The sequence below is a fragment of the Streptomyces sp. 5K101 genome, assembly GCF_046506645.1.
Taxonomy (GTDB): Bacteria; Actinomycetota; Actinomycetes; order Streptomycetales; family Streptomycetaceae; genus Streptomyces.
In genome coordinates this window covers 1-55,776 of the sequence record NZ_JBKFFO010000022.1, presented here as the reverse complement: position 1 = coordinate 55,776, position 55,776 = coordinate 1, and the positions used below count along the sequence as shown (strand labels likewise).

The window sequence follows — 55,776 nt, the reverse complement described above, 5'->3', positions numbered from 1 at the left end:
GCCGCACCTGATCCGGATCGGCGGCGGAGAACTCGCCGGACCGGAGTTCGGCAACCAACTGCTCGTAGCAAAGGGACAGTTGCAGAGCGAGTGGGTCACCGCGACCCTGGCCCCCGCCTGGCGCTGCCAGGCCCTGCACGAGACCGCGCTCCCGGGTGATTCGCCCGCGTGGTGGGGCACCTCGAAGATGATCGAATTCGCCGCCTACCTGCCCGACATCACGCTCATCCACCAGCTCGTCTCGTCCGTCAAACGGGAGAAGTGCTCCTGGTGCGGCCTGGAAATCATCGGCGACCGCTGCGGATTCTGTTCGGCGCCGCTCGCGCCGACGGAGAACCGGCCATCGTACCCCGGTGTCCTGAACCACGGAGCACCTATGCGTCAAGGGTCGTAGCCGCACCAGGGCGGTCGTCCGGGCCGGTGACGGGAGAAAACCCGGCACGGGCACCGGCCGTCCCCGCACCGTCCGCCAACCGTCCATCTTCCACGAGGTCGTCCCGCTCATGAATTCACGGCAGCGCCGCGGCGTCATTCTTCTGCTCCTGTCCGTCCTGTGCGCCTTCGGCGCGTTCGCCGGCGTGCTTTCGGTGATCAGCGATGTGAATTCCAAAGTGGGGCCGGAGGTGACGGCCTACCGACTCGGAACGGACGTCGCCCCCTACACGGAACTCCAGCCGAGCCAGTTCGAAAAGATCACGATGCCGAAGCGCTGGCTCTCGTCGAGTGCGGTCACCGACATATCCGTGGTGCAGGGAAAGATCGCCGTCACCCAGCTGCACAAAGGGTCGCTGCTGCAGGCCGACATGATCGTCAAGCGCCCCGCCCTGGAGAACGGCGAGCAGGAGATCGCCATCATGATCGACGCCGCCACCGGTGTGGCGGGCAAGATCACTCCGGGTGATCTGGTCAACATCTTCGCCACCTTCGACGACGAGGGGGAGGGCAGGGGCCAGGTCGCCGAGTCCCGGATCATCGTCCCCAACGCCAAGGTCATCGACGTCGGCAGGCTCACCGCCCTGGAGCCCAAGGGCGACGACCGCAACGCCGCCGCGACCCAGGCCGTGCCCATCACGTTCGCCCTGAACACCCAGGACGCCCAGCGCGTGGCGTTCGCCGAGTCGTTCGCCGTCCACGTGCGCCTGGCACTGATCGCCAAGGGCAGTCCGACCACGCTTCGTCCGGGTGAAGGCACGTACACCCTCGACGAGGACAGGAACAAGTGAGGGCCGGATGACGACACGCATCCTCCCGGCCGTCGGCGACGCCGACGCCGCCCGATCCGTCACCACCCTGCTCAGCCAGCTGCCGGAGGCCGAACCGGCCGCGCCGGTGGCCGACTCGACCTCGCTGCTCGACACGCTCGCGCGCCTGGCGGGCGAGTCGCTGGACGAGTTGCCCGAGGTCGTGCTGGTGCACGAGCGGATCGGGCCGGTGCCGGCACTGGAGCTGATCCGGGAGGTGGCGCTGCGCTTTCCCGCGGTCGGCGTCGTCCTGGTCACCGCCGACGCGAGTCCCGGCCTGTACTCGGCGGCCATGGACTCCGGGGCGCGCGGGCTGGTCGCACTGCCGCTCTCGTACGAGGAACTCACCCAGCGCGTCCAGGCCGCGGCCTCCTGGTCGCTCGGCGTGCGCCGCCATCTCGGCCACAGCGGGGACGTGTTCACCGGACCCGGTGGCGTCGTGGTGACGGTGTCCGGGGCCAAGGGAGGCGTCGGCACCACGCTCGCCGCGGTCCAGCTCGCACTGGCCGCCCGCGCCTCCGGCATGACGACGGCGCTGGCGGACATGGACCTGCAGGCCGGGGACGTGGCCTCGTACCTGGACGTGCAGTTCCGGCGGTCGATCGTCGACCTCGCCGGCATCCAGGACATATCGCCCCGCGTGCTCCAGGACGCCGTCTTCACCCACGACACCGGCATCGGACTGCTGCTCGCCCCTGCCGACGGAGAACGCGGCGAGGAGGTCAACGACCGGGCGGTGCGCCAGATCGTCAGCGCCCTGCGCAACCGCTACGAGGTCGTGGTCATCGACTGCGGCACCCAGATGAACGGTGCCAACGCGGCGGCCGTCGAGATGGCCGACACGACCGTGCTCGTGACGACTCCGGACGTGGTGGCGGTCCGGGCCGCCAAGCGCATGGTCCGGCTCTGGGACCGGCTGCAGATCCGCAAGGCCGAGGAGACGATCACGGTCGTCAACCGGTTCACCCGCAACGCCGAGATCCAGCCCGCCCTGATCGAGCGGATCACCGGCACACGTGCCGCGCGGTCCGTCGTCCCCGCGAACTTCAAGGAACTGCAGGGCGCGGTCGACGCCGGCCGCATGCAGGACCTGGAGGCCAAGTCCACGGTGAAGCAGGCGCTGTGGGGCCTCGCGGGCGAACTGGGCATCGTGAAGGCGCCCGAGGGGAATGACAGGGCCGGTAGGTTCCGGGGCGACCGGGGCTCCATCGGCGTACGCCGCCGGCGAGGCGGCGGTCTCAAGGGGGAGAGTTGAGCGATGCGCGTGCTGAGCGCACCACCGAGCACGGGACGGGCCGGTACTGCGCCGGCCCGTGACCCGCGTGGGCCACGGGCCCGGCGGGGCGGGGTGCCCGATGCCGGCCGGTTATGGGGGCGTGGCGGGGACGGGGTCCCTGGCGCGGGCCGGTCACGCGGGCGTGGCGGGGACGGGGTCCCTGGCGCGGGCCGGTCACGCGGGCGCGGCGGGGACGAGGTCCCTGGCGCGGGCCGGTCACGCGGGCGTGGCGGGGACGGGGTCCCTGGCGCGGGCCGGTCACGCGGGCGCGGCGGGGACGAGGTCCCTGGCGCGGGAGAGTCACGCGGGTGTGGCGGCGGCCGCGCGGGCTGCCGGCTTCGAGGCGCCGGGCGGCGCGGCGGGGACCGGGGGCAGGTGGCGGTCGAGTTCCTCGGCATGCTGCCGCTCATCGCGGCCGTCTGCGTCCTGCTGTGGCAGTCCGCCCTGCTGGGCTACACGTACATCCGCGCGGGCAACGCGGCCGACGAGGGCGCACGGCAGGGAGCGGCCGACGCCTACGGGCAGTCCCCGCAGGAGCGGTGCGCGTCAGCGGCCCGCGAGGACCTCGGCAGCTGGAACGGGGACATCGACTGCGGTCCGGCGTCCGGCGGGATGTACGCCGCCGATGTGACGCTCAAGGTCCCCGTCCTCTTCCCCGGCTTCGTCGACTTCCCCTTCGAGGTCGAGGGCCACGCCGCCGCGGTGGACGAGAGAGCGACGCCGTGACCGGGCGGAAGAGGAGCGACCGCGGGCAGGTCGCCCTGGAGTTCGCGGGATTCCTGCCGCTGCTGCTGATCCTCGCGCTCGCCGCCGTTCAGCTCGGCGTGGCCGCCTACGCCACCGCCCAGGCGGGCACGGCCGCACGGGCCGCCGCACGCGCCGAGAGCGACGACAACTGGCGGACGGAAGGCGGCCACGCGGGCCGCAGCGCCGTCAGCGACTGGCTGTCCGACGGGGCCGGGGACTTCGACTACAGCGCACGGCCGGGCGGCAGCGAGGTCACCGCGACCGTCCGGGTCAGGATCCCCTCCGTCGTGCCCGGGATCGACGACTGGGGCTACGCCGAGCGCAGTTCGACCATGCCCAGGGACTGAGCACCACCGCCGTACGCCAAGGAGTCGCACATGAGCCTGCGAGCACGCATCACGGCCCCCGAGGACCGAGGGGGCGGGCGGGACGACGGCCACCTGGTGGCCACGTACCGGGCCAAGCTGCTCGAGGAGATCGACCTCGCGGAGATGTCGGCGCTGGCCGCGGCCGAGCGCCGGGCACGGCTGGAGCGCGTGCTCGGGCACATCATCAGCCGCGAGGGGCCGGTCCTCTCCGCGTCCGAACGCTCCCAGCTCATCCGCCGGGTCGTGGACGAGGCCCTCGGCCTCGGCGTACTGGAACCGCTCCTGGAGGACGCGTCCATCACCGAGATCATGGTGAACGGGCCGGACCAGATCTTCGTCGAGCGCGGCGGCCGCGTCGAACTGCTGCCGCTGCGCTTCGCCTCCACCGAGCAGCTCATGCAGACGATCGAGCGCATCGTGTCGACGGTCAACCGCAGGGTCGACGAGTCCAACCCGATGGTGGACGCCCGCCTGCCGTCCGGCGAGCGCGTCAACGTCATCATCCCGCCGCTGTCCCTGTCCGGACCGACGCTCACCATCCGGCGCTTCCCCCGCGCCTTCACGCTCTCGGAGATGATCGGCTTCGGCTCGCTCGACGAGCACATGCTCCTGCTGCTCTCCGCCCTCGTCCAGGCCAGGCTGAACATCATCGTCTCGGGAGCGACCGGCACCGGTAAGACGACCCTGCTCAACGCGCTGTCCGGACTCATCCCGGAGGGCGAGCGCGTCATCACGATCGAGGACTCCGCGGAGCTCCAGCTCCAGCAGCAGCACGTGATCCGCCTGGAGTCCCGGCCGGCGAACGTCGAGGGCAAGGGCCGGATCACCATCCGCGACCTGGTGCGCAACTCCCTGCGCATGCGCCCCGACCGCATCGTCGTCGGCGAGGTACGCGGCGGCGAGACCCTCGACATGCTCCAGGCGATGTCGACGGGTCACGACGGATCGCTCGCCACCGTCCACGCCAACAGCGGCGAGGACGCGCTGATGCGCCTGCAGACGCTCGCCTCGATGTCCGAGGTGAAGATCCCCTTCGAGGCGCTGCGCGACCAGATCAACAGCGCCGTCGACTGCATCGTGCAGCTCACCCGGCACGCCGACGGCGCGCGCAAGATCAGCGAGATCGCGGTCCTCGACTCCCGGGGCCAGGAGCCGTACCGGCTGGCCACCGTCGCCCGTTTCGCCGCGGAGCCGATGGGCGCGGACGGACGCATCCACGGAAAGTACGAGCACTTTCCCCTGCCGCGGCGTCTCGCGGACCGGCTCTTCATGGCGAGCCAGCCCGTCCCGCAGGCCTTCGGCGTCGCCGCGCACGAGGACCAGCTCGCCGTCCGGGAGGCCAAGTGAGGGAACGCGCATGACGAACACGGCACTGCTCACGATCGCCCAGGGGCGCGCATGACGAACACCGCACTGCTCACGATCGGCGGCACGCTGCTGTGCGGCGTGCTCGGGGTGATGGGCGTCCAGGCCTGGTCCGCGGGCCGCTCGCAGCACGAGGCGCTGCTCGACCGGCTCTCCACCGGCCGGATCGAGGAGACCGGCGGCCGCCGGCGGCGCTTCCGGGCCGTCGACAGAAGACTGCGGGGGACCCGCCTCGGCAGGAAGATCGAGCTGCGCCTCGCCGCGACCGGCCTCGACCTCACACCCGGCGAGTTCTTCGTCTACATGGTCGCGGGGACCGCCGGCCTCTGGATCACGGCGCAGACACTCCTCGCGTCCTTCTTCGGGCCCATCGCGGGTCTGCTCGGCCTCTGGGGCGCGTTCGCCTTCCTCAACTGGCAGCGCGCCAAGCGCACCGAGAAGTTCATCAACCAGCTGCCCGAGCTCTCCCGCATCCTCGCCAACGCCACCCAGGCCGGTCTCGCCCTGCGCACCGCCCTGTCCATGGCCGCCGAGGAGCTGGAGGCCCCGGCCGGCGAGGAACTGGGCAGGGTCGCCGACAAGCTGGCCGTCGGCCACTCCATCGACGACGCCCTCGGCGAACTCGCCGAACGCCTCCCCTCCCGCGAACTCGTCGTGCTCGTCACCACCCTCGTCCTGTCCAACCGGGCCGGCGGCACCGTGGTCGGCTCGCTGCGCAACCTCACCGAGACGCTGGAGGAACGCAAGGAGACCCGGCGCGAGGTCCGCACCCAGCTGTCCCAGGTCAACATGACCGCCTACGCGGTCCCCGCGATGGGACTCGGCGCGCTGCTCCTGCTCGACCGCGTGATGCCCGGGGCGATCGACCGCATGACCAACTCGTTCATCGGCCAGGCCGCCGTCGTCGTCGCGCTCGTGCTCTACGGGCTCGGCGTCTTCGTCATCCGCCGGCTGTCCAAGATCGACGTCTGAGACCGTCCGAACCATACGAAATTGCCCGAGACAATCCGAGGAGGAGCGCACCGCAATGATCGCACTCGGCCTGGCCCTCGCCGTGGCGCTCTGCGTCGTAGGAGCCTTCCAGGGCATCCGTATGTACCGCGCCGACGCCAAACTCCCCGGCGATCTCGCCGTCGCCCTGGAGGTCGGCGCCACCCGCACCACCACGGTCGGCTCGGCCGTCGACCGCCTCGGCATGCGCTACGCGCCCGCGGTGCTGCGGATGATGGGCCCCGCGCGCGTCAACAAGGTCCGCCGCAGGATCGATCTCGCCGGAAATCCCGGCGGCCTCACCATCGACCGGTACGCCGCCCGCCGCGCCGTCTACGGATTCCTCGGCCTCTTCGGCGCCTTCGCCATGATCCTGCGCGGCCAGCCCTTCCTCGCCCTCTTCATGGTCGCGTTCGGGCTGTTCTGGGTGGAGGTCGGCATTGTCGCCGCCATCCGCCAGCGCAAGGATCAGATCGAGCGCACCCTGCCGGACTTCCTCGACGTCCTCGCCGTCGTGGTCAGCGCCGGCCTCGGCTTCCGCGAGGCACTGGAACGCGTCGCCGACAAGTACGAGGGCCCCTGGGCCGACGAACTGCGCATCACCCTGCGCCAGATGGACATGGGCGTGGGACGCCGCAAGGCCTTCGACGAACTCCGCCGCCGCAACGAGTCGGAGCAGGTCGCCCAGTTCGTCACCGCCCTCCAGCAAGGCGAGGAGCTGGGCGCGCCGATCACCGAGACCCTCATCCAGATCGCCAACGACATGCGCCGCACCGACGCCCAGAACGCCCGCCGCAGGGCGTCCAAGGCGGTCCCGAAGGCCACGCTGACCATCACGTCGATCATGGTCCCGGCGACCATGATCCTCCTCGTCGCGGCCTTCGTCTTCGGCGCCGACGCCGACTTCAGCTCGGTCGGAGGCTGACACCGTGACGCCGCCACCAGAGGGGGGACCGCAGTGGCCCTGCACATCGGGAGGATAACGGGAGGTCTCGGACCGGCCTCCCTGGCCCGCGCCGCGGCCGACCCCGACCAGCTGCCGACCCTGGCCATCCAGGTCAACGCCCTGCAGGCGCTGTGCCGCCAGGTCTTCGGCTTCCGGCTGGCGATGATCGGCCTGTCCGCTCCGCTGGCACTCGGCGCGGCCAACCCGGGCGTGCCCACCTACCTCGTGGCCTCCGGCGTGCTCGTCACCTTCATGTTCTCCTACGGGCTCTTCCGGGACTGGGAGCGCTGGGGCCCGCTGCTGCTCAGGCACCCGGCGCTGCTCGCCCTCGACGCCCTCTTCGGCGCCCTGCTGCTCATCACGGCCGGACCCGACAGCGTCCTCGGTTACGTCACGGTCTGCACGCCCCTGCTCGCCGGGCTCGCCTACGGATGGCGCGGCGCGGCCTTCTTCGCCTGCCTCCAGGCCCTGATCCTGTTCACCGTGTACGGCGCCGATTCCGACGCCGTCGCCACCGCGAACAACTCCCTGCTGCTGCCCGGCTTCTGCGTCGTCGCCGGTGCCATCGGGGTCACCCTGCGGAACCTGCTCCTGCGCTTCGGCTCCGCGAGCCAAGCCCTCACCGAGGCCCGCGCCCGGCTCGCCGTCAACGAGGCGGTCGGCGGCGAACGGGCCCGGCTGGCACGCGAGATGCACGACTCCGTCGCCAAGACCCTGCACGGCCTGGCACTCGCCGCCGACGGCCTCGCCGCCACGGCCGACCGCATGGACCCGCTCACGGTCAAGCACCAGGCCGAACTGGTCGCCCGCTCCGCCCGCCGCGCCGCGGCCGAGTCCCGAGAACTGCTCAGCGACCTGCGCCGCAGCGACGACCCGCACGCCTCCGGCGTCGACGTGGCCGCCGAACTCGACGCCAAGGTCGCCGACTTCGCCCGCCGCACCGGCATTACGGCGGAGTCCCGCCGCTTCCCCGGCCCGCCCGTACCGCCGGTCCCGCGCGCCGTGGCCCGCCAGATGCTCACCATCGCCACCGAAGCCCTGGAGAACAGCGGCCGCCACGCACACGCCACCCAGGTGCAGGCCGAGACGGGGATCGTCGACGGCATGCTGCGCATCAGCGTCCTCGACAACGGCACCGGCCTGCCTGCGGGAACGACGCTCGACTCCCTCCGGAAGGCGGGCCACTTCGGCCTCGTCGGGATGGTCGAACGCGCGGCGGGCATCGGCGCCCGCATCCGTATCGGCCGCGGCAGGACGACGTCCGGGACCGAGGTCCGACTCGACCTCCCGCTGGCGGCGATCCTGCCCGCCGGTCCGGTCCCGGACCGGGCCGCCCCCTGACAACGCACACCCTTCGCCGAAGCCCCAACCCTGAGAGGAGGCCGCACGATGCCGGACGAGAGCTCACGCACGTCGGGTCAGCAGTTCATCGCCCCCCACGCCTCACAGCACACGTCGTCCCACGCCACTCCGCTCCACTCGGCCCCGCCGTTCCCCCCACCTCCCTCCTCACCCCTCCGGGTGGTCATCGCGGACGACAACCCGGTCGTCAGAGCCGGTCTCACCGTCCTGCTCGGCGGGCGCGACGACATCCGCGTGGTGGCCGAGGCGGCCGACGGCCGGGAGGCCATGGAGGCGGCCCATGCCCATCGTCCGGACGTCATCCTGCTCGACGTCCGCATGCCCGGCGTCGACGGCATCTCCGCCCTGCCGTACCTGGTGCGGCAGGCACCCGTGATGATGCTGACGTACAGCCGGGAGAACGCGATCGTGCAGGAGGCCCTTCGGCTGGGGGCGGGCGGCTACCTGGTGCACGGCGAGTTCACCGCGGACCAGCTCGTCGCCGCCGTACGGGACGTGAAGGAGGGCCGCGCCCACTTCACGGCGACGGCGGCGAACGCGCTCCTGGCCGAGTTCCGCGGAGGCCACGGGCCCGGCCCGCAGGGCGGGCAGCCGCTCCCGGACGGGCTCGGTGCCGCGTATCTCCCGCCTGCGGGGGGCCAACCGGCTCCGGTGCCGGACACGCCCGCTCCGATTGTCTCGACTTCAGGGAATCGGAGCGAAAATGCTTCGCATTTGCAATCGAATATGGGACAGTCGTCCGTGCGGCACGGGGGTGACGGCGGCCAACCTGTGTACGCGAAGGACGAGTTCGGCCTGAGTGCCAGGGAGGTGGAGGTGATGGACCTGATCGCGTCGGGCATGAGCAACCAGCAGATCGCCGCCACCTGCTTCATCAGCGAGAAGACGGTCAAGAACCACATCAATCGCATCTTCGCGAAGCTTCACAGTGTCAGCAGGAGCGAGGCGATCGCCGTGTGGATCGGCACGGCACGTCCCGATCGCGGTTCGGGGAGGGGCCGTGGCTGAACGGGGCGGCGGGGCCCACCTGCTGGATTGGGCCCGGGATTGGGTCCTGGGGCCCTCTTCGGGGACCGCGTGCCGGCCGTACGTTTCTGGCGTCGGAACAGAGACGTACGAGTCGGCCGGCCACCGGTCGGCCGAACCCGAAGGGGGACGACATGTCGAACGACACTCTGCTGAAGGCCGCGGTCGACACGCAGGTCCGCGTCAACGGCTGGAAGAACACCGTCATCAGCCGCATGACCGACCGCGAGTGCTCCAAGGGCCAGACGGCGCTGGAGTACCTGGGCATCATCATGGTGGTCGTCGTGATCATCGGCGCGATCGTGGGTACGGGGATCGGCGGCAAGATCACGGCAAAGATCAACGAGCAGATCGACAAGATCAAGGCCGGCTGAGCCGCTTGGCGAACCGCAGCACGAAGGACCAAGGGCAGGCATTTCCCATCTTTGTGGTGATGGTGGGAAGCCTGCTCTTCCTCGCGTTCGCCTTCTTCGCAGTGGGTCAGGCGTCGGCCACCAGGAACACCGCGCAGGGCGCGGCGGACGCCGCGGCGCTGGCTGCGGCACAGGACGCCCGGGAGAAGCTCACGGGCGAGTGGCTCGACTCCCTCGCGGACCCGACCACCTGGCAGGACATCTTCGACGGCAGGATTCCGATCGAAGCGTGCGGTGCAGCGGCGGTGTTTGCCGAGAAGAACGGGGCGGTACTGACTGAGCCCTGTTACTCCGAACCGCATCCGTGGCTGACCTACAACGTCAGCGTGAAGACGAAGAAGCCCATCGGTGACTCGATCATTCCGGGTACGGAGAGCGAGTTCGCCACGGCCGACGCCAAGGCCGCGGTCAAGCCGCTGTGCACTTTCGAGCTTCCCGACGACGCGGAGATCCTGCCCACGCTCACCTGTAGGACCAAGAGCTGGGACCTCGAGGACGACCCGACGGACCTGCCTGACGCGAAAGACCTGTTCGACGTCCAGTTGGTCGACTGACAAGCGAACGACGAGAGAAGGAACTCGATCCATGAGCATTCGGCGCATCCTGAAGGCCCGTAGGGGGGCGGCAGCGGTGGTGATGACCGCCACCCTGGCCCTCACAGTGGCCGGCTGTGGGGGGGACGGGAACAAGAAGGAGGAGCCGTCGAGCTCGTCCAGCAGCAAGCCGTCGGACAAGGGGGACAAGGGCTCTGGTGGTGCGTCGGCTCAGCCGGACACCAGCAAGGTGATCGCCACTTCAAAGGGGCCGAGCGGTCTCGTTCTCACCATCAACTCGATCCAGCGCGACTCAGGTGGTTTCGTCACCGTCAACGGCCAAGTGGAGAACACCGGCTCCGCGGCTTTCTACGACACGCCCGCCTGGCGGGGCACAGAGCAGGAATTGCAGGGCGGTGGCCAGTCCGTCGGGGGCGCCACGCTGGTCGACAAGGTGGGCAAGAAGCGCTACTACGTTCTGCGTGATACCGAGGGGCGTTGCTTGTGCACCTCCGGGTTCACCCAAGTCGACGCGGGCAAGAAGATGCCCATCTTCATGCAGTTTCCGGCGCCTCCGGACACCACGACGCAGGTGGACTTCCAGTTCCCCACGTTCCCGACCGTCTCGGTCGAGATCTCCGGGTGAGTGCCGCCATGACCCACACCGCCCCCCTGCACCGGCCCTCCATCCGGTTCGTGCTCACGGCGTTCACCGCCTCCGCCCTCCTCGTCGGCTCCCACGTCCTGTCCGCCACCGAGGCGCGGGCCGACGACAAGCCGAGCGTGCCGCCGGGCACCGAGGCGTCCGCATCGCCGCCCGTCGAGGTGGACGCGGACAACCCGGGTCTCAAGATGGTCGACGGCGCGACCCTCGTCCCGGCCAAGGTGCTGGACATCAAGTCCGTCGTCGAGTCCGAGGGCGGCGAAGAGCGCCGGGAGGACACCAACTCGGACGTGAAGTACGCCCTCCAGGCCGAAGTCCTCTTCGGCAAGGACAGCGCGAAGCTCAGCGCGGCGGCGAACGGCCGGATTCAGGCCATCGCCAACGAGATCAAGAAGGAGAACGCGAAGCAGGTCCGCATCTTCGGGTTCACCGACAACCTCGGTTCCTCCGCCCACGGCGACGTCCTGTCGAAGCAGCGTGCGGACGCGGTGCACTCGGTGCTGTCCAAGGCGCTGAGCGACGCGGGGATCACGTACGAGGTACGCGGATACGGCGAGCAGTTCCCGATCGCGGACAACTCGAACGAAGAGGGCCGCAAGAAGAACCGGCGCGTGGAGGTCTCGTACCCGCGCGGTGCGGGCGCGTGAGCAGGAACGGGCCGGGGCGGTACGTCACCCCGGCCCGCGGCGTACTTGCTCACAGCAGGTGGTCGGCCTTGCCGGCCTTGATGTCGCGAATCAGGGTGACGAGGGCGTCGCGCGTGTCGACGAGTGGGGTGTCCTCGGCACCGGCGACGGCGATGTAGCCGTTGCCGTCGGCATCGGTGCCTATGCGGAAGCAGTTGGCGCCCTCGCCGCAGAAGGGTTTCTCCCAGTGGATGGTCCGCACTGCGTCTACTCCTAGAGGTCGTTGGCAATGGCTCTGACGAAGTCCCGGGATGCGTCGGGCGCGAGGGCGACCGTCTGCATCTCGTCGAGCTGCGCGCGGTACTTCCGTAGCTGCGACTCGTCGTCGATGAACTCCGGTCCGTGAATGCTGTCGAGCTCCACGACATCCAACTGAGGGACAGCGGCTTCGGCGTAGATGACCGATTGACCGGCACCTGGGAACCCGCCTGCGTCGAAGGGGATGACGCGTACCGTCACGTGCTCCCTCTCGGCGGCTGTCAGCAGGAATTCCAGTTGGCGTCGGGCGACGCCCGGTCCTCCGAACTGCATGCGCAGAGCGGCCTCATGGAGGAGCAGGTCGATCGACGGCGGGTTCGGCCGGTCGAGTACCTGTCGACGCTCGATCCGCTGGGCGACGCGGAGATCGATCTCGGTCTTCGGCAGTCGCGGGATGACATGCCTGAAGACCGCGCGTGCGTGCTCCTCGGTCTGCAGTATTCCGGGCAGGTGCACGGTCAGAGCGATGCGGAGTCGCCTTGCGTGCCATTCCATTTCCGCGATGTCCAGAAAGCCGGGCGCTAGCGAGTCGCGGTAGCTCTCCCACCAGCCCTTGTCCCGGGCGGTGGCCATGGCTGCCAGGGCATCCACGAGCTGCGTGTCCTTGCAGCGGTAGTTAGCGGCCAGCGTGCGGACTCTTTCGGCGCTGATGCCTGACCTTCCGGACTCCATGTTCGGCACGTTCGTGCGGGGCACGCCGAGCAACCCGGCTGCGAACTCCGTCGTCATCCCGGCTGCAATGCGCATCTTGCGCAGCTCCGCGCCGAGACGCCGCTGGCGTTCAGTGGGTGTACTCCTCGGAGGCATGGGGCCAGTGTGCCTTCGGCGTGACCGCAGGGTCCACCTGGTGGGTGCCGGATCCGGCAATGAGTAGTACACGTACTCCGCATGCTCTGCATTGAGTAACGCACCGCTCACTACGGCGAGTTGGAAGTGCATCACGCGTGCCTGCCCGCAGCCTCCACCCCTGGGAGGGGCCGGGTTCGCGTCAGGGAGACAGGCCACCGCTCACCGCGACGAGCAATCCACCCCTCCGGACAAAGGAGTCCGCCATGCCGCCGACCCTTCGCCCCGCGCTCTGTCCCATCGCGCCACGCACCGGGGCTCGTACCGCCGCTCCACCGCCCGGTCTTACGTTGAGCCTCACGTTGCGCGGCGAGGTCCGGAGCGCCGGGATCGCCCGTACCGCCGTCACGTCCGCTCTCCGCGCGCACGCGCTCGACCCGTTCGTGCCGCCGGCCGTGCAGGCCGCGTCCGAGATGGTCGCGGTCACGGCGAGGCTCGCACCTGGCGCGGACCTGTATCTCTCGCTCCGGCACCGGGACGACCACCTGCGTCTGGTCGTGTGGGACCAGCATCCTCGGCACGCCGACCCGGTCGCCTTATCGCTCTGTGAGGCACGCCGCCGCCGGGCGCTGTGGCTGCTCGGCGTCGTGGTGGACGACTGGGGCGGGGGGTGGGGTCTCTGCGAGGCGACGCCGCAGCCCGAACGGGGCTGCAAGTGCTGGGTGGTACTGCCCCGCTAGGAGGGCGTTCGCCGGTATCGCCGCCGCTCGGATGTCGTGTCCGGTACGTGTGGGGACGCGGCCACCACTCCAGCGTGACGGCTCGATGCCGCTCGTGCGGCCTTCGGCAGGGTGAGCGTCAGCGCCCTTCCACCATGGTGAGGAAGGACTCCAGGACCTGACGGTAGTGTTCCGGCTCCTCGGCCGACGCGAGGTGGGCGCTCTGCTCGAACACGACCCACTCGGCGCCCTGGATGCCGTCCGCGATCGGGCGGACCGTCGTGGGGGTCGTGATGTCGTGGCGTCCGGACGTGATGAGCACGGGCAGGTCCAGCTCCCCGAGCCGGGGCGTGACGTCCCAGTCCTTGAGGTTTCCGGTGATGTTCCACTCGGCGCCCCACATCGCCGCGTACACGTCCTCGCGCCAGTCGGTGAAGGAACGCAGCAGGTGCGCGGGCCACGGATCCAGGCGGCAGAGCCACCGCCGGTAGAACTCCATGCCGGCCGCCTCGTAGGCGGGGTCGCCCGTCGTGCCCTGCGCCTCGTGGTGGTCGAGGACCTCTCGCACCTCCACGGGAAGCGACTCCTTCAGCCGCCGCGCCTCCGCCTCGTAGGCCGGGGCGTTCGCCAGGGGACTGGCGAGGACGAGGCTGACCAGGCCCTCCGGTCGGCCGAGCGCGTATTCCAGGGCCACCTGGGTGCCCCACGAGTGGCCGAACAGGTGGACCTGGTGGAGCCCGAGCGCGTCTCGGACCGCCGTGACCTCGTTGACGAAGGTCTCCATGACCCACAGTGCGGGGTCGTCGGGGCGGTCGGACCGGCCGCAGCCGAGCTGGTCATAGAAGACGACCTGGCGGCCGCTCTCGTCGGCCAGCTCGGCGAGGTCCTGGAGGTAGTCGTGAGGGCAGCCGGGCCCGCCGTTCACCACCAGCAGAGGCAACTTGCCGTCGGACGGGCGCTCGCCCACGACCTGGTACCACGTGCGATGGCCCCGGAAAGGCACAGTTGCTTCGCTCACGGCCATGACGGACCTCCTGATGACGTCGGGCGCCCATCATGGCGAGACGTGGGACGTCCGACGCCGTTCGACTCGCCGTCAGGCGGCCGATCAGCGAGCCGGGCCGCAGCCCGGCCCCGCGGTTTGCCGCACTCGCCGAACCCGGCGCAACCTCCCTGTGCCGCAAGCCGTTTGAGCCCGGCGATGGGCCCGTGGGCCCATGACGGGCGTCCCGGCCGCCCGTAGCTTGGCAGCCATGTCTGTACTGGGGGATGTGCGCCGACACGGCCGCCGGTGGCTGCGGGGGATCACCCCGCGTACCGACGCGCGGCTGCTCGGTCTGCGCAGGCGTCGTCGGCACGACCGTGGCCAGACACCGCTGGAGTACGTGGGTCTGGGCCTGGTGGTCGTGGCGATCATCGGCTCTCTGGTCGCCACCGGCATCGGCGCCGAGCTGACGCAGAAGATCGGCGCGCAGGTCTGCCGGATCACGGGCGGCGGCGACTGCGGCGACGGCGGCCGGCAGGACGAGGCCCGGGACGGCAAGCCGGCGGACGACGACGGCACGGCCGATGTGCCGACCGGCGACCCCTCCGTGCCCAAGACCCCGGAACAGGTCGTCTACGAAAAAGCCCTCAAGGACCTCCAGGACGCCCGGGCCGCCGAGAAGGCCGACCAGGACAAGGCGATCCAGGCCGCCAAGGAGCTGGCCAAGATCCTCGCCGACGAGCTCGGCATCACCGACGCCCTCGACTGCATCACCAAGGGCGACATGGGGGCGTGCACCGAGACGCTCATCAACGTGCTGCTCAGCCTCATCGGCGGCGCGGTCGGCAAACTCGCCGCCAAGTACGGAGCGCCGTGGAAGTGGAAGAAGGCGTACGAGCTCATCCAGCGGCTCAGGAAACACGGCGGCGACCTCTATGACGGCCTGACCGGTCTCCTCAAGAACCGCACGCGCGTCAAGGACGCGGAGAAGGCGCTCGACGAGGCCAAGAAGAAGTACGACCCGAACCAGAAGAAGCCCGACGAGGACAAACCGAACGACAAGTCGACGCCCTGCCCCGTCCGGCACAGCTTCCTGCCCGGCACGCCCGTCCTGCTCGCCGACGGACGCCGGGTGCCGATCGAGACCGTGCGGGCCGGGATGCGGGTGGCGGCCGCTGACCCCGCTACGGGAGAGAGCGGCGGCAGGCAGGTCACCCGGACGTTCACGACGTACGACGACAAGGAGTTCACCCGGCTCACCGTGCGGACCGCCGCCGGTGCCGCCGTCGTCACCGCCACCGACACGCACCCGTTCTGGCTCGCCGGTGAGCGCCGCTGGGCGGACGCCGGCGACATCCGGCCCGGCGCCCGGCTCCGCACGCAGACCGGCGCCGGCCTCACCGTGCTGGCGGCCCGGCACTACGTGCAGCGGCAGACGACGTACGACCTCGCCGTGGCCGGCATGCACACGTACTTCGTCGGGGTCGGCCCCGCCGTCGCCCTCGTGCACAACAACGACTGCGACATGTCCCCGGAGGAAGTCGACGCGGCCAGGAACCCGGACGTCGGCGAGGGGGACCCGAAGAAGTTCAAGGACCACTTCCTGCGGCACAAGAAGCTCGTCGAGGACGCCCTGGGCACCAAGTACAAGAAGCTCAAGGACGACGGCCCGCGCTTCCGCGAGGACATCGCGAACGCGATCAAGGACGGCACGTTCGAACTCGTCGGCAAGGGCACGTTGAAGAAGGGCGAGCCGGAGGGGCTGATCTATCGTGGCAAGGGCGTGACGATCGTCCTGCGGGAGAACGGTGACTTCTGGACCGCGCTCACGACGGGCGAGGGCCTGGACACCGGGATCCAGATCACCAAGAAGGTGCCGAAGAAGAAGGGCTGACCTCATGGGCAGCATGGCGCGCGAGGTCGCCGGGATGCTCACGGGACGCCATGTGCGTGACGTCCTCGTCCCGGGCTGGATCGACCGGGACGACTCCGTCCCCGAGTTCCGGCCGCAGCCGATGGTGGTGTGGCTGCGGCTCGACGAGGGCCTGGTGCGGCTCGCGTCCGAGGGTCAGTACGACCACCTGACCGCCCGGCGGGTCACGGGGGCCGACTGGTCCGACGTGGCACTGCTGGCCGAGGCGGAGGACGAGGTCGTGCTGGCGTCGTACGGCGAGCAGCTGTTCGGCGACGGCAGGGACGAGTGGAGCTGCACGGCGGTGCGGGCGTACGTGTCGGGCGCGCGACGCGGCGACAGCACGGGCACTCCGGTCATCCGGGGCCTCGCGCTCGACTTCGCCGGCGGTCGCAGCCTCTTCCTGGACCCGGCCTGGACCTTCGGCATCCGCATGGGGAACAGGGCGGACGAGGCCGACTGGGTGGCGAAGCACGGCGGCGACACGGTGCTGGAGTCGCTGCGTCCTCCAGTGCCCGCGCACGGGTAGGGCACCGGCTGGGCCCGTGGGCCCATGTGCCCCGTGGCCTCCGGTTGTTAGCGTGCGACGCACATCGGCGAAGGGGTGGGAGCGCAATGAACGCGGAGATCCGGACCAGGGCGGCACGGCGCGTCGCGACGGCCGCGGTGGCCGCCGCTCTCACCGTTGGGACGGCCACCGCCTGCGAGGACGACCCGAGGGGCGGCGGCGACGGGAAGGCGTCCGGGGCGTCCGCAGCGCCGTCCGCGACGGCCGGGAAGGACACGGCGCCCACGCCGTCCGGTACCGCTACCCCCGAGCCGGACGCCGCCGAGCCCCCCAGCAGTGGCAGGACCCTCACGGAAGCCGAGCTGGCCAAGGCCGCGCTGGCCACCGGGGAGGTGCCCGGTTACGAGGTCACGCCCCTTCAGGGCGGTGACGAGCCCGGCACGGAGAAGGCCGACGAGCCGGCCTGCGCCCCGCTGGCCGCCGTGATCAACGGAATTCCGGAACCGGCCGCCGCGGCGACGGTGTACCGCACGGCCGTCGACTCCAGGGAGGAGGGCGAGGAGACGCAGACCGTGGTCACGCTGATCCTCACCGCACACCGGAACGGCGACGCACAGCGGGTCCTCGCCTCGCTGCGCACCGCGGTGGACGCCTGCGCGGGTGGCTTCACCACACGCGCCGCGGACTCCGTCTCGACCTACTCCGACGTACGGACGCTCCCGGCGCCGCGGGCCGGTGACGAGTCCGTCGCCTGCCAGGTGACAGGCGCGGTCACGGGCGCGAAGGTGCCGCTCGTCTTCCACGTCGTACGCCGGGGCGCGAGCGTCGTCACCTTCTACACGGCGAACTTCGTCGACGCGAGGACGCCCGAGGTCCCGTCCGAACTGATCCGCGTGCAGACGGCAAAGCTGCCCTAGGCTCCGGTCGGCCGTATCCCCAGCCGTACGCCGGGCCGCACCCCCCACCGCGCCATCGCCCCGGTCTCCGCCTCCAGGACGTGCCGGGCACGGACACGGACCATCCCCAGGCGCCCGGGCTTCATCGTCACCACGTCCAGCACCCTCAACTCCCGGTCCAGATACGCCACATCAATCGTGAAGCGCATCCGGAAGGTGTGGACACTCGTGCACGGCGTCAGCATGAGCGCGCCGTCGATCCCGTCCCGGCCGAGCAGCCCGCGGGTGCGGGCCCGGTACGAGGCGGCGATCCGCAGGCCGACCGGGATGTCCCGGCCGGGGACCGTCAGCTCCGCCGTTCCGTCCTGCCATGTACGCATGGCCCCGACCGTAGCGCCGGGCGGCACCGCGCGGACCCGATCCGTACGGCAATGGGCCCCTGGGCCCATGACCGCGGACCGGGCCGGGCCTAGGGTCGGCACCGTGGACGTGACGCTGATCGCCGTAGCCACCGTGTGGGGGGCCGTCGCCGGGACGCTCGTACCGCGCGCCGTGTACCGCCTGTCCGTCGAGCCGGAGGAGGACTGGCGCGCCGCCTGCCCCGCCGGGCACCCGATCACCGGGCCACTGCGCGGCTGGGTGGGCGCGGCCCGGTGCGCGACCTGCGCCGAGGGGGCGACGGCCGTGGTGGGCGCGCCGGACGTCCGGGCCTCCGGGGCTGCCGGGGAGGCCGGGGACGCCGGGGTGGCGGGGGATGTTCCACCCGTCCTGTACCGTCCGTCCGTCCTCGTCCCCGCCGTCACGGCCCTGCTCTGCCTTACACTCGCGGCCTCGACCGGGCCGCGCCCCGAGCTGGCGGTCTGGCTGCTGGCCACCCCGGCCGCCGTCCTGCTCGCGCTCGTCGACCGCCGTGTCCACCGGCTGCCCGACCAGCTCACCCTGCCGCTCGCCGCGGCGTCGGCGGCCCTGCTCGGCCTCGCCGAGCTGCTGCCGCACGACGGCGGGTCCTGGCCGACCGCCCTGCTGGGCGGTCTCGCGCTCGGCGCGGTCTACTTCCTGCTCTTCCTGATCAACCCGAACGGCATGGGCTTCGGCGACGTGAAGCTCGCGCTCTCGCTCGGCGTGGTGCTCGGCTGGTACGGCTGGGTGGTGCTGTTCCTGGGGGCCTTCGCCGGTTTCCTGCTCGGCTCGCTGTACGGCCTGTCGCTGATGCTCCTGCGCCGCGCGGGCCGCAAGACGGCGATCCCCTTCGGCCCCTTCATGATCACCGGCGCGCTCCTGGGGGTGGTGCTCGGGGCGCTGGGGGCCAAGTGAGCCGGCGGGGCCCGGCGGCTCACCTCGCCCGCGCGGCCCACGGGTACAGCGAGCCCGACCGCATGCGGTCGACGGGGTCGTCGTACGGCCGACCCCGGGGCGCATACAGGTCAGACCCTGTCCGCTTGCCCCGGCGCTGTCGGACCCGTTGCCTAGGGTGGATCCGGCCCGGCGTACCCGCGGATCGGCGGCGTGCCGACGGCGGACCGGCAACCTTCAGCGAGGAGTGGGCATGGCCAGGGGCAGGACCTCCTACCACTGTGGCATCGACGCCGCCGTGGATGTCGTCGGCGGCAAATGGAAGCCGCTCATCCTGTGGGCTCTGAACGACGGCACGCGCCGCTTCGGCGAGCTGAAGCGGGAGGTGGCAGGCGTCAGCGAGAAGGTGCTGATCCAGCAGTTGCGCGAGCTGGAGGCGGACGGCATCGTGCACCGCGAGGTCTACGGGGAGGTCCCCCCGCGCGTGGAGTACTCGCTGACCGAGCTCGGCAAGGCGCTCAACACCGCGCTGGAGCCCCTCGGCGCCTGGGGCTCGACGTTCATGGCCGAGATCATCGCCAACAAGAAGCATGCATCGGCCGCTTGACGTCACGTCATGTGTTCGTCAATGCGGCGCCCGCCGTCGCGGGTCACCCGTCGGAGTAGCGGAGCGGAGCCCGGTCGGGCGTCTGACCCCCGGCTTTGCGCTCCCGCGCGGCCGGCGGCCGCGCCGGTACGGGATTCGGCGGACGGTGGCGGCACGGCGTGGCACCCGCCACCGCTTACGAAGGGTTATGGTGGAAACCCCCCCTCGGGCCGGTCCGTATCCCCCCCACGGACCGGCCCGTTTTTCGTGCCCGCCGGCTTCCCGGCCGACGAAGCCGCCGGTCCGGGCGTTTCTGAGGGCTCGGGGCTAGCTCCGGGCGGCCCAGATGTTCGTCCCCGCCGTGTCCACGGCGAAGGTGTCGATGTCCTTCAGCTCCTGGTCGGTCAGCGGCGCCCCCGCCAGCGTGGCCACGTTCTCCTCCAGCTGCTCCACGCTGGACGCGCCGATCAGCGCCGACGTCATCCGCGGGTCGCGCAGCACCCAGGCGAGCGCCAGCTGGGCGAGCGACTGGCCGCGCTTGGCCGCGATGTCGTTCAGGCCGTTCAGCCGGCGCACCATCTCGCCGGACAGGAGGCCGGGGTCGAGCGACTTGCCCTGGGTGGCACGCGACCCCTCCGGGATGCCCTTCAGGTACTTGCCGGTGAGCAGCCCCTGCGCGAGCGGTACGAAGGAGATGCAGCCCATGCCGGCGCTCTCCAGCGTGTCCAGCAGCGCGTCGTCCTCGATCCAGCGGTTGATCATGGAGTACGACGGCTGGTTGATCAGCGCGGGGACGCCCATGTCCTTCAGCAGCTGCGCCGCCTCCGCGGTCTGCTCGGCGCTGTATGAGGACACGCCCACGTACAGCGCCTTGCCCTGCTGCACCGCCGAGGCCAGGGCGCCCATCGTCTCCTCGAGCGGGGTGTCCTTGTCGAAGCGGTGCGAGTAGAAGATGTCGACGTAGTCGAGGCCCATCCGCTTCAGGGACGCGTCCAGCGACGACAGCAGATACTTGCGCGAACCCCACTCGCCGTACGGACCGGGGTGCATCAGGTAGCCGGCCTTGGTCGAAATGATCAGCTCGTCCCGGTAGGGGGTGAAATCCTGGGCGAAGATCTTGCCGAAGTTCAGCTCGGCGGAGCCGGGCGGGGGGCCGTAGTTGTTGGCCAGGTCGAAGTGCGTCACACCCAGGTCGAAGGCGCGGCGCAGGATCGCCCGCTGCGAGTCAAGCGCACGGTCGTCGCCGAAGTTGTGCCACAGGCCGAGGGAGATCGCCGGGAGCTTGAGCCCGGAACGGCCGGTCCGCCGGTACTCCATGGCCGCGTAACGGTCGTCGGAGGCGCGGTAGAAAATTGAATCAGTCACGCATCCCTCCTTATCACGGACTTGTGACATACCGGGTTGGGTCGCATTGGCCCGTCCGCAGTAGTGTGGCGCCTTCGGGGACTGCCGCATGGAGGGGTGTAAGAACAGTGAACCTGCGCGACCTGGTGTACGGGCTCTACGCACGCCGGGTGGAGGGCCGCCTCGACCACGCCCAGGTGCCCAAGCACATCGGCGTCATCCTCGACGGCAACCGCCGCTGGGCCAAGGCGTCCGGGGGCACGGCAGCACAGGGGCACCAGGCGGGCGCCGACAAGATCTCCGAACTGCTCGGCTGGTGTGCCGAGACCGACGTCGAGGTCGTCACCCTCTGGCTGCTGTCCACGGACAACTTCGACCGCCCCGAGGAAGAGCTCACCCCGCTCCTGCGCATCATCGAGAACACCGTGCGCAACCTGGCCGCCGACGGCCGCTGGCGCGTGCACCACGTCGGCACGCTGGACCTGCTGCCGGCCCACACGCAGTCCGTACTGAAGGAGGCCGAGCAGGCGACGCTCGGCAACGAGGGAATACTCGTCAACGTCGCCGTCGGCTACGGCGGCCGGCAGGAGATCGCCGACGCGGTCCGTTCGCTGCTGCTGGAGCACGCGGCGAAGGGGACGAGCTTCGAGGAGCTCGCCGAGATCGTGGACGTCGAGCACATCTCGGAGCACCTGTACACGCGCGGGCAGCCGGACCCGGACCTGGTGATCCGCACGAGCGGGGAGCAGCGGCTGTCGGGCTTCATGCTCTGGCAGAGCGCGCATTCGGAGTACTACTTCTGCGAGGTCTTCTGGCCGGCGTTCCGGAAGGTCGACTTCCTGCGAGCGCTACGGGATTACGCGGCACGCCACCGCCGCTACGGCACCTGACCCTGAGGGCCGTGGCCCCCGCGGGCTCGCCCGCACCCGCTCGTGCTTCGGCGCATTGCCCTCGCACGTTCCTGCGCCCTGCCGGGCGCGGCTCGGGCTCTCCCCGAGCCCGCTCCGCGCGTTGCCCTCGAACGTCCTTGGGGCTTGGGGCGGAGCCCCAACGGGAGCGTGGCGGGCGCCAGTGCACTTCAGCCTCGCCGGGGCTTGGGGCGGAGCCCCGACGGGGCCGGTCACGTGGTGTTCATCGGTGCGACGGCGTACACCCTGGCATGGCCGCACGTGTTCGAGGGAATACCCACTCCAGGTCGACGTCCGATCCACGGACGTCGTATCTCAGTGAGCGGCCGACACCGCTCACCCGGGAGGCCCTTTGCACACGAAGGACTGCACCTCTGGTGCGGACCACGCGGAGGGCCGGCGCTCGGCCCGTGCAGCAGGCCGGCCCGGCCCGTCGTCCGCTTCGGCGGACGACGCAATGGTCCGCGACGCCGTCGCACCCCGACCTCTTCCGAGGGGGTACGTCCTTCCGTGGTGAACAGCACAAAGCGCCGCATGCCCGACCGGCGCACCTACGTTCTCGACACCAGCGTCTTGCTGGCCGACCCGCACGCCATGAGCCGCTTCGACGAGCACGAGGTCGTACTGCCGATCGTGGTGATCACGGAGCTCGAGGCCAAGAGGCACCATCCGGAGCTCGGCTACTTCGCCCGGCAGGCCCTGCGCCTGCTGGACGACTTCCGCATCCGGTACGGCCGTCTCGACGCACCCCTGCCGATCGGCGACCTCGGCGGTTCGCTGCGCGTGGAGCTCAACCACCAGGATCCCGGCGTGCTCCCGGCCGGCTTCCGTCTCGGGGACAACGACTCCCGCATCCTCGCGGTGGCGCGCAACCTCCAGGCCGAGGGGTACGACGTCACGGTCGTCTCCAAGGACCTGCCGCTGCGCATCAAGGCGTCCTCCGTCGGTCTGCTCGCCGAGGAGTACCGCGCGGAGCTGGCCATCACCGACACCGGCTGGACCGGCATGGCGGACCTGCCCCTGTCCGCCGAGCAGGTCGACCTGCTCTACGGGGAGGAGACGCTGTACGTCCCCGAAGTGGCCGAGCTGCCGGTGCACACGGGTCTCGTGCTGCAGTCCGAGCGCGGCAAGGCACTCGGCCGCGTCACCGCCGAGGGCAACGTACGGCTGGTGCGCGGGGACCGGGAGGCGTTCGGCATCCACGGCCGCAGCGCCGAGCAGCGCATCGCGCTCGACCTCCTCCTCGACCAGGAGGTCGGCATCGTCTCGCTCGGCGGCCGGGCCGGCACCGGCAAGTCGGCGCTCGCGCTCTGCGCGGGCCTGGAGGCCGTCCTGGAGCGCAGGCAGCACCAGAAGGTGATGGTCTTCCGGCCGCTGTACGCGGTGGGCGGCCAGGAGCTCGGCTATCTGCCGGGCACCGAGGCCGAGAAGATGAGCCCGTGGGCGCAGGCGGTGTTCGACACGCTCTCGGCCGTGGCGGGACGCGAGGTGATCGAGGAGGTGCTCGGCCGCGGCATGCTGGAGGTGCTGCCGCTCACGCACATCCGGGGCCGCTCGCTGCACGACGCGTTCGTCATCGTCGACGAGGCCCAGTCGCTGGAGCGGAACGTCCTGCTGACCGTTCTGTCCCGGGTCGGGGCGAATTCCCGGGTCGTCCTCACCCATGACGTGGCGCAGCGGGACAATCTGCGCGTCGGCCGGTACGACGGAGTCGTCGCCGTCGTCGAGAAACTGAAGGGCCATCCGCTCTTCGCGCACGTCACCCTCAACCGCTCCGAGCGCTCGCAGATCGCGGCGCTCGTGACCGAAATGCTGGAGGACGGGCACATATAGCGGGACACGTTCCTGGGAGCCTGTCCGGCAAAATGGACAAGCCAGTTGACGCCGCCCGGCGAAGCGCAAGAGCGTAGCCGGGCGGCGTCGCGCTGTCCGCCGTTTCTCCAAAACCCCTGGCACAGACGGGGTGTGAGCTTTCACACGCAACGAGGAATTGCCTTGCGGCGTCGGCTTCCGGCAGAGTCTTGCTTCCGTCAGGCCCCGCATGCGGCACATCCGCACCTTCCGTGGTGCACAGCAACACACAACTCAAGACCTGCCGCCGTATGCCGCCCGCGAGTACCACGCGGCTTCTCCACAAGGGAGTTGCCCACCGGGCCCGCGCCTCCCGTGACCCAAGCAGTGGGGAGGCCAGCGCCAGGGGCACGATTGCGCTCGCGAGGTCACCTATGCGGGCGATGCTGGAAGGAAAACGTGTGAGCCGGATCTCGGTCCGGGGATTCGCAGTCGCCTCGGCAACTGCGGTCACCACCGTCGGCGCCGTCGTCGGCGTCGCGTCGGGCACCACCCAGCCGTCCGGGGACAACCTCGAGACGACGGCGGCCGACGCGATGCTCCTCGCGGACATTCCCATGGGCGAGCAGGCCCAGGTGCAGGTCTCGTCCCTGACGCAGCAGGCCGAAGCACAGGCCGCTGCCGCGGACGCGGCCGCCAAGAAGTCCGCCGAGGAGTCGGCCCGCATCCAGGCCGCCCAGACCGCCAAGGCGAAGAAGGCGGCGGCGGACGAGCAGGCGGAGCGCGAGCGCGAGGAGGCGGAGGCACGCGCCAACCGCAACGCGGTCCGCTCGGCGTCCAGCTTCTCCACGCAGGCCTCGTACACGGTCGCCGAGGTCAAGGCGATCGCACGCCAGATGGTCCCGGCCGACCAGTTCCAGTGCTTCAGCAACATCGTGAACCACGAGTCGAGCTGGAACTACCGCGCGTCCAACCCCTCTTCGGGTGCGTACGGCCTCGTCCAGGCGCTCCCGGGCTCCAAGATGTCGTCGGCCGGCGCCGACTGGCAGACGAACCCGGCCACCCAGATCAAGTGGGGCCTGAGCTACATGGACGGACGCTACGGCAGCCCGTGCGGCGCGTGGTCGTTCTGGCAGGCGAACAACTGGTACTAGATTCGCCCGGCGCTCAACTTCACGGAGCCCCTCACCGTCCTACGGTGAGGGGCTCCGTGCGTGTACGGTCGGTGTCCGTCACTCCCGGCCGGCGGCACCGCCCGCGTCCCCAGGCGCAGGCGGGCGCACCGCCCGCGCCCCCTCAGGGCGCGCGGGGAGAGAGAGTGGTGGGGACAAGAGGGAGCATCATGTCGAAGGTTCCAGGGTGGCTCGGCCGCGTAGGCGCCGAGCTCACCCGGATCGGAGAGCGCCTGGAGGAGCGCCGCAGGGAGGCGGCGGCGGACGAGGGGCTGCCCGCCGCTGTGCCGGCGCCGGACAGTGTCCCGCCGCCGCCCGCGTACGCGCCCGCCGTCGCGGCCCGGCCCGACCCGGTCGCCGCGATCCCCTGGGGCATCCGCGTCGCGGCCGAGGCCGGCTGGCGGCTGCTTGTCCTCGCCGGCACGCTCTGGGTGCTGATGCGTGCCATCAGCGCCGTACAGCTCGTGGTGCTCGCCTTCGTCGCCGCCCTGCTCGTCACCGCCATGCTCCAGCCGACCGTCGGCAGGCTGCGGAAGCTGGGTTTGCCGCGCGGGCTGGCCACCGCCGTCACCGCCATCCTCGGCTTCGTCGTCATGGGGCTCGTCGGCTGGTTCGTGGTCTGGCAGGTCATGGACAACCTCGGCGACGTCTCCGACCGGGTCCGGGACGGCATCGACGAGCTCAAGCGCTGGCTGCTGGACAGCCCGTTCCATGTCACCGAGAGCCAGATCAACGACATCGCGCAGAACCTCAGCGACACCATCGGCACCAACACCGAGGAGATCACCTCCGCCGGTCTGCAGGGCGTGACCGTGATGGTCGAGATCCTGACCGGAATGCTGCTGGCGATGTTCTCGACCCTGTTCCTGCTCTACGACGGCAAGCGCATCTGGGAGTGGACGCTCAAACTCGTCCCGGCGCAGGCCCGGCCGGGGGTGGCGGGCGCCGGCCCCCGCGCGTGGCGCACCCTCACCGCGTACGTGCGGGGCACGGTGGTGGTCGCGCTGATCGACGCGATCTTCATCGGACTGGGTCTGTGGTTCCTCGACGTCCCGCTCGCCGTGCCGCTCGCCGTGTTCATCTTCCTCTTCGCGTTCGTCCCGCTCGTCGGCGCCGTCGTCTCGGGCGCTCTCGCGGTCGTCGTCGCGCTCGTCACGCAGGGCGTGTTCACGGCGCTGATGGTGCTCGTCGTGGTCCTCGCCGTGCAGCAGATCGAGGGCCATGTGCTGCAGCCCTTCATCCTCGGCCGCGCGGTGCGCGTGCATCCGCTGGCCGTCGTCCTGTCCGTCGCCGCGGGCGGCCTGACCGCCGGCATCGGCGGCGCGGTCGTCGCCGTACCCCTGGTCGCCGTCACCAACACGGTCGTCGGCTATCTGCGGGCGTACGGCAAGGAGCAGATGCTGCGGTACGCCCCGCCGCCGCACGGTTCCACGTCCCTGGACGCGGCCCCCGGGGCGGGCCCCGCACCCGAGGCGCCCCCCGCCGCGCCGGCGCCGCCGCCCGAGCAGCGCCCCGACGACACCGAGGAGCAGCAGTGATCTCCGAACCGGAGCTGGTGGGGGAGGAGCCGTTCGCCACGCCGCAGACCCCTGGCGCGGTGTCCGCTCCTGGAACGGACGGGGGAGGCGTCACGGACGACGCCCTGGCCTCTGCCGGCCCGCGCGGCCCACGCCGGGCATGGCTGTGGGCGCTCGGCGGCGCGGTCGCCGCGTCGGCGGTGTGGGCGTGCGGGCTGTACGCGTTCGGCAACCAGGACCCGGACCTCGGCGGCTACCGGGCGACGGACGACCTGTGCAAGGCGGCCCGGCTGAAGCACCTGCAGACGGCACTCGGCACGCGGGAGGGCGAGGGACTGCCGACACGGTTCGAGCACGCGACCATGGACGACGCCCAGTGCTCGGTCGAGCTGAAGCCCACCGGGTACGAACCCGAGGTCGACGAGGACGGCAACGAGATCGTCTCGCTGCACGACGTCCACATCAGCTACACCCTGCACAAGAGGACCGATCCGGGACCCGAGTTCGACGGCGCGGTCCTCGCCCGGCAGAGGGCCTGGGGCACCGAGAGCGAGTCCGCCGCCGTCACCGGCATCGGCGAGCGGGCCCATGTCGCGCGGGGTCAGGACGGCTCGACGATCACGCTCGACGTCGTGGACGGGCAGGCGGAGCTGAGCATCGCGGTGACCGGTGGCTGGGACCACGAGAGCGGGGAACCGGCCACGGACGTCAGCGAGGTCGAAGGGCTGCTGGTGCAGGACATGCAGGACCTGATGGCCGCGCTCAGGAGCTGACGTACGAGGCGCGACAGGTGAGGGTCCGGACGGACGAAGGGCCCTGCCGGACCGGGAGGTTCGGCAGGGCCCTTTGCGGCACTCGGGCGCGGTCAGCCGGCCAGGACGGCCTCGGCGTCCAGCGTCGTGCCCACGGCCTGGATCACCGCGGCGATCTTGACGGCCTCCTGGACCGTCTCGCGGTCCACACCGGCCTTGCGCAGCACCTGCTCGTGGGAGTCGAGGCACTGGCCGCAGCCGTTGATGGCGGAGACGGCGAGCGACCACAGCTCGAAGTCGACCTTCTCCACACCGGGGTTGCCGATGACGTTCATCCGCAGGCCGGCGCGCAGCGTCCCGTACTCGGGGTCCGACAGCAGGTGCCGGGTCCGGTAGAAGACGTTGTTCATCGCCATGATCGCGGCGGCGGACTTGGCGGCCGTGTACGCCTCGGGGGAGAGGTTCGCCTTGGCCTCCGGCTCCAGCTCGCTCAGCACCTTGGGCGAACGCGACGCGATCGCGCAGGCCAGCACGGTGCCCCACAGCTGCTGCTGCGGAAGCTCGCTGTTGCCGATGACCGAGCCGAGGTTCAGCCGCAGGTCCTTGGCGAAGTCCGGGATGGCGGACTTCAGTTCATCGAGCGCCATGGTCACTCACCGGCCAGGAGCGCGACCGGGTCGAGGGTGTTCTCGCCCTTGGTCCAGTTGCACGGGCACAGCTCGTCGGTCTGCAGGGCGTCCAGCACCCGCAGGACCTCCTTGGGGTTACGGCCGACGGAGCCGGCGGTCACCATGGTGAACTGGATCTCGTTGTTCGGGTCGACGATGAAGACGGCACGCTGCGCGAAGCCGTCCTCGCCCTCGATGCCGAGGTCGCGCATCAGCTCGTGCTTGGAGTCGGCCATCATCGGGAAGGGCAGGTCACGCAGGTCCGCGTGGTCCTTGCGCCAGGCGTGGTGGACGAACTCGGAGTCGCCGGAGAAGCCGAGGATCTGCGCGTCACGGTCGGCGAACTCCTCGTTCAGCTTGCCGAACGCGGCGATCTCGGTGGGGCAGACGAAGGTGAAGTCCTTGGGCCACGCGAAGACGACCTTCCACTGGCCCTCGTAGGACTTGTGGGTGATGGTCTCGAACTCCTTGCCGCTCTCCAGCGAGACGCAGGCGGTCAGCTCGAACGTGGGGAACTTGTCACCGACAGTGAGCACGCGCTCTCCTTGCATGCAGGAAGGTCCCTTTTGGGGTCTTCCAGGGGGTTGGACGGATCTTGATGGTGGCACAGAGTGCATTGATCGCGGAAATAGCTATACTCGGTCATCGCGATCGGAGGTGCTTATCAGTGGGTGCGGCAAACAGGGTCAAACAACCGAGCATCGCGCAGCTGCGCGCCTTCGCGGCGGTGGCGGAGCATCTGCACTTCCGGGACGCCGCGGCGGCAATCGGGATGAGTCAGCCCGCGCTCTCCGGAGCCGTCTCGGCCCTGGAGGAGGCACTCGGTGTCCAGCTCCTGGAGCGCACGACGCGCAAGGTGCTGCTCTCCCCGGCCGGCGAGCGCGTCGCCGTGCGCGCCAAGGCCGTGCTCGACGCGGTCGGCGAGCTGATGGAGGAGGCCGAGGCGGTGCGCGGGCCGTTCACGGGCGTGCTCCGGCTCGGGGTGATCCCCACGGTCGCCCCCTACCTGCTGCCGGAGGTCCTGCGTCTGGTGCACCAGCGCTACCCCGACCTCGACCTGCAGGTCCACGAGGAGCAGACGTCCTCCCTGCTGGAGGGCCTGGCGGCGGGGCGTCTGGACCTGCTGCTGCTCGCGGTGCCGCTGGGGGTGCCGGGCGTCACCGAACTGCCTCTGTTCGACGAGGACTTCGTGCTCGTCACGCCCCGGGAGCACGAGCTGGCGGACCGGTCCGACATCCCCCGCGAGGCGCTGCGCGACCTCCGTCTGCTGCTCCTGGACGAGGGCCACTGCCTGCGCGACCAGGCGCTCGACATCTGCCGCGAGGCCGGCCGCACGGAGGGTGCCGCGGTCACCACGACGGCGGCCGGGCTGTCGACCCTGGTGCAGCTGGTGGCGGGCGGCCTCGGGGTGACGCTGCTCCCGCACACCGCCGTCGACGTCGAGACGTCCCGTGGCGGCCTGCGGGCCGGCCACTTCGCGGACCCGGCCCCCTCGCGCCGGATCGCCCTGGCGATGCGGTCGGGCACGGCACGGAGCGCGGAGTTCGAGGAACTGGCCGAGGCGCTCAGAGGGACACTGGCCGAGCTGCCGGTGCGGGTGGTGACCTGAGCCCGGTCGCTCGCGGGCAGCGGCGGAGCGGGGCCGCGACGGCCGGACGGCTCAGGTGGCCTCGGAGACGACCGCCGCGGCGAGCCGGTCGAGGCGGGTGCTCGTGACGTCGATCCAGCGCAGATCGGCCTCGATATGGAACAGCGCGTGGTCGCAGACCAGTTGGGCGGCGAGGTCGCCGTGCCGCTTGCGCTCGGTGAGCTCGCGCGTCAGCCGCAGGTGCTCGGCGCGCTGGGCGTCGAGCAGTCCGGCGGCGTCGCGGCCGGTGAGGAGCGCGAGGACGACCTTCGTGTACAGGGCCGACTGCAGATACGGCTCGGGCCGCTGGGGCTGGGCGAGCCACTCGGACACGTCCGCCGACCCCGCGTCGGTGATCGCGTACCGCTTGCGCTCGGGTCCGCCGCCCGTCTCGATGGCATCGATCTCGACCAGCCCGTTCCGCAGCAGCCGCGACATCGTCTATTACACCTGCCCGTAGTGCAGCGGCCGGTCCTGCCCGAACCGCTCGTCGAAGGCGTGCTTGAGGTCGTACCCGTGGCGGGGGCCGGATTCGAGGAGGGCGAGGAGGGTGTGGCCGATGGACATGGGCGGCACAGTACACGGGGTGTACAGCGGAGGCGGGGGCTGCCTCGCCGGCGCCCGCCGGCCCCGCCGCATCCCGTGCGAGGCGCGTTACCCGTACACACTCAGGCAACCTTCCGGCCCCCTGGCGAGTCGGTTCCTTTGGACGGGGTGCTCATTCTCACGTCAGGAAAAGGGTGGATCAGCGCCTCTTTGTCCGTCAGTCCGGTGTTACCTTTCTGAGCCGATTCCCGCCCCGCGCCCTGTACGGGCACGGCTGGGACCGGCGACCTACGACCGAAGAAGCGGAGCGACGAAGCGATGGGCCGAGCGGAAGAGCGACAGGCTCGGCAGCGCGGTGCGCGCCGGGCGGCGAAAGCGGGGCCCACGGGCATACGCCGCCTCTTCACCTGGAAGAAACTGCTGGGCACCTTCTTCGGCCTCTGCATGGTGGCCATGGGCGCGTTCTTCGTGATCTACCTGATGGTCCCGGTGCCCGAGGCCAACGCCCAGGCCAAGATGCAGAGCAACGTCTACAAGTACAACGACGGCAAGATCCTCGCCCGTACCGGCGAGATCAACCGGGAGATCGTCGGCCTGGACGAGATCCCCCGGAACGTCCAGTACACCTTCGTCGCGGCCGAGAACAAGACCTTCTTCCAGGACTCGGGCGTCGATCTCAAGGGCACCCTCCGCGGCCTGAAGAACACCCTCACCGGTCAGGGCAAGCAGGGTGGTTCCACGATCACCCAGCAGTACGTGAAGAACTACTACCTGAACCAGGACCAGACGGTCACCCGCAAGCTCAAAGAGCTGGTGATCTCGCTCAAGGTGGACCAGAAGAAGAGCAAGCCCGAGATCCTCGCCGGCTACATCAACACCAGCTTCTACGGCCGCGGGGCCTACGGCATCCAGGCCGCTTCCCAGGCGTACTACGGCGTCGACGCCGAGAAGCTGACGGTCGCTCAGGGCGCCTACCTCGCGGCCCTCCTTCAGGCCCCCAACCAGTACGACTGGGCGATCGCCTCGGAGACCGGCAAGAAGCTGGTGACCGAGCGCTGGAACTACGTCCTGGACAACATGGTCGAGGAGGGCTGGCTGGACGCGGGGGAGCGCGCGGGTCTGACGTTCCCCGTCCCCAAGGCGCCCAAGGCCGCGCCCGGCATGGCGGGCCAGGCCGGTTACCTCGTCGACGCCGCCAAGAAGGAGCTGGCCCGCCAAGGGCTCGACGAGGAGGACCTCGAAGCCGGCGGCTGGACGATCACCCTGAACATCGACTCCAAGAAGCAGAAGGAGCTCGAGAAGGCGGTCGAGAAGCAGCTGGAGGACGAGCTGGACCGCGAGGGCAACAAGGTCGACGCCACCGTGCAGGCCGGCGCCACCTCGGTCGACCCCAAGACGGGCAAGGTCGTCGCGCTCTACGGCGGTGTGGACGCCACCCAGCACTGGCTGTCGAACGCCACCCGCTCCGACTACCAGCCCGCCTCCACCTTCAAGCCGGTCGTCTTCGCCTCCGCCCTGGAGAACGGCTCCAAGACGCAGGACGGCGTCCCGATCGGCCTCAACACGGTCTACGACGGCACCAGCAGGCGACCCGTCGTCGGCAGCGGCACCCCCTTCGCCCCGCAGAACGACCTCGGCCGCAGCCACGGCCCGGTCACCGTCCAGACCTCGCTGAACAGGTCGATCAACTCCGCCTTCGCACAGATGGCGGTGGACGTCGGCCTCGACAAGGTCAAGGAGACGGCGCTCGACCTGGGTGTGCCGGACAAGAACTTCCCGCTGCGGCCCGCGATCTCGCTCGGCACCATGGGCGCCTCCACGTGGGACATGGCGGGGGTGTACGCCACCCTCGACAACCACGGCCGGAAGGTCACGCCCACGATCGTCGCGAAGGCCGAGCACAAGGACCGCCGGGTCGACCTGCCCGAGGCGGTAGGCGACCGGGTGATCAGCCGCGAGACGGCCGACACCGTGACCGCCGGCCTGACCGGCGTGGTGCGGAACGGCTCCGGCCAGGCGGCCGCCAGCAGCGCCTACCAGGCGGCCGGCAAGACCGGCACCTCGGAGAACAACCGCTCGGCGTGGTTCGCGGGCTACACGCCCGAACTGGTCACCGTGGTGGCCCTGTTCGGCGAGTCGCCGCAGGACGGCGGCGGCCAGGTGTCACTGACCGGCACCGCCAACTCCGGCCGCGCCAGCGGCGGCGGCTTCCCGGCCAGGATCTGGGCCGACTACACGCTGGGCGCGCTGGGCGGCGGCTCGGACGCGCGGTTCGACCTGGACCTGGCGGAGATCGCGGTCCCGGACCCGGACCCGACGCCCACTCAGACGGAGACGGAGACCGAGGACCCGGGCCCGACGCCGACCCGGACGGAGACCGAGGACCCGGGCCCGACGCCGACCGAGACGGAGACGCTGGACCCGGACCCGACGCCGACCGAGACGGAGACGCTGGACCCGGACCCGACGGACGGCACGACGTTCACGCCGCCGGTCGAGCCCGGCTCCACCGACGGGAGCGACAACCAGCGGAGGCCGAACGACTGACGGCCCCGGCACATACGGCTGCGCCCCGGGATCCGGCCGGATCCCGGGGCGCAGCCGTATCGGCACACCTACCGGGCGGGCAGCTCGAACCAGACGACCTTGCCGGTCGACAGCCGGGTCGCCCCCCACCGCCGCGCCAGCCGGTTCACCAGGAACAGGCCGCGGCCGCCCTCGTCGGTGTCGCGGGCCCTGCGCTGCCTCGGCAGCTGCGGGGAGTCGTCGCCGACCTCGCAGCGCAGCACGTCCGTGCGCAGCAGCCGCAGCGTGACGGGACGCTCCGCGTACCGTACGGCGTTGGTCACGACCTCGCTGACCAGCAGCTCCACCGCGTCGGACAGCTCCTCCAGGCCCCAGCGGGCGAGCGCGCGCCGAGCCAGGCGGCGGGCGCGGCTCGGCGCCGCGTCCTCCGGCTCCAGGAACCAGTACGCGACGTCACTGGGCGCGATCCCGTCGAAACGGGCCGCGAGCAGGGCGATGTCGTCGTCCCGGTCACCGGGACCCAGCATGTCGAGCACGTCGTCGCACAGCGCCTCCAGCGGGGGCGAGTGGTCCGGGCCGGTCAACTGCGCCGTGTCGGCCAGGCGTTCGCGCAGCTGCTCGATGCCCGTCCACACGTCACGCAGCCGCGACTCGACGAGGCCGTCGGTGTACAGCAGCAGCGTCGCGCCGGCCGGGGCGTCGAGCTCCACGGCCTCGAAGTCCACGCCGCCGACGCCGATGGGCGCGCCGGGCGGCACCCGCAGCACCTCGGCCCGCCCGCCCAGGTGCAGCAGGATGGGCGGCGGATGTCCGGCGTTGGCGATGGTGATGCGGTGCGAGACCGGGTCGTAGACCGCGTACAGGCATGTCGCCATCCGGTCGGCGCCGAGCCGCTGCGCCTGCTCGTCGAGGTGGTGCAGGACCTCCTGCGGCGGCAGGTCGAGACCGGCGAGGGTCTGCGCGGTGGTACGCAGCTGGCCCATGATCGCCGCCGACTTCATCGAGTGGCCCATGACGTCGCCCACGACCAGTGCGACCCGGCTGCCGGGCAGCGGGATGGCGTCGTACCAGTCGCCGCCGACGCGGGCCGTCTCGGCGGCCGGAAGGTAGCGCGAGGCAAGCTTCACGCCGGTCGGCTGGGGCAGCGAGTCGGGCAGCATCGTGCGCTGCAACTCGTCGGCGATGTACGCCTCGCGCCCATAAAGCACGGCTTTGTCGATGCCGAGCGCCGTGTGGGTGGCGAGCTGGGCCGCCACCAGCAGGTCGTTCGGCTCGAAGGCCGGACGGTCGGGGCGGCGCAGGAACACGGCGGCACCGATCACACGGCGGCGGCCGCGAAGCGGGGCGAGTATCGCGCGGTGGCCGCTCGGCACGCTGCGCCCGTCGCCGAGGAGCTCGGGCAGCGCGGCGCGGGCCGCCGCGGAGTCGCCGAAGACCGGCCGCACCCCGCGCAGCACCTCGGACAGGGCGCCGCCCGAGCGTACTTCGCACAGCTCGGCGGCGGGCGCCAGGTCCGTCCCGGGGTCCAGCAGGGGCATGGCGAGGCCCCTGCCCTGGTCGGCGTCATCGGCGTTTAAACGCAGCCGGTCGCTGCGGCGCAGCCGGAGCACGAACGGCGACACGGGCCGCTCGTCGCCCACGGGGAGCGGGTCGCGCAGATAGACGAGTATCGCGTCGGAGAACGTCGGCACGGTCGCCCGGCACAGGCCGAGCACGATCTCGTCCAGGTCGATCCCGCGCGCGATCCGCCGGGTCGCGGCCCCCACGAAGCGCAGCCGGTCGCCCTCGCGGCGCGCGGTGCCGGCGATGTCCGGCGCCGGGCCGGCCTGGGCCTGCACCGTGTGCGTCTGGTGCTGCGGCTGTGGCGGCGGTCCGGACGGCACGGCTGCGGCCCCGGCCGCCTCCGCCCGCGGCCGGGTGCGTTCCTGGGACCGGGCAGCCAGGGGCTGCCGGCCGTCGTGGGAGGTGGGGTGCTCCGTCACGCGTGGGATTCCGTCCGTCCGGGCCGGTTGTGCGATGCAACCGCCTCGTGGGGCGGTATACCCGCTCTGGAGGCGGCGTCGACAGGGTGGCGGGCATCCGGCACAGCTCTACCCCCTGAATGACTCGTACTGACTCGTGGTGACTCGTGCTGACGTGCGGTCCTCGGCCTGCGCTCGGCTCTCCCTCGTACGGTGCGGCCTTGCGGACGACGATCCTACGGTTGCCCCCAGGGGGCGCATCAAGAGTCTCACGAGGTCGTATACGCCGGAGCGCGTTCACTGATCAGAATCGGACACCCGGACGCCACTGGCGAGGTCACAGGGGCGGAAAGATCGGGCGGAGTGATCGGCGAAACGCAAAGTTTCGGCCAGCTTCGTTCCGATTCGGCGTTTCCCGGCGCGCCGCCGTGCCGCGTGCGCCCGTCAGGAAGCCAGCCGCCGGGCCGGAGTGCGGGCCCAGTCCGCGGGCAGCTCCGGTACCGGCCAGGACGGATCGGGCCGCCAGTGCTCCCAGCCCGCCGAGAACGGGGCCTCCCAGGCCAGGATCGACGCCACCGCCGCCCGGCCGGCCGCGCGTACCCGCGCCGCCTTCCGGGCGTCCATGAGCCCGACCCGCTGCGCCTGCGCGAACTCGTCCTCGTCCCGCCACAGCCAACTGCGGTCCGGGTACACGGAGATGTCGAGGAAGTGATCCTCGGAGTCGACGCCGCCCGACCAACGGGTGTGCGGTTCCTCGAGGTTGACGTACCAGCTCCGGAACCGCCAGCCCATCTCCCAGAACAGCCAGACGGACCACGGGTCGCCGGGGCGCGCGAGCTTCAGCACCCCCGAGCCGAACCAGCGGTCCCGGGTGAGTGTGCGCGGGGCCGTGTAGCGGGTCGCGAGCGGCTCCTGGTGAACGGGGGTGCCGTCCACCAGGACCGGCTTCACGCACTCCGTCCCCGGCGCCATCCAGACCGCGAGCAGCTCCTCGGTGTCCTGGACGACCGTCACCGGCCGGCAGATGTGCACGCCGCAGCCGTCCAGATCCGGGGCATGGCCGCGGTAGCGCCAGAGGATCTGGTCCCCGGGCGCCCAGCGTGCGATGCGTTCCGTGCCTGTCATGAGCAGATCTTAGGAGGTGGGCACCCCCGTTGCTGCGACGCAGGTCACGGGTGCGTCATACGCAGCACGTCCAGCGCCTCGTCCAACTGCTCGACGGTCAGGGCGCCGCGCTCCACGTAGCCGGACTCCAGGACGACCTCCCGGATCGTCTTGCGTTCGGCGAGCGACTTCTTGGCGACCTTCGCGGCCTCCTCGTAGCCGATGTACTTGTTGAGCGGGGTGACGACGGAGGGAGAGGACTCGGCGTACTCGCGCGCCCGCTCGACGTTGGCCGTGATGCCGTCGACCGTACGGTCCGCGAGCAGCCGGGAGGCATTGGCCAGCAGCCTGACCGACTCCAGCAGGTTCTTGGCCATGACCGGCAGCATCACGTTGAGTTCGAAGTTCCCCGCCGCGCCCGCGGCGGCGACCGTGGCGTCGTTGCCCGTCACCTGGGCCGCCACCATCAGAACGGCCTCGGGGATCACCGGGTTGACCTTGCCCGGCATGATCGACGAACCGGGCTGGAGGTCGGGCAGCGCGATCTCGGCGAGCCCCGTGCGCGGCCCGGAGGCCATCCAGCGCAGGTCGTTGGAAATCTTGGTCAGCGAGACGGCGATCGTGCGGAGCTGACCGGACGTCTCCACCAGGCCGTCGCGCGCGCCTTGCGCCTCGAAGTGGTCGCGCGCCTCGGTCAGCGGCAGCCCGGTCGTGCGTGCGACCTCGGCGATGACCGCGGCCGAGAACCCGGGCGGGGTGTTGATGCCGGTGCCCACGGCCGTGCCGCCCAACGGCAGTTCGGCCAGACGCGGCAGGGATGCCTTGAGGCGCTCGACGCCGTACCTGACCTGGGCCGCGTAGCCGCCGAACTCCTGGCCGAGCGTCACCGGCGTCGCGTCCATCAAGTGCGTACGGCCGGACTTCACGACCGTCGCGAACTCCGTCGCCTTGCGCTCCAGCGAGGTCGCCAGATACTCCAGGGCCGGGATCAGGTCGCCCGTGACCGCCGCCGTCGCCGCGATGTGGATGGAGGAGGGAAAGACGTCGTTGGACGACTGGGAGGCGTTCACATGGTCGTTGGGGTGTACGTCGCGCCCCAGCCGCTCGGTGGCGAGCGTCGCGAGGACCTCGTTGGCGTTCATGTTGGACGACGTGCCGGATCCGGTCTGGAACACGTCGACCGGGAAGTGGTCGTCCCACCGGCCGTCGGCGACCTCGGCCGCCGCCTCGGCGATGGCCCGCGCGATGTCCTCGTCCAGCACGCCAAGTTGGGCGTTGACCTGCGCGGCGGCCGCCTTGATACGAGCCAGGGCCGCGATGTGCGCGCGCTCCAGGCGCTGGCCGGACACCGGGAAGTTCTCCACGGCGCGCTGGGTCTGGGCCCGCCACTTGGCGTGCGCGGGCACCCGCACCTCGCCCATCGAGTCGTGCTCGATCCGGAACCCGTCCGCGTCGGCGTCGCTCATCGCTGTCCTTCCTCCCGAACGTCTCGAAAAGTTGAGCAGTTGTCTTGTTCCGTCTATTCCCAACTGCGCTACCCGCCAGTAAATACCCCGAGTAACCACAACTCGGGGAGGCGCAATGAAGGGAACAGGCCGAAGAGTTCGCACACTGACGCGTACCGTGGCCGCCGCCGCGGTACTCGCCACCGTCCTGGGCGGGACGACGCTCACCGCCCCCGCCGCGGCCGGCACCCCGGCCGCGGCGTCGCTGCCGCTGCCGCCCGAACTCGAAGCCGTCCGCGCGGCCGAGGCGACCGCACTCTACGGCAGCCCGGAGGAACGGCCGCCGGCCCTGCGCAAGACCGGCCTGATCTCACTGGGCGACAGCGAGATCTCCGGCGAGGGCGTCGGCACCTACGAGCCCGGCACCGACGGACCCGACAACTGGTGCCACCGTTCACCCGACGCCGCGATCCACCGCACGGGCATCGCCGCGGACCTCACGTACAACGTCTCCTGCTCCGGCGCGTCCACCGGCAACATCCGCATCGGCGGATCGAAGCAGTACGAAGACGAACTCGTCCAGAGCGACAACCTGGCCATCAAGGCGCGCAACACCCGCATCAAGATGGTGGTGCTGGTCGCGGGCGCCAACGACGACCTCCAGTTCGGCCCGGTGATGACCGACTGCGTCACCCGCTACATCCTGATCCAGGGGCCGTGCGAGCCGAAGTACGCGCCCGGCTGGCAGGCTCGCGTCGACGGCCTCGTCCCCAAGGTCGAGCAGACCGTGCGCGACCTGCGGACCGTCATGCGCGACGCCGGGTACGCGGACGGCGACTACAAGCTCGTCGTGATGGGCTACCCGAGCCCGGTCGGCCCCGACTTCCGCGACAACCCGGCGTTCCCGGGCAAGCTGGCGTGCGGCGGCATGGGCTACGACTCCGACACCGTGTGGGGCCGCAACAGCGCCGTCCCCGCCTTCCAACGCGGCATGCGCGCGGCCGCGCGCAGCACGGGCGCGGTGTACCTGGACAACTCCCGCCTCTTCCACGGCCACGAGGTCTGCTACCAGGACGCCTGGGCGCGGGGGCTGTACGTCGACATCACCAACCCCTTCCCGCCGGACTCGAACTCGGTCCGCCAGTCCTTCCACCCGAACGCCCGTGGCCACGCGGCCTTCGCCTCGTGCCTGACCCAGCTCTACGCCTCGAACGCGCGGGAGGCAAGCTGCGCGGACGTCGACTCCACCGGGAAGCCGGTCCTGGTCCCGTACGCCTGGGACGCCGCGTACCGCCCGCTGAAGGCGGTGTCCGGGCCGTGCCTGGACGTGTCGGGAGCGGTCACCCGCAACGGCACCGGGCTGCTGGCCTGGGACTGCCACGGCGGCCGCAACCAGGGCTGGTGGCACGACCCGTCGCGCCGCTCCCTGCACACGGAACTGTCCCAGGACCGCTGCGTGGACGTCCCTGACGGCACGTACCGGGCGGGCACGGAGCTGATCGTGTGGGACTGCCACGGCGGCGCGAACCAGCAGTTCATCCGCACGGCGGACACGATCCGCCCGTCGTCGGCGCAGTCGCTGTGCGTGACGCTCCTGTCGCCAACTGCCCGCGCCACCCTGCAACCCTGCACCTCCACCCCGACGCAGCGCTTCGCCTGACGCCGCGGGGCGGGGCCTGCACTCCGCGCAGCCGGGGGTTCCGCCGAGGGCGGCCCCGCTGCGGGAAGTTGGGCCTCGGTGAGCCCCCACCCTTGACGGGACCGGGCCCCGGCCCCGGGCCGCGCCGCGCGGCCGCGGGGGCTGGGGGCTTGCCCCCAGTGCGGGAAGGGCTCCGCGCGCTACGCCAGCCCCGGCCCCCGCACCGGAATCGACGTGAACGTCGGCGCCGGCGCCGGATCCTGGAAGAAGTCGTTGCCCTTGTCGTCGACCACGATGAACGCCGGGAAGTCCTCCACCTCGATCTTCCACACCGCCTCCATGCCGAGCTCCTCGTACTCGACGACCTCGACCTTCTTGATGCAGTCCTGCGCCAGGCGCGCCGCCGGGCCGCCGATCGAGCCGAGGTAGAAGCCGCCGTGCGCACCGCACGCGTCGGTGACCTGCTTCGACCTGTTCCCCTTGGCCAGCATGATCTTCGACCCGCCGGCCGCCTGGAACTGCTCGACGTAGGAGTCCATCCGGCCGGCCGTCGTCGGACCGAAGGAACCGGAGGCGTAACCCTCGGGGGTCTTCGCCGGGCCGGCGTAGTAGACCGGGTGGTCCTTCAGGTACTGCGGCATCTCCTCGCCCGCGTCCAGCCGCTCCTTGATCTTCGCGTGCGCGATGTCGCGCGCCACGACCAGCGGACCGGTCAGCGAGAGCCGGGTCTTGACCGGGTACTTCGTCAGCTCGGCGAGCATCTCGTCCATCGGCCGGTTCAGGTCGATCTTCACGACGTCGCCTTCTTCGGCGAGGTGCTCGTCCGTCGTGTCCGGCAGGAAGCGCGCCGGGTCCGTCTCCAGCTGCTCCAGGAAGACGCCCTCGGCCGTGATCTTCGCGACGGCCTGCCGGTCGGCCGAGCACGAGACGGCGATCGCCACGGGCAGCGAGGCGCCGTGCCGCGGCAGCCGCACCACGCGCACGTCGTGGCAGAAGTACTTGCCGCCGAACTGCGCGCCGATGCCGATCTTCTGCGTGAGCTCGAAGACCTTCTTCTCCAGCTCCTCGTCACGGAAGCCGTGCCCCAGCTCCGACCCCTCGGACGGCAGCTCGTCGAGGTAGTGCGCGGAGGCGTACTTGGCGGTCTTGAGCGCGAACTCCGCACTCGTGCCGCCGACGACGATCGCGAGGTGGTACGGCGGGCAGGCGGCCGTACCGAGCGAACGGATCTTCTCCTCGAGGAACTTCATCATCGAGGCCTCGTTGAGGACCGCCTTCGTCTCCTGGTACAGGAACGACTTGTTGGCGCTGCCGCCGCCCTTGGCCATGAAGAGGAACTTGTACGCGCCGCCGTCGGTCGCGTACAGCTCGATCTGTGCGGGCAGGTTGGAGCCGGTGTTCTTCTCCTCCCACATGGTGAGCGGAGCCATCTGCGAGTAGCGCAGGTTGAGCTTGGTGTACGCGTCGTAGATGCCGCGCGAGAGGGCTTCCTCGTCCCCGCCCTCGGTCAGCACGTTCTGGCCGCGCTTGCCCATGACGATCGCGGTGCCGGTGTCCTGGCACATGGGGAGCACGCCGGCGGCCGCGATGTTCGCGTTCTTCAGCAGGTCGAGCGCGACGAACTTGTCGTTCGACGACGCCTCGGGGTCGTCGATGATGCGCCGCAGCTGCGCGAGGTGGGCAGGGCGCAGGTAGTGCTGGATGTCGTGGATCGCCTCGGCCGCGAGCGTGCGCAGGGCCTCGGGCTCGACCTTGAGGAACGTGCGCCCGTCGGCCTCGAAGGTGGAGACACCTTCGGAGGTCACCAGCCGGTACGGGGTGGTGTCCTCTCCCAGGGGGAGCAGATCCGTATACGCGAACTCCGGCATTTCGCCCATTCCTCACTTCACAGACAGCAGCTGGCGTCCATTGGCAGCGCCCTCCAGCGTAGAACGCCCGCGCTGCCCCGATTGTGTGAGGTAAGGCTCAGTTCCCGGCAAGGGTCGCGACCGGGGGCCGGTCGGGCCGCCGGCGCCGCGCGGCCGGCCGCCGGCATCCGGGCTCGGGTGTGAAATCGACCAGTTGCGGCCGGTTCCGTCCGTGCCGCCCCTGGTTGCGATCTATCGCGTTTCGCTAGGCTGGTGACGTGGACCTCGAGAAGCAGCCTCAGAAGCCGGCCGTGCCCGTGGAGACCCGCCGCGCCGACCACGCGCTCCGCGCCTCGGACGCCGACCGCGACCGGTTCGCGGACATCCTCAGGGACGCCCTGGCCGAAGGCCGGCTGGACGCCGAGGAGCACTCCGAGCGCATCGACGCCGTCTACCGCGCCAAGACCCTTGGCGAACTCGAGCCGCTCGTCGCGGACTTGCCCGCGACGGGCCGGCGCACGGGCGCCGCCCCGTATCCGCCGGAGACCGACGAGCCCACCGGTCCCGCCGAGAACCTGGTCGCGGTCTTCTCCAGCTCCACCCGCAAGGGGCGTTGGCGCGTCGGCCGCCGGACGAACGCGTTCTCCCTGTTCGGCAGCGTCGAGCTCGATCTCACCGAGGCCCTGTTCGGGCAGCGCCTCACCGTGATCAACGCGACGTCGATCTTCGGCAGCGTGGAGGTCCGCGTCCCCGAGAACATCACGCTGCGCGGCAGCGGCACCGGCTTCTTCGGGAACTTCGAGGTCGTCACGCTGGAGGCCGCCGACCCCGAGGCGCCGGTGGTCGTCGTCAACGGCTACGCGGTTTTCGGCAATGTCGAGGCCAAGCCCAAGCGGGGCCGCCGTATCTCCGATCTCCACGACCGCCTGCGCAAACACCTGGGCTGACCGGCCGCGTGGACGGGAGTATTCCCGCCACGCGCGCCGATACGCAATTCCGTGCGTCGGAAGTCAGTGCCACCCAGTGCTTAGGAGTGCGCACAGCGGGTAGGGACTGCTGCATCGTCTCTCGCTCGCGAATCCGTCGTCAGGAGTAGACCGTGCTGCAACTGCCGCATCAGTCCTTGCAGGTAGCCGCCGTTCCGCCTCAGCGCATCCCTGCTCGGGAGGATCAGGCCGGTCCCTGGCACGCGGAGGCGGTGTGCCGCCGCGACGAGGCCGGGCTCTTCTTCGCCCCCTCGAAGGAACCGACGGCCGCGCGCCTGTCGCGCGAGGAGGCTGCCAAGCGGGTCTGCGCCCGCTGCCCCGTGATGGTCGAGTGCCGGGAGCACGCCCTCCTCCAGCCCGAGCCGTACGGCGTGTGGGGCGGCCTCACGGCGGCCGAGCGCCGTGTGGTGCTGGCCCGGCGGCGCCGGCGCGAGGTGGAGCTGAAGAAGTCTCCTTCGGCGGCCTGAGCGCCCGCCGGCGACCACGCGCGACGCCGGCGACCGCACGCGACGACAGCTGCCGCGACATACGAGAAGGGGCGCCCCCCGCATGAGGGGCGCCCCTTCCCGTTCGTCACGCGGCCGGCGGCCGGCCGCTACTTCGCGCGGTCGAAGTCGATCTTGCTGTACGCGCGCAGCTTGGAGAGCCGGTGCGTGGAGTCGATCTGGCGGATCGTGCCGGACTTCGAGCGCATCACCAGGGACGACGTGGTCGCGGTCTCCGAGCGGTAGCGGACGCCGCGCAGCAGTTCGCCGTCCGTGATGCCGGTGGCGACGAAGAACACGTTCTCGCCGCTGACCAGGTCGTTCGTGGACAGCACTCGGTCCAGGTCGTGCCCGGCGTCGATCGCCTTCTGGCGCTCGGCGTCGTCCTTGGGCCACAGCTTGCCCTGGATGACTCCGCCGAGGCACTTGATGGCGCAGGCCGAGATGATGCCCTCGGGCGTGCCGCCGATGCCGAGCAGCATGTCCACGCCCGTACCCTCGCGGACGGCCATGATCGAACCGGCGACGTCGCCGTCCGAGATGAACTTGATCCGGGCGCCGGTCTCGCGGATCTCCTTGACGATGCCCTCGTGGCGGGGGCGGTCCAGGATCACGACGGTGACGTCCTCGGGGGACATGTTCTTCGCCTTGGCGACCCGGCGGATGTTGACCGAGACGGGCGCGTTGATGTCGACGAAGTCGGCGGCCTCGGGGCCGGTCACCAGCTTGTCCATGTAGAAGACCGCGGACGGGTCGAACATGGTGCCGCGATCGGCGGCGGCCAGGACGGCGATGGCGTTCGGCATGCCCTTGGCGTTGAGCGTGGTGCCGTCGATCGGGTCGACGGCGATGTCGACCTCGGCGCCGGTGCCGTCGCCGATGCGCTCACCGTTGTAGAGCATGGGCGCTTCGTCCTTCTCGCCCTCGCCGATGACGACGACGCCGTTCATCGAGACGGTGGAGACGAGGGTTCGCATGGCGTTGACCGCCGCGCCGTCGGCACCGATCTTGTCGCCGCGGCCCACCCAGCGGCCGGCGGCCATGGCGGCGGCCTCGGTGACGCGCACCAGCTCGAGGGCCAGGTTGCGGTCGGGGGCCTCGGGGGAGACCTCGAGCTCGGACGGCAGATGGTGCTCGGTCATCGGAGCGCACCTTTCTGTACGGCGACGGCCGGGGATAAAGAGGGTGCTGCGACTCTATCGGTACATCGACAAATTGAGCAGAGGGGCCCACGTATGAGCACATCACCATGATGCGACCATGGGGGCGTGGCAGGTATGCGAGGCAAGCAGACGATTCGCGGCATGTTCCAGTCCATGGCGGTGATCGGCGTCGTCGTGGCGGGCATCTACATGCTCGTTCCGCACGACGAGCACGCGGACCCGATCAGGACGGTCGACTACCGCGTCGAGCTGGTGACGGCGCAGCGGGCAGCACCCTACCCGGTGGCCGTGCCGGAGGGGCTGGACAAGGAGTGGCGGGCGACGTCGGTCACCTTCGACCGCGCGGACGCCCACGCCTGGCATCTCGGGTTCCTCGACCCGGACGACCAGTACGTGGCGGTGGAGCAGTCCACGGCGAAGGCCGCCGACAGGTACGTGCGCGAGGTCACCCATCAGGCGGACAGGACCGACAGGACGCGGCAGGTGGCCGGCGAGACCTGGCAGGTCTGGGAGGGGCCCAAGTACGACGCCCTGGTGCTGACGGCCGGCGGCGCGACGACGGTGGTCACCGGTACGGCCCCGCCGGCGCGGCTGGCGGAGATGGCCGCCGCGCTCAGCCCCCGGCCGGGCGAGCCCAAGGAGGCCGCGCCGTCCTCGGCCCCGGCGAGCCCGTCCGCGAAGCCGTAGCCGCCGCCGCGGCAGGTACGGCGGAGCCCCTGACGTCTGCGTACGGGCAAACACCGCCGACGTCTGTGTACGGCGAAGGCTGCCTGATACGCGTACGGCGACGCCCGCCGACGCCATACGACGAAGGCCGCTGAGGCGCGTACGGCGAAGGCCGCCGCTCCCGGTCGGGTGCGGCGGCCTTCGCGTGCCTGCGGCGGCGGCTCAGACGGTGGTGACGACGTCCTCGTAGGACAGGCGCGGGGAGCGCGGGAACCAGGCGTCCTCGCCCGGCTTGCCGATGTTGACGACCATCAGCGGGGTGTGGTCGTCGTCCAGGAACTCCTTCTGGACGCCCGCGGCGTCGTAGCCGGTCATCGGGCCGGCGGCCAGACCGGCGGCGCGGACGCCGACGATGAAGTACGCGGCCTGGAGCGCGGCGTTGAGGGAGGCGGCCGACTCGCGGACCGGGCGCTCGCTGAAGAAGAGGTCCTTGGCCTGCGGGAAGTGCGGCAGCAGGTCCGGAAGCTCCTCGTGGAACTCGTTGTCGGCGGCCAGAATCGCGACCAGCGGGGCGGCCGCGGTCTTGGGCCGGTTGCCCTCGGCCATGTGCGCCACCAGGCGCTCGCGGGCCTCGGCGGAACGGACCAGCACGACGCGCAGCGGGTTCTGGTTGAAGGCGGTCGGGCCGTACTTGACCAGGTCGTAGATCGCCTGGACCTGCTCGTCCGTCACCGGCTCGTCGGTGAACGTGTTGGCGGTGCGGGCCTCACGGAAGAGGAGGTCCTGGGCGGCGGAGTCAAGAACGAGCGACATAGCGGGCATACCTTCCGAAGCGGATCATGGGTCAACCAATGAATTCACCGTAAAGGCATGAGGTTCAATTTTCAACAAAACCAGGGCCGACGTGAGCCGAGTCACACACGCCCGTCCGTACCCGCCGGGCCGGAGCCGCCGCCCGCCGACCGATGCCCGTGCTCCCGCCCGGAGCTAGCCCTCGCCCTCGTCGCCGTCCGGCTCGGACTCCGCCAGCGCCGCGTCCAGACGCGCCCGCGCGCCCTCCAGCCAGTGGCGGCACACCTTCGCCAGCTCCTCGCCGCGCTCCCACAGGGCGAGCGACTCCTCGAGCGTCGTACCACCGGCTTCCAGGCGGCGCACGACCTCGATCAGCTCGTCCCGCGCCTGCTCGTAACCGAGCGTGGCCTCTTCCGTCTTGGCAGCCATGCCATCCACCCTATGTGTCAGAAACGTACGTATGTCCCGGGGCCGTAGGAGCCCTCACTCCTCGACCCGCACCGCGAACTCGCCCCGGGCGACCCGCGCCCGCAGCCCCTCGCCCGCGCTCACGTCCTCCGGCGAGCGCACCACCGCACCGTCGGCGCGCTGCAGCACCGCGTAGCCCCGCTCCATCGTCGCCGCGGGGGACAGCGAGACCACCCGCGCCCGGGTGTGCGCGAGCTCCGAGTCCGCGCGGTCCAGAAGGTGGCCGAGCACCCGGCGGCTGCGCGCCAGCAGCGCGTCCACCTCCTCCTCGCGCTGGTCGACCATCCGCTGCGGCTGCTCCATGCAGGGCCGGGCCAGACAGTGGGCCAGACCGCGCTCCTCGCGGTCCAGCAGCCCCTCGACCGTCCGCAGCGCGCGCTCCCGCAAATGGCGCACCCGCTGGAGCTCCTCGCCCACGTCCGGGACGACCTTCTTCGCGGCGTCCGTCGGCGTGGACGCCCGCAGGTCCGCCACCAGGTCCAGCAGCGGCGAGTCCGGCTCGTGCCCGATGGCGGACACGACCGGGGTCGTGCACGCGGCCACCGCGCGCACCAGCTGCTCGTCGGAGAACGGCAGCAGGTCCTCCACGCTGCCCCCGCCGCGGGCCACGATGATCACATCCACGTCGTCCAGCGCGTCCAGCTCCTTCACCGCCTGGACGACCTGGGGCACGGCGTGCACGCCCTGCACCGCGACGTTGCGCACCTCGAACCGGACGTGCGGCCAGCGCCGGCGCGCGTTCTCCAGGACGTCGCGCTCGGCCGCCGACGCCCGCCCGCACACCAGCCCCACCCGGTGCGGCAGGAACGGCAGCGCCCGCTTGCGGTCCGGCGCGAACAGGCCCTCCGCGCCGAGCGAGCGCTTCAACTGCTCCAGCCGCGCGAGCAGTTCACCGATGCCCACCGGCCTTATCTCCGACGCCCGCAGCGACAGCTGCCCCCGGGGCGCGTACCACTCCGGCTTGGCGAGCACCACGACCCGCGCGCCCTCGGACACCACGTCCGCGACCGCGTCGAACACCTGCCGGAAGCAGGTGACGCTCACCGAGATGTCGTACGACGGATCGCGCAGGGTCAGGAAGACGACCCCTGCGCCCGGCCGCCGCGACAGCTGGGTGATCTGTCCCTCCACCCAGACCGCGCCGAGCCGGTCGATCCACCCCCCGATGAGCCGCGACACCTCGCCGACGGGCAGGGGGGCTTCCGCGGACGTGTTGAGAGCCATACGGGCGAGCGTAACGGCCGGGTACGACAACTCCCGCGACCCGAACCGGCCGCCGCCCCTCTGTCCGCGAGCGGCCCACCGGCACCCCGGCCGCCGTCGTCCACAGGCGATCACCCGCCCGTGGTGGGCGGCCTTACGATGGGACGCATGACTGCTACGCCGCCTGCCCGACGCGTCCTCCTCGCCGCCCCCCGCGGCTACTGCGCGGGCGTGGACCGTGCCGTGATCGCCGTGGAGAAAGCCCTTGAGCAGTACGGGGCGCCGATCTACGTCCGCCACGAGATCGTCCACAACAAGTACGTCGTGCAGACCCTGGAGAAGAAGGGCGCGATCTTCGTCGACGAGACGGCGGAGGTCCCCGAGGGGTCGATCGTCATGTTCTCCGCCCACGGCGTGGCGCCGATCGTGCACGAGGAGGCCGCCGAGCGGAAGCTCGCGACCATCGACGCGACCTGCCCGCTGGTCACCAAGGTCCACAAGGAGGCCGTGCGGTTCGCCAAGGAGGACTACGACATCCTCCTGATCGGCCACGAGGGCCACGAGGAGGTCATCGGCACCTCCGGCGAGGCGCCCGACCACATCACCCTCGTCGACGGCCCCGGCGACGTGGCGAACGTCGAGGTCCGCAACCCCGACAAGGTCGTCTGGCTCTCCCAGACCACGCTCTCCGTCGACGAGACGATGGAGACGGTCGACGCCCTGAAGACGAAGTTCCCCGGCCTGATCTCCCCGCCGAGCGACGACATCTGCTACGCCACGCAGAACCGCCAGACCGCCGTCAAGCAGATGGGCGCCGAGGCCGACCTCGTCATCGTCGTCGGTTCCAAGAACTCGTCGAACTCGGTGCGGCTGGTGGAGGTGGCGCTCGGTGCCGGAGCCGGCGACGCGCATCTGGTCGACTTCGCCGAGGAGATCGACGAGGCGTGGCTGGAGGGCGTCTCCACGGTCGGCGTCACCTCCGGCGCCTCCGTGCCCGAGGTGCTCGTCGAGGGCGTGCTGGAGTGGCTGTCGCAGCGCGGCTTCGAGGACGTCGAGATCGTCAAGGCCGCGGAGGAGTCGATCACGTTCTCGCTCCCCAAGGAACTGCGCCGCGACCTGCGCGCGGAGGCCGCCGAGCTGTCGGGCACGTAGCCGCCGGCATCGGGCATCGTGCTCGTCGCCCTCCGCTCGTCCCCTTAACGTTGTGTCCATGAACGTCTTCGGAGTGGACATCGGCGGTTCCGGGATCAAGGGCGCTCCCGTGGATCTGGAGCGGGGCGACCTGGCCGCGGAGCGCCACAAGGTGCTGACCCCGCATCCCGCGACGCCCGACGCGGTGGCGGACGGCGTCGCCGAGGTGGTCACCCGCTTCGGCTGGGACGGTCCGGTGGGCATCACGTTCCCCGGCGTCGTCACGAGCGGCGTCACCCGCACCGCGGCCAACGTCGACAAGGGCTGGGTCGACCAGGACGCGGCACGCCTCCTCGGCGACCGCCTCGGCGGGCTGCCGGTGACCGTGCTCAACGACGCGGACGCGGCGGGCGTGGCGGAGATGACCTTCGGCGCGGGTCGCGGCCGCAAGGGCACGGTGATCCTGCTGACGTTCGGTACGGGCATCGGCAGCGCCCTCTTCATCGACGGCCGCCTGGTCCCCAACACCGAGCTCGGCCATCTCGAACTGGACGGACACGACGCCGAGACGCGCGCCTCCACGAAGGCCAAGGAGGACGCGGACCTGAGCTGGGCGCACTGGGCGCGCCGGGTGCAGAAGTACCTGGCGCACGTGGAGATGCTGTTCTCGCCGGAGCTGTTCGTCATCGGCGGCGGGGTGAGCCGCAAGGCGGAGAAGTTCCTGCCGCTGATCGAGGGCGTGCGGGCGGAGATCGTCCCCGCGGAGCTGCAGAACAACGCGGGCATCGTGGGTGCGGCGATGGCGGCGGCCGGGCGCTGAACCGACTCCGGCCGGCGGCGGGTCCGAGCCCTGAGTAGCCCCTCGCCCGGCACCCGGTCCGGGCGCTGAGCCGACCCTGCTGCGACTCCGGGCGTCAGTCCTGGCGGGCGGTCCCGCCCGGCCGGCCCGGCCCGCCGGGACGGGTCCGGCGCCGTCGCCGCCCCATCATCCGTACCTTGCGCACGCACGTGATCAGGCCGGCGACCAGCGTGCCCCCGTACAGCCAGCCGGCGTGCACCGCGAGCGCGGTGACCACCGCCATGGTCTGCCCGCCGAAGCCGCCGTCGCCGCCGGAGATCGGCACGATCCCCACCGCGAAGGCGATCGGCACGATGACGGGGGCCATCACCAGGTCGGCCTCGCGCACCCACAGCGCGGTCAGCGCGCTCACGGGCAGGAACAGCAGCCCGTAGGCCACCGCCGAGCCGTCCAGGAGCAGCCAGTCCAGGCTGCCGAGCGCGAGCATCACCGCGGCCCCGAACAGTCCGGCGCCGAGCCCGGTCAGCCGGGGGTTCGGCAGCCGGCGCAGCGCGAGCACGACCGGCGGCACCGGCCGCGGGGGCCGGACGGGCACCGGGTAGACGGTCCCGTCGGCGGGCGTGCCCCGGGCGGGAAGGGTGCCCTGCGGACGCTGCCGGGGCTGGGGGCGACGAGTCCTGTGCTGCTCCACACCGACCAACGTAGGTTGCGGGGAGCCGATCGGGAGGTACCAGACACGCCCTTTGGGTGACCTTGGCCCTTCGTTCTCCTCCCTGCGGCCGTCGCTGTCCGGCGCGCCCCGCCCGTAAACTGGTGGATCGGCCCGCCCATGCCGGGCCGTACGGCCCCCCGCCAGTCCTCACTCTCCACTCAGGAAGTCGCCAACGTGTCGCTCACGATCGGAATCGTCGGTCTGCCGAATGTCGGCAAGTCGACCCTGTTCAACGCCCTGACCAAGAACGACGTGCTGGCGGCCAACTACCCGTTCGCCACGATCGAGCCGAACGTGGGCGTCGTCGGCGTCCCGGACGCCCGCCTCACGAAGCTGGCGGAAATCTTCTCCTCGCAGCGGACCCTCCCGGCGACGGTCGACTTCGTCGACATCGCGGGCATCGTGCGCGGCGCGAGCGAGGGCGAGGGCCTGGGCAACAAGTTCCTGGCGAACATCCGCGAGTCGGACGCGATCTGCCAGGTCATCCGCGCCTTCAAGGACGAGAACGTCGTGCACGTCGACGGCAAGGTCTCGCCGAAGGACGACATCGAGACGATCAACACCGAGCTGATCCTCGCGGACCTGCAGACGATCGAGAAGGTCCTGCCGCGTCTGGCCAAGGAAGCGCGCATAAAGAAGGACCTGGCGCCGAAGGTCGCGGCCGTCGAGGCGGCGAAGGAGATCCTGGAGCGGGGCGACACGCTCTTCTCGCAGGGCATCGTCCAGGGCTCCGAGAAGGCCGAGCTGCTGCACGACCTGCACCTGCTCACCACGAAGCCGTTCCTCTACGTCTTCAACGTCGACGAGGACGAGCTGACGGACGACGCCTTCAAGGAGGAGCAGCGCGCCCTGGTCGCGCCGGCCGAGGCGATCTTCCTCAACGCCAAGCTGGAGGCGGACCTCGCCGAGCTCGACGAGGACGAGGCTCTCGAACTCCTCCAGTCCGTCGGCCAGGACGAGCCCGGCCTCGCGACCCTGGCCCACGTCGGCTTCCGCACCCTCGGCCTCCAGACCTACCTGACGGCGGGCCCCAAGGAGTCCCGCGCCTGGACGATCAAGAAGGGCGCCACGGCCCCGGAGGCGGCGGGCGTGATCCACACCGACTTCCAGAAGGGTTTCATCAAGGCGGAGGTCATCTCCTTCGCGGACCTGGTGGAAACGGGCTCGGTCGCGGAGGCCCGCGCGAAGGGCAAGGCGCGCATGGAGGGCAAGGAGTACGTGATGCAGGACGGCGACGTGGTGGAGTTCCGCTTCAACGTGTGATACGTCCGGCGAAAGGCCGTCTGACCTGCGGCGGAGCGGGTCGGGCGGCCTTTGTGGTCCGTACACAGTCCGCACTGTGCTTGCTGGGGACTGCGTCCTGATCGCTCTCGACTTCGTGCACCCGCTCAGTGTCAGGCACGGTGCCTCTCAAGCGGCGCGGCTGTGGGTAACTGCGAGGCCCACGTCGTGACCTCGGTCAGGTGCTCGGGCTGGAGCCCGATGTGGGGGTCGGGCTGGACGAGGAGGGTCGCTGCACCTCGGGCGGTGCGGGCTGCGGCCCAGGCGTGGTCGACGCTGGTGAAGTCGTCGTCGATCCAGACGGCGGCGGCGTCGCCCAGCCAGGCGTCGACATGGTCACGCTTCCACAGGTAGCCGTTGGGGTGGCTGCTGGTGATCTGCGGACGCGGGAGATCGACGTACGGCAGGGTCGGAAGGTCGAGGAGCGGGCCGATGAGGGTGGTGGCGTCCTGCCGCCAGCTGGTGCACCAGACGGGGGTGATCAGGCCGGTACGGATCACGTCCATGAGCAGACTGCCGTGGTCGGGGTGGAGCCAGACGGTGACCGGGTTGTCGGCGCTGCGGCCGGTGGGGACGACGTCGTGGCGGGCGTGGGTGGCCGGGGTCGAGCCGTGCTCGTCGGGGAAGGGTATGAGGACGCCGTCGATGTCGAGGAGCAGGTAGGGCGGGCGCATCGGTCCTCCATAGGCCGGATGAACGCGGATGTCAGAGCTTGCGGGCGCGGATCAGCAGGGTGGTGGGCCAGTGGCCCATGCGGGGGTCGTGGAACTCCTGGGCTGAGGTGAGCCAGAAGCCCGCCTGGCTGAGGTGCTTCTCCCACCGGTCCGTGGAGAACTCCCAGCGGGCGATGGGGAGCCGGGTGCGGTCGGGGAGGGTGACGTGGTCGCGGCGGGGCCGATCGTCGCCGGAGGGGCTGCGGCCCCCACGCTGCGGGTGCGGAACGGAGAAGGCGAGCACCCGGCCCGGCGTGAGGCGTCGAGCGATGCCCGGGAGCAGGAGCTCGGGGGCGACGAGGCCGACGGCGCCGAAGACGGAGTAGATCGCGTCGAACTGCTCGTCGGAGGCGTGCAGGTAGTGCAGGGCGTGACCGGCGACGAAGGTGAGGTTGTTCAGTCGTCCGTAGTGGGAGCGGGCGCGGCGGACCTGGAGGCCGACCAGGTCGACGCCGGTGACACGGGCGCTATGACGGGTGGCGAGGTGGGCGGCGTTGTGGCCGGGGCCGCAGCCGAGTTCCAGGAGTCGCTTGCCGCGCAGGTCGGGGCCGAGGATCTCTGCTCCGGGACCTTGGCCGGGTCTCGTGGTCCATTCCATCCGGGCGGGTACGGACAGGGGTTCGGCGAGTCCGGCGGCGGTGCGTTGGAGGGCGTGGGTGTGCCAGGGGGATGCCTGGGCGAGCACGTTAGATCTCCAGGAGGTGGAGGACGTCGGTGAGGTGGCGGCGGACGGCCTTGATGTAGGCGGGGTCGGTGGCCGGGTCGTCGATCCAGCGGATGGCCTGTTCCATGAACCACTCGACGGCCCACATGCGGTGCCAGCCCAGGGCCCAGTTCTCGGCGGTGAGCCCGCCGCGTGAAGCGAGGGCGTCGGGAGTGCCGCCGGCGGTGACGTACTGCTCCAGGAAGACGCGCAGGCGCACGGGGTGCGGGGGCTCGATGGTGCCGTGCCAGCTGGCGAGGTCGAGCAGGCCGGGGCCGGTGAAGGCGCGGGCGAAGTCGAGCAGCCGCCAGCCGCGCTCGCCGATGTGGAGACTGGTGGGGTGGAACTCGGAGTGCACCCAGCCGAACGGTTCCAGCGTCGCTCCGGCCGAGCGGGCCTCGGCGGCCTGGGCGATACGGTCGAGCGCGTCCTCGACGTCATCCGCGTCCTGCCACCGGTCGGCCTTGCGTAGCCGTTCGAGGTGCTCCAGCGACCTGGCCGGGAGCGTCCGCAGCCGGTCCTGGTCGAGGACGGGCAAGGGCGGAGCCGTACGGGTGCCGTGCAGGATCACGGCCGCGGCGACGCCGTCGAGGTCGTCGGCCTCGCGAACGGAGGGTCCGAGGTCCTCCATGAGCATGCCGAGCCAGCCGTCCAGGACGGCGGAGGCGTGGACCTGGGGGACGGGTACGCCGAGGGTGTGGGCCAGGCGGAGAGCCTGGTCCTCGCTGTCGAAGGGCTTCTTGGCGTACTTGAAGACGGCCGTAGCGCCGTCAGGGAAAGTCACACGCTCGACACCGGACATGGACCACACGCGTACCTCCTCCCGTACAGCGGTGGTCTGGCCCGTCGCGGTGAGCAGGTTGTCGAGGAGTTCGGCGCTGGGGTTCGCGGTCACGTGAGGGCTCCGGGGGATGGTGGCGTCCGGGGCGGGCGAGGGAAGCCGGCCCGCCCCGGAGCCTGATCGGGTGGTGGTTACGCGGCGGGGTTCACGCGGTGGGCGTAGACCTGCTCGATCCAGCCCGCCTTGAACGCGGCGAGGTCGTCACGGAAGTTCGCCATCGAGGCACCGTAGGGCGCGACCACGCCGCCGGACTGGTCCGGCACGGACTGGCAGCCGTGCACGAGCCGGCCACCGAGCGCGGCGTGGGCCTTGATGGACTCGATCCGGCGGTGCTCGTTGAACCAGCCGCCGTGGTAGACCTCGTCGAGCATCCCGCCCGTCTCGTCGTCCAGGTCGAAGACGACGGAGGTGGCGGCGGGGAAGAACCAGCACGGGCCGACGTTGGAGATGTGCCCGTCCAGCTCGACCTTGTTGAGCGCCATGAGCGTGGCGGCCTCGCGGAGCATCCGCAGGTGGTCGGCGGTGATCTGCGGCAGGCCGAGGCCGACCAGGTGCTCCTCGCGGAAGAGGTACGTGTACACCTCGTACGCGGTGGCCACGACGCGGGCCGCGTCGGAGGTGGATTCGCTGTGCTGCTTGATGAAGTCGAGCGCGAGCTGCTCGACCGCGCTCTCGGTCGTCTCATCCACGTCCAGGAGCTGGGCCTTGACCAGCTCCCAGTCGGCGACCAGCCAGGTGTTGCACTCGAAGCGAAAGAAGTACTCCGCCGGGTCGATCGTGATGCGCCGGCCGTCGACCTGGATGCCGGGCAGGCGCCTCCAGCGCGGGTCGAACGCCTCGGGCAGCTCGACCGTGATGGCCGTGGTGTCGATGGTGGTCACCGTGTCTCCGTCTCTGATCGGCCAGGTTCGGGCACAGGAATGCCCGAGCCCGGTGTGGGCGTACGGAACTTCGGGGTGCCGCCCGGACCAAGGGGGAGCCTGGATCACGGTCGCGCCGTTCCGGGCGGCTGCTGATCAGTGAACCGGTGGTCACGCTCAGTGGGTACGGTGGAAGGCAGTTGAAGCGGTATACGCGGTTTACAGCTCCAGAACGGAGGCGATCGTGGCGGCGCAGAGAGAACCCAACTCCCGTCTGCGCGATGCCATCGACGCGGCCGGCTGCACCTACGAGGCCCTCGCCCGAGACGTGCGGCGCATCGCCGCCGAGAACGGCGAGATCCTCCAGACCAACAAGTCGGCCATCTCGCACTGGGTGAACGGCACCCGTACTCCGTCGGGCCGGGTAGGTCAGTACCTGGCCGAGGCGTTGTCCCGCCGAGCGGGGCGCACGGTCACTCAAAGCGAGATTGCCCTCCAGGCTGGTGATGAAGAAGAGCCGGCGGAATCCGACCCTGTCCTCGCGGTCACCGACCTGGGCCGCGCCGACGTCGAGCGCCGCCGCTTCCTCGCCATCGCGGCCTTCACCACCGCCGGCGTCGCCATGCCGCTCGGCTACGACCACGAGGCCACCGCCCGCATGCTTCGCGCCCGTACCGGCACGTCCCTGGTCGGCACGGAGGACGTGGACGTCGTACGCCAGATCACCGCGGCTTTCAGCGCCGCTGACGAGCGCCTCGGCGGCGGGCACGGCCTGACCACCGTCACCGCGTACCTCGCCGACACCGCCGCCCCCATGCTGCGCGGACGCTTCCCCAGCGAAGCCTTACGCCGGGCCGCCTTCGGCGCCGTCGCCGAACTCGCCTACCTCGCAGGGTGGAAGCACCACGACCTCGGCCAGGAAGGCGCCGCCCAGCGCTACTACCAGGTCGGCTACAAGCTCGCCTGCGAAGCCGACCCCCACGGCCACGCAGCCTGGATGATGCGCGCCCTCGCCCACCAGGCCCTCAGCCTCCAACAGCCCCACCACTGCGTCGACCTCGTCGAAGGAGCCCTCCGCACGGGTCTCGGCCACGTCGACGGCCAGACCGAGGCTCTCCTCCACATCACCCACGCCCGCGCCTACGCCGCCGTGAACGAGAACCCCCAGGCCGCGTGCGCCCTGCTCGCCGCCGAGGACGCCCTCCTACGGGACGACGGTCCCCAGCCCAGCTACTCCCGTGTGAGCGGCCCGGCCGCCGGCACCGTGGCCAGCCACACCGCCCGCACCCTGACCGATCTCGCGGACCACATCGGTACCGAGCAGCAGCACCGCGACGCCCTCACCCGCTGGGACCCTGAGAAGTACAAGCGCGTCCACGCCCTCACCCACGCAGACCTCGGCGACAGCCTGGCCGCCCAGGCCCGCGCCGACGAGGCCGTCGCCGCCTGGACCCAGGCCCTGGTCCTGATGGAGGGCATGACGTCCGACCGCACCCGCAAGGCGATCACCTCGATCCGCTCCACCCTCGCGGTCTACCAGCGCCGCCGTGTTCCCGGTGCCGCCGATCTCGCCCGCCGCGCCGGCGAGGCCCTCGCCTAACATGCCCAACAACCCGTCCGACGAAGGGAACACCGTGGCCCAGCAGACCGACGATCAGCCGAAGGCCCTGAAGCCGGCCCTCGAATCCATGACCCTGCTGGTCGCCGCCGTCATCGTCCATGACAAGGCCACCAACCGCGTCGTCCTCCTCCAGCGCAGCGAGAACGCCAAGTTTGCCCAGGGCATGTGGGACCTCCCCGTCGGCAAGAGCGAACCGGGCGAGCCGATCACCGAAACCGCGGTCCGCGAGCTCTACGAGGAGACCGGCCTCACGGTGAAGCCCGAGTCCCTCAAGGTCGCCCACATCATCCACGGCGCCTGGGGCGTCGAAGCCCCCAACGGCTTCCTCACGGTCGTCTTCGCCGCCCACGACTGGACCGGCGAACCCGAAAACCGCGAACCTCGCAAGCACTCCCAGGTCCGCTGGGTCGACGCCAACGCCATCCCCGACGCCTTCGTCGATACCACCGCGAGTGCCCTCCATCACTATCTAAACAATGGCTTGGAGGTCTCTCTGGATGGATGGGCGGCAGCGTGAGCGGCTGAGCGCCCGGGGTGCCGTTCCGGCCTCCGCTCATCCGAGTGCCCGTCCCTTCTGCCGATCAGGCTCGTCCCGTACGGGGGTTCCTGCCGGTGGTCAACTCCGTTGATCCAGCTTCCCGTTCGCCGGCCTGATTAGAGGTTGATTCCCAGCCCCTTCCCATGAGAGCCTGCAAGGATTTGCTCATAGCGACGAGGTGTTGGGGGAGAACATGGCGATGCCGTCGGCAAACCCGGGGCGGGGTGGCCGGGACGAGAGGGTCGCCAGACTCGCGGCTGGTTCCGCCAATTTGGCCACCGGGCCTTCCCCCGCGGAAGTGGACACGCGTTCGGGGTTGTCATGCGGCCAGCGTGAGCCTAGCGGACTCCTGCTGGTGCCGGTGTTCGAAGTCCACGGGGCTGAGCTGCCCGTTCGCGGAGTGGCGT

At 70.8% G+C, this 55,776-nt stretch carries 56 protein-coding genes and 1 pseudogene (1 of these 57 only partly in view); 36 read left to right on the top strand and 21 right to left on the bottom strand.

Annotation, left to right across the window (positions count from 1 at the left end):
• The 14 genes from ACLB9X_RS29670 to ACLB9X_RS29605 form a co-directional block, all read left to right on the top strand.
• Positions 1 to 394, top strand: partial view of a hypothetical protein gene (locus ACLB9X_RS29670; RefSeq protein WP_410363507.1) — the end only. The gene continues 485 nt to the left of window position 1, outside the view; 394 of the gene's 879 nt are visible here — the last part of the coding sequence; its start codon lies off the left edge, out of view; its stop codon occupies positions 392 to 394.
• Between the two features lie 109 nt (positions 395 to 503).
• Positions 504 to 1,223 (top strand): Flp pilus assembly protein CpaB, encoded by a 720-nt coding sequence (gene cpaB / locus ACLB9X_RS29665; RefSeq protein WP_410363506.1) that lies wholly within the window; start codon positions 504 to 506, stop codon positions 1,221 to 1,223.
• Positions 1,224 to 1,230: 7 nt separating this feature from the next.
• Positions 1,231 to 2,496: a CpaE family protein gene (locus tag ACLB9X_RS29660; protein ID WP_410363505.1), complete on the top strand. Its 1,266-nt coding sequence runs from the start codon at positions 1,231 to 1,233 to the stop codon at positions 2,494 to 2,496.
• 396 nt (positions 2,497 to 2,892) lie between these two features.
• Positions 2,893 to 3,243 carry a TadE/TadG family type IV pilus assembly protein gene (locus ACLB9X_RS29655; protein ID WP_410363504.1) on the top strand — a complete coding sequence of 117 codons (351 nt, stop codon included), beginning with the start codon at positions 2,893 to 2,895 and terminating at the stop codon, positions 3,241 to 3,243.
• The gene (locus tag ACLB9X_RS29650; protein WP_410363503.1) at positions 3,240 to 3,611 is read left to right on the top strand and encodes a TadE/TadG family type IV pilus assembly protein; all 372 of its coding nucleotides are present in this window, start codon (positions 3,240 to 3,242) and stop codon (positions 3,609 to 3,611) included. The genes ACLB9X_RS29655 and ACLB9X_RS29650 overlap by 4 nt, the downstream gene beginning before the upstream one ends.
• A gap of 30 nt (positions 3,612 to 3,641) precedes the next feature.
• Entirely contained in the window at positions 3,642 to 4,979 is a 1,338-nt protein-coding gene (locus ACLB9X_RS29645) for a CpaF family protein (RefSeq protein WP_410363502.1), read from the top strand.
• 51 nt (positions 4,980 to 5,030) lie between these two features.
• Positions 5,031 to 5,969, top strand: coding sequence for a type II secretion system F family protein (locus ACLB9X_RS29640; RefSeq protein WP_410363501.1), 939 nt, complete (start codon positions 5,031 to 5,033; stop codon positions 5,967 to 5,969).
• 55 nt (positions 5,970 to 6,024) lie between these two features.
• The gene (locus ACLB9X_RS29635) at positions 6,025 to 6,912 is read left to right on the top strand and encodes a DUF5936 domain-containing protein (protein WP_410363500.1); all 888 of its coding nucleotides are present in this window, start codon (positions 6,025 to 6,027) and stop codon (positions 6,910 to 6,912) included.
• A gap of 33 nt (positions 6,913 to 6,945) precedes the next feature.
• Complete coding sequence (locus tag ACLB9X_RS29630) at positions 6,946 to 8,274, top strand: sensor histidine kinase (RefSeq protein WP_410363499.1); 1,329 nt, start codon at positions 6,946 to 6,948, stop codon at positions 8,272 to 8,274.
• Positions 8,275 to 8,322: 48 nt separating this feature from the next.
• The gene (locus tag ACLB9X_RS29625; RefSeq protein ID WP_410363498.1) at positions 8,323 to 9,303 is read left to right on the top strand and encodes a response regulator; all 981 of its coding nucleotides are present in this window, start codon (positions 8,323 to 8,325) and stop codon (positions 9,301 to 9,303) included.
• 152 nt (positions 9,304 to 9,455) lie between these two features.
• Positions 9,456 to 9,695, top strand: a complete 240-nt coding sequence (locus ACLB9X_RS29620; protein WP_410363497.1) for a hypothetical protein — start codon at positions 9,456 to 9,458, stop codon at positions 9,693 to 9,695.
• A 5-nt stretch (positions 9,696 to 9,700) separates the two neighbouring features.
• Complete coding sequence (locus ACLB9X_RS29615) at positions 9,701 to 10,288, top strand: pilus assembly protein TadG-related protein (RefSeq protein WP_410363496.1); 588 nt, start codon at positions 9,701 to 9,703, stop codon at positions 10,286 to 10,288.
• A gap of 31 nt (positions 10,289 to 10,319) precedes the next feature.
• A complete protein-coding gene (locus ACLB9X_RS29610; RefSeq protein WP_410363495.1) occupies positions 10,320 to 10,913 on the top strand; it encodes a hypothetical protein in 594 nt (197 codons plus the stop codon).
• Positions 10,914 to 10,921: 8 nt separating this feature from the next.
• Positions 10,922 to 11,578 carry an OmpA family protein gene (locus ACLB9X_RS29605; protein ID WP_410363494.1) on the top strand — a complete coding sequence of 219 codons (657 nt, stop codon included), beginning with the start codon at positions 10,922 to 10,924 and terminating at the stop codon, positions 11,576 to 11,578.
• A 49-nt stretch (positions 11,579 to 11,627) separates the two neighbouring features.
• Here ACLB9X_RS29605 and ACLB9X_RS29600 read toward each other — a convergent pair whose 3' ends face one another.
• Together ACLB9X_RS29600 and ACLB9X_RS29595 are read right to left on the bottom strand one after the other, a co-directional pair.
• Entirely contained in the window at positions 11,628 to 11,819 is a 192-nt protein-coding gene (locus ACLB9X_RS29600) for a hypothetical protein (protein ID WP_410363493.1), read from the bottom strand.
• 11 nt (positions 11,820 to 11,830) lie between these two features.
• A complete protein-coding gene (locus ACLB9X_RS29595; protein WP_410363492.1) occupies positions 11,831 to 12,682 on the bottom strand; it encodes a helix-turn-helix domain-containing protein in 852 nt (283 codons plus the stop codon).
• A 329-nt stretch (positions 12,683 to 13,011) separates the two neighbouring features.
• On the opposite strand from ACLB9X_RS29595, the gene ACLB9X_RS29590 reads away from it, so the two are divergent.
• Positions 13,012 to 13,401, top strand: coding sequence for an ATP-binding protein (locus ACLB9X_RS29590; protein ID WP_410363491.1), 390 nt, complete (start codon positions 13,012 to 13,014; stop codon positions 13,399 to 13,401).
• Between the two features lie 118 nt (positions 13,402 to 13,519).
• Here ACLB9X_RS29590 and ACLB9X_RS29585 read toward each other — a convergent pair whose 3' ends face one another.
• Positions 13,520 to 14,398, bottom strand: a complete 879-nt coding sequence (locus ACLB9X_RS29585) for a proline iminopeptidase-family hydrolase (RefSeq protein WP_410363490.1) — start codon at positions 14,396 to 14,398, stop codon at positions 13,520 to 13,522.
• A 235-nt stretch (positions 14,399 to 14,633) separates the two neighbouring features.
• Between ACLB9X_RS29585 and ACLB9X_RS29580 the strand changes: the two genes are divergently transcribed.
• From ACLB9X_RS29580 to ACLB9X_RS29570, 3 genes are all read left to right on the top strand, one after another.
• Positions 14,634 to 16,259, top strand: coding sequence for a polymorphic toxin-type HINT domain-containing protein (locus ACLB9X_RS29580; RefSeq protein WP_410363489.1), 1,626 nt, complete (start codon positions 14,634 to 14,636; stop codon positions 16,257 to 16,259).
• 4 nt (positions 16,260 to 16,263) lie between these two features.
• The gene (locus ACLB9X_RS29575) at positions 16,264 to 16,806 is read left to right on the top strand and encodes a hypothetical protein (RefSeq protein ID WP_410363488.1); all 543 of its coding nucleotides are present in this window, start codon (positions 16,264 to 16,266) and stop codon (positions 16,804 to 16,806) included.
• Positions 16,807 to 16,892: 86 nt separating this feature from the next.
• Positions 16,893 to 17,702, top strand: coding sequence for a hypothetical protein (locus ACLB9X_RS29570; RefSeq protein WP_410363487.1), 810 nt, complete (start codon positions 16,893 to 16,895; stop codon positions 17,700 to 17,702).
• Here the strand turns inward: ACLB9X_RS29570 and ACLB9X_RS29565 are convergent.
• A complete protein-coding gene (locus tag ACLB9X_RS29565) occupies positions 17,699 to 18,061 on the bottom strand; it encodes a DUF192 domain-containing protein (RefSeq protein ID WP_410363486.1) in 363 nt (120 codons plus the stop codon). The two genes, ACLB9X_RS29570 and ACLB9X_RS29565, sit on opposite strands and share 4 nt — an antisense overlap.
• Before the next feature lie 103 nt (positions 18,062 to 18,164).
• Between ACLB9X_RS29565 and ACLB9X_RS29560 the strand changes: the two genes are divergently transcribed.
• Positions 18,165 to 18,995, top strand: a complete 831-nt coding sequence (locus tag ACLB9X_RS29560; protein ID WP_410363485.1) for a prepilin peptidase — start codon at positions 18,165 to 18,167, stop codon at positions 18,993 to 18,995.
• Positions 18,996 to 19,227: 232 nt separating this feature from the next.
• Entirely contained in the window at positions 19,228 to 19,581 is a 354-nt protein-coding gene (locus tag ACLB9X_RS29555; protein ID WP_410363484.1) for a winged helix-turn-helix transcriptional regulator, read from the top strand.
• A 306-nt stretch (positions 19,582 to 19,887) separates the two neighbouring features.
• Here ACLB9X_RS29555 and mgrA read toward each other — a convergent pair whose 3' ends face one another.
• On the bottom strand, positions 19,888 to 20,925 hold the full coding sequence (mgrA, locus tag ACLB9X_RS29550) for an L-glyceraldehyde 3-phosphate reductase (protein ID WP_410363483.1): 1,038 nt from the start codon (positions 20,923 to 20,925) through the stop codon (positions 19,888 to 19,890).
• Positions 20,926 to 21,032: 107 nt separating this feature from the next.
• Between mgrA and ACLB9X_RS29545 the strand changes: the two genes are divergently transcribed.
• The 5 genes from ACLB9X_RS29545 to ACLB9X_RS29525 all read left to right on the top strand — a co-directional run bounded on the left by ACLB9X_RS29545 (position 21,033) and on the right by ACLB9X_RS29525 (position 27,065).
• The gene (locus ACLB9X_RS29545; protein WP_410363482.1) at positions 21,033 to 21,794 is read left to right on the top strand and encodes an isoprenyl transferase; all 762 of its coding nucleotides are present in this window, start codon (positions 21,033 to 21,035) and stop codon (positions 21,792 to 21,794) included.
• Positions 21,795 to 22,322: 528 nt separating this feature from the next.
• On the top strand, positions 22,323 to 23,645 hold the full coding sequence (locus ACLB9X_RS29540; protein WP_410363481.1) for a PhoH family protein: 1,323 nt from the start codon (positions 22,323 to 22,325) through the stop codon (positions 23,643 to 23,645).
• 419 nt (positions 23,646 to 24,064) lie between these two features.
• Complete coding sequence (locus ACLB9X_RS29535; protein ID WP_410363480.1) at positions 24,065 to 24,757, top strand: lytic transglycosylase domain-containing protein; 693 nt, start codon at positions 24,065 to 24,067, stop codon at positions 24,755 to 24,757.
• A gap of 188 nt (positions 24,758 to 24,945) precedes the next feature.
• Complete coding sequence (locus tag ACLB9X_RS29530) at positions 24,946 to 26,313, top strand: AI-2E family transporter (protein ID WP_410363479.1); 1,368 nt, start codon at positions 24,946 to 24,948, stop codon at positions 26,311 to 26,313.
• A complete protein-coding gene (locus ACLB9X_RS29525) occupies positions 26,310 to 27,065 on the top strand; it encodes a hypothetical protein (protein ID WP_410363478.1) in 756 nt (251 codons plus the stop codon). Before ACLB9X_RS29530 ends, ACLB9X_RS29525 begins: the two co-directional genes overlap by 4 nt.
• 92 nt (positions 27,066 to 27,157) lie before the next feature.
• Here the strand turns inward: ACLB9X_RS29525 and ACLB9X_RS29520 are convergent, their stop codons facing one another.
• Together ACLB9X_RS29520 and ACLB9X_RS29515 are read right to left on the bottom strand one after the other, a co-directional pair.
• Positions 27,158 to 27,691 carry an alkyl hydroperoxide reductase gene (locus ACLB9X_RS29520; protein ID WP_410363477.1) on the bottom strand — a complete coding sequence of 178 codons (534 nt, stop codon included), beginning with the start codon at positions 27,689 to 27,691 and terminating at the stop codon, positions 27,158 to 27,160.
• 2 nt (positions 27,692 to 27,693) lie between these two features.
• The gene (locus tag ACLB9X_RS29515) at positions 27,694 to 28,248 is read right to left on the bottom strand and encodes a peroxiredoxin (protein WP_410363476.1); all 555 of its coding nucleotides are present in this window, start codon (positions 28,246 to 28,248) and stop codon (positions 27,694 to 27,696) included.
• Positions 28,249 to 28,379: 131 nt separating this feature from the next.
• Here ACLB9X_RS29515 and ACLB9X_RS29510 point away from each other — a divergent pair, with 131 nt between their 5' ends.
• Positions 28,380 to 29,321, top strand: a complete 942-nt coding sequence (locus ACLB9X_RS29510; protein ID WP_410363475.1) for a LysR substrate-binding domain-containing protein — start codon at positions 28,380 to 28,382, stop codon at positions 29,319 to 29,321.
• 51 nt (positions 29,322 to 29,372) lie between these two features.
• Here ACLB9X_RS29510 and ACLB9X_RS29505 read toward each other — a convergent pair.
• Positions 29,373 to 29,906 (bottom strand): annotated as a pseudogene (locus ACLB9X_RS29505) (PadR family transcriptional regulator).
• Between the two features lie 297 nt (positions 29,907 to 30,203).
• Here ACLB9X_RS29505 and ACLB9X_RS29500 point away from each other — a divergent pair.
• Positions 30,204 to 32,432 carry a transglycosylase domain-containing protein gene (locus tag ACLB9X_RS29500; protein ID WP_410363474.1) on the top strand — a complete coding sequence of 743 codons (2,229 nt, stop codon included), beginning with the start codon at positions 30,204 to 30,206 and terminating at the stop codon, positions 32,430 to 32,432.
• Positions 32,433 to 32,500: 68 nt separating this feature from the next.
• Here ACLB9X_RS29500 and ACLB9X_RS29495 read toward each other — a convergent pair whose 3' ends face one another.
• The 3 genes from ACLB9X_RS29495 to ACLB9X_RS29485 form a co-directional block, all read right to left on the bottom strand.
• Positions 32,501 to 34,393, bottom strand: coding sequence for a SpoIIE family protein phosphatase (locus tag ACLB9X_RS29495; protein ID WP_410363473.1), 1,893 nt, complete (start codon positions 34,391 to 34,393; stop codon positions 32,501 to 32,503).
• Positions 34,394 to 34,816: 423 nt separating this feature from the next.
• Positions 34,817 to 35,497: a DUF402 domain-containing protein gene (locus tag ACLB9X_RS29490; RefSeq protein WP_410363472.1), complete on the bottom strand. Its 681-nt coding sequence runs from the start codon at positions 35,495 to 35,497 to the stop codon at positions 34,817 to 34,819.
• A gap of 44 nt (positions 35,498 to 35,541) precedes the next feature.
• Positions 35,542 to 36,942 carry a class II fumarate hydratase gene (locus ACLB9X_RS29485; protein ID WP_410363471.1) on the bottom strand — a complete coding sequence of 467 codons (1,401 nt, stop codon included), beginning with the start codon at positions 36,940 to 36,942 and terminating at the stop codon, positions 35,542 to 35,544.
• Positions 36,943 to 37,057: 115 nt separating this feature from the next.
• Between ACLB9X_RS29485 and ACLB9X_RS29480 the strand changes: the two genes are divergently transcribed.
• Positions 37,058 to 38,581, top strand: a complete 1,524-nt coding sequence (locus tag ACLB9X_RS29480; protein WP_410363470.1) for a ricin-type beta-trefoil lectin domain protein — start codon at positions 37,058 to 37,060, stop codon at positions 38,579 to 38,581.
• Between the two features lie 179 nt (positions 38,582 to 38,760).
• Here the strand turns inward: ACLB9X_RS29480 and ACLB9X_RS29475 are convergent, their stop codons facing one another.
• Complete coding sequence (locus ACLB9X_RS29475; RefSeq protein WP_410363469.1) at positions 38,761 to 40,428, bottom strand: fumarate hydratase; 1,668 nt, start codon at positions 40,426 to 40,428, stop codon at positions 38,761 to 38,763.
• 257 nt (positions 40,429 to 40,685) lie between these two features.
• Between ACLB9X_RS29475 and ACLB9X_RS29470 the strand changes: the two genes are divergently transcribed.
• Together ACLB9X_RS29470 and ACLB9X_RS29465 are read left to right on the top strand one after the other, a co-directional pair.
• Complete coding sequence (locus ACLB9X_RS29470; RefSeq protein ID WP_410363468.1) at positions 40,686 to 41,354, top strand: DUF1707 domain-containing protein; 669 nt, start codon at positions 40,686 to 40,688, stop codon at positions 41,352 to 41,354.
• 152 nt (positions 41,355 to 41,506) lie between these two features.
• Positions 41,507 to 41,860, top strand: a complete 354-nt coding sequence (locus ACLB9X_RS29465) for a WhiB family transcriptional regulator (protein ID WP_177150775.1) — start codon at positions 41,507 to 41,509, stop codon at positions 41,858 to 41,860.
• Between the two features lie 128 nt (positions 41,861 to 41,988).
• Here the strand turns inward: ACLB9X_RS29465 and glpX are convergent, their stop codons facing one another.
• Entirely contained in the window at positions 41,989 to 43,020 is a 1,032-nt protein-coding gene (gene glpX / locus ACLB9X_RS29460; protein ID WP_410363467.1) for a class II fructose-bisphosphatase, read from the bottom strand.
• A gap of 135 nt (positions 43,021 to 43,155) precedes the next feature.
• Here glpX and ACLB9X_RS29455 point away from each other — a divergent pair, with 135 nt between their 5' ends.
• Complete coding sequence (locus ACLB9X_RS29455) at positions 43,156 to 43,728, top strand: DUF4245 domain-containing protein (protein ID WP_410363519.1); 573 nt, start codon at positions 43,156 to 43,158, stop codon at positions 43,726 to 43,728.
• 201 nt (positions 43,729 to 43,929) lie between these two features.
• On the opposite strand, the gene ACLB9X_RS29450 is transcribed toward ACLB9X_RS29455, so the two are convergent.
• From ACLB9X_RS29450 to xseA, 3 genes are all read right to left on the bottom strand, one after another.
• On the bottom strand, positions 43,930 to 44,520 hold the full coding sequence (locus tag ACLB9X_RS29450) for a malonic semialdehyde reductase (protein ID WP_410363466.1): 591 nt from the start codon (positions 44,518 to 44,520) through the stop codon (positions 43,930 to 43,932).
• A 174-nt stretch (positions 44,521 to 44,694) separates the two neighbouring features.
• Positions 44,695 to 44,928, bottom strand: a complete 234-nt coding sequence (locus ACLB9X_RS29445; protein ID WP_410363465.1) for an exodeoxyribonuclease VII small subunit — start codon at positions 44,926 to 44,928, stop codon at positions 44,695 to 44,697.
• A gap of 54 nt (positions 44,929 to 44,982) precedes the next feature.
• On the bottom strand, positions 44,983 to 46,191 hold the full coding sequence (gene xseA, locus ACLB9X_RS29440) for an exodeoxyribonuclease VII large subunit (protein WP_410363464.1): 1,209 nt from the start codon (positions 46,189 to 46,191) through the stop codon (positions 44,983 to 44,985).
• 138 nt (positions 46,192 to 46,329) lie between these two features.
• Here xseA and ACLB9X_RS29435 point away from each other — a divergent pair, with 138 nt between their 5' ends.
• On the top strand, positions 46,330 to 47,322 hold the full coding sequence (locus ACLB9X_RS29435; RefSeq protein WP_410363463.1) for a 4-hydroxy-3-methylbut-2-enyl diphosphate reductase: 993 nt from the start codon (positions 46,330 to 46,332) through the stop codon (positions 47,320 to 47,322).
• Positions 47,323 to 47,380: 58 nt separating this feature from the next.
• Positions 47,381 to 48,121, top strand: a complete 741-nt coding sequence (gene ppgK / locus ACLB9X_RS29430) for a polyphosphate--glucose phosphotransferase (RefSeq protein WP_410363462.1) — start codon at positions 47,381 to 47,383, stop codon at positions 48,119 to 48,121.
• A 94-nt stretch (positions 48,122 to 48,215) separates the two neighbouring features.
• On the opposite strand, the gene ACLB9X_RS29425 is transcribed toward ppgK, so the two are convergent.
• Positions 48,216 to 48,791, bottom strand: a complete 576-nt coding sequence (locus tag ACLB9X_RS29425) for a DUF6542 domain-containing protein (RefSeq protein ID WP_410363461.1) — start codon at positions 48,789 to 48,791, stop codon at positions 48,216 to 48,218.
• Between the two features lie 195 nt (positions 48,792 to 48,986).
• On the opposite strand from ACLB9X_RS29425, the gene ychF reads away from it, so the two are divergent.
• Complete coding sequence (gene ychF, locus ACLB9X_RS29420) at positions 48,987 to 50,075, top strand: redox-regulated ATPase YchF (RefSeq protein ID WP_410363460.1); 1,089 nt, start codon at positions 48,987 to 48,989, stop codon at positions 50,073 to 50,075.
• Between the two features lie 131 nt (positions 50,076 to 50,206).
• Here the strand turns inward: ychF and ACLB9X_RS29415 are convergent, their stop codons facing one another.
• From ACLB9X_RS29415 to ACLB9X_RS29400, 4 genes are all read right to left on the bottom strand, one after another.
• Positions 50,207 to 50,767: an HAD domain-containing protein gene (locus ACLB9X_RS29415; RefSeq protein ID WP_410363459.1), complete on the bottom strand. Its 561-nt coding sequence runs from the start codon at positions 50,765 to 50,767 to the stop codon at positions 50,207 to 50,209.
• Between the two features lie 31 nt (positions 50,768 to 50,798).
• Positions 50,799 to 51,491: a class I SAM-dependent methyltransferase gene (locus ACLB9X_RS29410; protein ID WP_410363458.1), complete on the bottom strand. Its 693-nt coding sequence runs from the start codon at positions 51,489 to 51,491 to the stop codon at positions 50,799 to 50,801.
• A 1-nt stretch (position 51,492) separates the two neighbouring features.
• On the bottom strand, positions 51,493 to 52,404 hold the full coding sequence (locus ACLB9X_RS29405; RefSeq protein ID WP_410363457.1) for a phosphotransferase family protein: 912 nt from the start codon (positions 52,402 to 52,404) through the stop codon (positions 51,493 to 51,495).
• A gap of 77 nt (positions 52,405 to 52,481) precedes the next feature.
• Entirely contained in the window at positions 52,482 to 53,231 is a 750-nt protein-coding gene (locus ACLB9X_RS29400; protein ID WP_410363456.1) for a hypothetical protein, read from the bottom strand.
• A 223-nt stretch (positions 53,232 to 53,454) separates the two neighbouring features.
• On the opposite strand from ACLB9X_RS29400, the gene ACLB9X_RS29395 reads away from it, so the two are divergent.
• Positions 53,455 to 54,810 (top strand): helix-turn-helix domain-containing protein, encoded by a 1,356-nt coding sequence (locus tag ACLB9X_RS29395; RefSeq protein ID WP_410363455.1) that lies wholly within the window; start codon positions 53,455 to 53,457, stop codon positions 54,808 to 54,810.
• A 1-nt stretch (position 54,811) separates the two neighbouring features.
• On the top strand, positions 54,812 to 55,348 hold the full coding sequence (locus ACLB9X_RS29390; RefSeq protein ID WP_410363454.1) for an NUDIX domain-containing protein: 537 nt from the start codon (positions 54,812 to 54,814) through the stop codon (positions 55,346 to 55,348).
• Positions 55,349 to 55,776: the final 428 nt, after the last annotated feature.

Excerpts from the sequence above, each read along its gene's own strand:
- cpaB (WP_410363506.1), top strand. The coding sequence starts at position 504 with ATGAATTCACGGCAGCGCCGCGGCGTCATTCTTCTGCTCCTGTCCGTC.
- ACLB9X_RS29660 (WP_410363505.1), top strand. The coding sequence starts at position 1,231 with ATGACGACACGCATCCTCCCGGCCGTCGGCGACGCCGACGCCGCCCGA.
- ACLB9X_RS29645 (WP_410363502.1), top strand. The coding sequence starts at position 3,642 with ATGAGCCTGCGAGCACGCATCACGGCCCCCGAGGACCGAGGGGGCGGG.
- ACLB9X_RS29640 (WP_410363501.1), top strand. The coding sequence starts at position 5,031 with ATGACGAACACCGCACTGCTCACGATCGGCGGCACGCTGCTGTGCGGC.
- ACLB9X_RS29635 (WP_410363500.1), top strand. The coding sequence starts at position 6,025 with ATGATCGCACTCGGCCTGGCCCTCGCCGTGGCGCTCTGCGTCGTAGGA.
- ACLB9X_RS29625 (WP_410363498.1), top strand. The coding sequence starts at position 8,323 with ATGCCGGACGAGAGCTCACGCACGTCGGGTCAGCAGTTCATCGCCCCC.
- ACLB9X_RS29620 (WP_410363497.1), top strand. The coding sequence starts at position 9,456 with ATGTCGAACGACACTCTGCTGAAGGCCGCGGTCGACACGCAGGTCCGC.
- ACLB9X_RS29610 (WP_410363495.1), top strand. The coding sequence starts at position 10,320 with ATGAGCATTCGGCGCATCCTGAAGGCCCGTAGGGGGGCGGCAGCGGTG.
- ACLB9X_RS29605 (WP_410363494.1), top strand. The coding sequence starts at position 10,922 with ATGACCCACACCGCCCCCCTGCACCGGCCCTCCATCCGGTTCGTGCTC.
- ACLB9X_RS29595 (WP_410363492.1), bottom strand. The coding sequence starts at position 12,682 with ATGCCTCCGAGGAGTACACCCACTGAACGCCAGCGGCGTCTCGGCGCG.
- ACLB9X_RS29580 (WP_410363489.1), top strand. The coding sequence starts at position 14,634 with ATGTCTGTACTGGGGGATGTGCGCCGACACGGCCGCCGGTGGCTGCGG.
- ACLB9X_RS29575 (WP_410363488.1), top strand. The coding sequence starts at position 16,264 with ATGGGCAGCATGGCGCGCGAGGTCGCCGGGATGCTCACGGGACGCCAT.
- ACLB9X_RS29570 (WP_410363487.1), top strand. The coding sequence starts at position 16,893 with ATGAACGCGGAGATCCGGACCAGGGCGGCACGGCGCGTCGCGACGGCC.
- ACLB9X_RS29565 (WP_410363486.1), bottom strand. The coding sequence starts at position 18,061 with ATGCGTACATGGCAGGACGGAACGGCGGAGCTGACGGTCCCCGGCCGG.
- ACLB9X_RS29555 (WP_410363484.1), top strand. The coding sequence starts at position 19,228 with ATGGCCAGGGGCAGGACCTCCTACCACTGTGGCATCGACGCCGCCGTG.
- ACLB9X_RS29530 (WP_410363479.1), top strand. The coding sequence starts at position 24,946 with ATGTCGAAGGTTCCAGGGTGGCTCGGCCGCGTAGGCGCCGAGCTCACC.
- ACLB9X_RS29520 (WP_410363477.1), bottom strand. The coding sequence starts at position 27,691 with ATGGCGCTCGATGAACTGAAGTCCGCCATCCCGGACTTCGCCAAGGAC.
- ACLB9X_RS29500 (WP_410363474.1), top strand. The coding sequence starts at position 30,204 with ATGGGCCGAGCGGAAGAGCGACAGGCTCGGCAGCGCGGTGCGCGCCGG.
- ACLB9X_RS29490 (WP_410363472.1), bottom strand. The coding sequence starts at position 35,497 with ATGACAGGCACGGAACGCATCGCACGCTGGGCGCCCGGGGACCAGATC.
- ACLB9X_RS29485 (WP_410363471.1), bottom strand. The coding sequence starts at position 36,942 with ATGAGCGACGCCGACGCGGACGGGTTCCGGATCGAGCACGACTCGATG.
- ACLB9X_RS29480 (WP_410363470.1), top strand. The coding sequence starts at position 37,058 with ATGAAGGGAACAGGCCGAAGAGTTCGCACACTGACGCGTACCGTGGCC.
- ACLB9X_RS29475 (WP_410363469.1), bottom strand. The coding sequence starts at position 40,428 with ATGCCGGAGTTCGCGTATACGGATCTGCTCCCCCTGGGAGAGGACACC.
- glpX (WP_410363467.1), bottom strand. The coding sequence starts at position 43,020 with ATGACCGAGCACCATCTGCCGTCCGAGCTCGAGGTCTCCCCCGAGGCC.
- ACLB9X_RS29455 (WP_410363519.1), top strand. The coding sequence starts at position 43,156 with ATGCGAGGCAAGCAGACGATTCGCGGCATGTTCCAGTCCATGGCGGTG.
- ACLB9X_RS29450 (WP_410363466.1), bottom strand. The coding sequence starts at position 44,520 with ATGTCGCTCGTTCTTGACTCCGCCGCCCAGGACCTCCTCTTCCGTGAG.
- ACLB9X_RS29445 (WP_410363465.1), bottom strand. The coding sequence starts at position 44,928 with ATGGCTGCCAAGACGGAAGAGGCCACGCTCGGTTACGAGCAGGCGCGG.
- xseA (WP_410363464.1), bottom strand. The coding sequence starts at position 46,191 with ATGGCTCTCAACACGTCCGCGGAAGCCCCCCTGCCCGTCGGCGAGGTG.
- ACLB9X_RS29435 (WP_410363463.1), top strand. The coding sequence starts at position 46,330 with ATGGGACGCATGACTGCTACGCCGCCTGCCCGACGCGTCCTCCTCGCC.
- ppgK (WP_410363462.1), top strand. The coding sequence starts at position 47,381 with ATGAACGTCTTCGGAGTGGACATCGGCGGTTCCGGGATCAAGGGCGCT.
- ACLB9X_RS29415 (WP_410363459.1), bottom strand. The coding sequence starts at position 50,767 with ATGCGCCCGCCCTACCTGCTCCTCGACATCGACGGCGTCCTCATACCC.
- ACLB9X_RS29390 (WP_410363454.1), top strand. The coding sequence starts at position 54,812 with ATGCCCAACAACCCGTCCGACGAAGGGAACACCGTGGCCCAGCAGACC.